The organism is Paenibacillus sp. sgz302164, assembly GCF_056120505.1.
Window position 1 is genome coordinate 1 of record NZ_JBVYOL010000021.1, and the last position, 57,671, is coordinate 57,671.

Here is a 57,671-nt window from a genome sequence, read left to right on the forward strand (position 1 = left end):
CCCCCTATCCATCATCGATTCCTCTTCGATCACACTCTCGAGTCATTTTGGCAAGTGGGCGTTTGTCGACCAAGAAAAGAATCAGGTAAAGCTGCACCTGAGCCTGAGCACACAATGGCCGGATCTGGCGATTCCCAGTAAAGTCGTGTTGTCGACGGGAGCCGTGGCGGATAAAGAAGTTGCGATCGAACTGGTTACCGAGCAAGGAACAACGTACGTGATGGATCGCGGATACATCAACTACGCTCACTACAAGAAGTGGCTCGAAGCAGGGATCTTCTTTGTCGCTCGCGTTCAGAAGAACAGTAAAACTCAGATCTTGGAGACACGTGCACTCCCGGCAGAGGAAGCTCATTTGCGGCTGGATGCGGATGTCCTCATGGTTGTTCCGAACAAGCCTGATCAGACCATGAGGCTGCGTTTAGTGGAGTTCAAGGACGACAAAGGCCATACGTACCGCCTGATCACAAGCCGCTGGGACCTAACGGCACAGGAGATCGCGGATATCTATCGCGCCCGCTGGGACATCGAGTTATTTTTCAAATGGATGAAGCAGTACTTGCGACTCGCTAAACTGTACAGCAACAAGCCTTCTGCAGTATGGAACCAAATTTATATAGCACTCATCGCCCACGCCTTGTGTGTCTTGGTGAAGCTTCAAACGGGTACGAAACAAGGACTCTGCAAAGTGCTGAAGCTAATGCGTCAGTACATGGCCAAGAGTTGGGAGAAACTGCTTGACGCCTTGTTCCGGAAACCGACGAAGCCTTCAAAAGGCCGTCAGAAGAAGCCGAAACGAGGACGCTCAAGAAGCTCCCCAAAGAAGCACGTGGCGCAAAAGTTCGTGCTGACTAACGAATTCAACCAATAATTGATATATTGCCTAAAAATGGTAACCCCCTCGATCAATAGGCCATCGACTTTTTAGCCCATTTGCCGGAAGTAGCAAATGGGAAAATAAGTATCTAATAACTCGAAAAGAAATTTGTCCATTTTAATCCATTTGATGTTAGCTTCTTTGCAAAGCTAGTGGCAAAAGTGCAGGAATTCCCGCTCATAATGCGCCAAAGCTCAGGAATGAGCGAAAAAGCCTGCAGATTTGCAGGAATTTTCTGCTACAGGCGTGCCAACGAACAAAAAGATGTACTTTTGCAGGTTTTCTTGGCACGGTCAAGTGGCTGAGCTGCCGGTAGCGGCAAAACTATTCAACAAACTCGCTTTTGCAGATATTCTACCCCGGCGAAGAAGCTGCGCCAGACCAGTGGCCGAGCAATCGCGTGTCTCCGCCTGGCGAAGTGGCTGCGCCGGCGCAAGCGGCCGAGCATCGCGTGTCTCCGTCCGGCGAAGTGGCTGCGCCGGCGCAAGCGGCCGAGCAATCGCGTGTCTCCGTCCGGCGAAGTCGGCTGCGCTGGCGCAAGCGGCCGAGCAATCGCGGGCTTCCGTCCGGCGAAGTGGCTCCGCCAGCCCTGGCGGGTGGCCCGGGTCCATCTCCGGGGCATGACCGCCGCCGTGCGTCGGCACACGCGCCTGTCCGCCGCCCCGGGCCCTTCTCCGGAGTGTGACCGCCGCTATGCGTCGGCACACGCGCCCGCCCGCCGCCCCGGGTCCTTCTCCGGGGCATGACCGACGCCGTGCGTCGGCACACGCGCGCCGGGAAGCCGGGTTTTTTCATGAATTTGAGCAGAGACAGCGCTTGCATGAAAATGATACTATAGAGAGACAAATCACCGATGAAAGAGCTGATCTGCGATGAAAGCTTTCAGACCTTTTTTCAATTCGCTGCGTTTTAAGCTGCTTGGCGTTATTTTTATTATCGTCCCGCTTGTCGTTGTTTTGATTGTGCTGAACATTTATTCGGTCCGCGTTGTCCGCAGCGAAGTGGCTCAATCGAACAAAAATACGCTCAGCCTGTATGTCGGGCAGACCGACCAAAATTTGCAGCAGGTGGACAATTATTTGTACAATTTGTCTCAGTTGAATACGGATCTGCTCGATCTCGAAGTTTCGTCGTCCGCTTATGAAAACGATTACCTGAAAGCCAAGCTGCGCTTGTACAACTCGATTTCCAACGAAATCAGCTACTATAAATCGATCGACCTGTTTTTCATCTATTCCGAGGTCAATCAGGAGCTGATCTGGAATCAAAACTTCGGATCGAGCTATCAGGAGCGTGCGGACGTCAAGTCGGCGATTTTGCAGATGCTTCAGGGAGATACGTCGCAGTATGACAATACGCGCTGGTACTATTGGCGGTCCGGCCAGGCGTATTACTTGTTTCATCTGATCAAAACGGGCAACGTTTACGTCGGGGCGTGGGTGAACGCGGAGAAACTGCTATCGCCGTTGAGCATGATCGATTTCGGCAAATCCGGGGCGGTGCTGCTCGCGACGAATGGGCTTGAGCCGATGAATCACGCCGATCTGGTCAGGGAAAAAAACATCTTATTGAAACCGAATGCGAACCAGCCTTACTATTTATCGGGTGACAAAAATCAATATCTGGTCATGAGCCAGCCCTCCTCGTTAGGCGATTTTTCCATGGTTGCCTTAATTCCCGACGAGGTCATTTTGGAGAAGCTTCCTTTCGTGCAGCGCATCGCTTCGGTCATTTCCGTGGTGGCGAGCTGCTTCCTGGTTGGTTTTCTGTTTTTTATGCGAAAAGTGTTTCTGCTGCCGATCAACCGCATCGTCGTCGCCATGAGAAAGCTGCGCGACGGCAACCTGGAGTGGAGGCTGCAGCGGGAGGCGACCTCTACCGAGTTTGAAATGATGTACGATACGTTCAACCGGATGACGGAGGAAATTCAAGATTTGAAAATTCACGTGTACGAAGAAAAGCTGAATGCCCAACGGGAAGAGCTGAAACATTTGCAGCTGCAAATCAATCCGCATTTTTTTCTGAATTCGCTGAACATTATTTACAATCTGGCTACAGTGAAAGATTACGCCCTGATTCAGGAGATGAGCAAATGCCTGGTTGCCTATTTCCGCTTTATGTTCCGCAGCGGCTCCAATTTCGTGTCGCTCAGGGATGAGTTGAAGCATACGGAAAACTATTTGCGCATTCAGCAGCTCAGGTTCCCGGACAATTTGTCCTACCGGATAGAAGCCGAGGATGAGCTGCTGGCTTACGGCATTCCGCCGCTGGTCATCCAGACGATCGTCGAGAACTGCATCAAGCACGGAATGACGCTGGATGAGCCGATTTTTATCCGCATCAGCGTGGACAAGCCTGCCGATCAATCGGTCCCCTGCCTGCAAATCCGCATTCAGGATTCAGGGCAGGGCTTTCCGGCGGACAAGCTGCACACCTTGCGGACCAGCGAAGAACTGCTTGACGCGGAAGGCGGGCAGATCGGCCTGTGGAACGTGAAGCGGCGGCTGCGGCTTCTGTATCAGGCGCAGGCGCAGATTGATTTTGCCAACAGGCAGCCGCAAGGCGCTCAAGTGGAGCTGAGAATTCCGATAACTTCCTGAACTGAACATCGAGAGGAGTGGCAAGCGTGTATCATGCCCTTATTGTCGACGACGAAGCGCATGCCGTCAGAGGTCTTCAGGCCGGCGTAAAATGGGACAAGCTGAACATTTCGGCCGTGCATAAGGCGTTCAATATTCGCCAGGCGAAGGAAATTTTCGAGGAGCAGCCTATTCATATTTTGCTTTGCGATATCGAAATGCCGCAGGGCACGGGGCTTGAGCTGCTCGGCTGGGTCCGGCGGCATTTTCCGAACACGGAGACGGTATTTTTGACGTGCCATGCGGATTTTTCCTATGCCAAGCAGGCGCTTCAGTTGAACAGTTTCGACTATTTGCTCAAGCCGGTCGACTACTCAGAACTGGAAGATGTGATCGGCAGGGCGCTGGATAAGGTGGAAAAGGAGGAGGAGCTGCGCACTTTTGAAGCTACCTACAAGCATTACCTTCAGCTGTGGGAAGCCCATCAGCCGCTGCTGATGGAGCGCTTCTGGCACGATTTGATCGGCCAGACGATCCCTTCGACGCCGGAAAAAATCCGCGAGCATTTGGCGAAGCAAAACATCGCGCTTCCGGTCGATCAGCGGTTTTTGCCAATCTACATTCATGTTCAGCGCTGGCACAAGCCGCTTACGCAGCGGGAGCAGCGGATTATGGAATATGCCCTGAGAAACGTCGCCGAGGAGCAAATTTTGCGGCATGCCCGCAATTCCATGGTCATTTCCATGCAGGACGGAACTTTGCTGGCGGTTATTCCGGACGATACGGAAGCTTCGCCCGCTTATATCGTGCCGGAATGCGACCGCTTCATCGAGGCGTGCAATAAGTACTTTTACTGCGATCTGTGCTGCTACATCGGCGAACGGACGGCGCTGCCCGAGATGGTCGCGATGTTCGGCACGCTGAAAAAGCTGGACGCCGACAATGTGACGCTCGTCAATCAAACGCTCGTTCTCCGCAAACAGAACAAAACCGCCGGCCAGCCGCAGACGCCTCAGATGGACGAATGGGCGGAGCTGATGAAGCAGGGGGCGCGGGAGAAGCTGCTGGGCGAAGTGAAGCTGCATCTCGGTTCGTTAAGCCGGAACGTGAGCGGGATCGACGCCGGCTGGCTGCACGCTTTTTACCAGGATTTTATGCAGATGGTGTTCTTCGTTCTGCAGCTGAAAGGGCTGCCTGCGCATAAAGTGTTCGCCGGCAGCCTGCTGACGGAAAAGCCGGAGCGGGTCGTCCGTTCGCTGACCGCGCTGCAGGAGTGGGTACCTTATGTGATCGAGGTCGCGATGAATCACATTCAGTCGACTCACGAAAATTTGTCCGTCGTCGAGAAGGTCAAGCAGTTCATTGCCGAGCACATCGGCCAGCAGACGCTCAGCCGCGAGGATATTGCCAGCGCCGTGTTCCTGAACCCGGATTACTTGACGCGGGTGTTCAAGAAAGAGACGGGGCTTGCGATCTCGGAATATTTGCAGCAGCAGCGCATCGTTCTGGCCCAAAAATGGCTCGCGGCCGGCGACCGTCCGGTCAGCGACATTGCGCTGGCGGCGGGATATTCCAATCTTTCGTATTTTTCGACGATTTTCAAGAAAGCTACAGGCATGACTCCGGCCGATTACCGCAAGCAAATCCGGAAGTATTAAGCGCTTTCAAGCGCAGCCGTACAAGGCATCCCTTACATGCGCGCAGGGGATGTCTTTTTTTGCGGAAAAGTCGGAATAATGAAAGTAAAAGGTCGTTTTATTGGTGAGCGGCTGCCTATCCAATCTTCTACAATAGGACCATACAGACAAGAAAGAGAGGAACTCACCGTGAAACAGAGCGCAGCGAGAACAGCTTTGAAAACGTTTAAACGATATCGGGCCTTATTTTTAATGGTGGTGCCGGGGTTCATTTATTTGTTCATCAACAATTACATGCCCATGTTCGGAGTCATTATTGCCTTCAAAAATATTAATTACCGGAAAGGGATTCTGGGCAGTGACTGGATCGGGCTCAAAAACTTCGAGTACTTGTTCAAAACGTCCGATGCTTACATCATTACGAGAAACACGATTTTGTATAACGGCCTGTTCATCATTCTGAATCTGGTGCTGGCGATTGCGGTCGCGATTTTGCTGAATGAGATCAAAAACAAGCTGTTGTCGCGGTTTTACCAAAGCGTCGTGCTGCTGCCTTATTTGATCTCCATGGTCATCGTAGGCTATCTCGTTCTCTCGATGCTTAACGTGGACAACGGCTTTGTCAATCACCACATTTTGCCGTTGTTCGGCATCGATCCGATTTCCTGGTACGGCGAAGCCAAGTATTGGCCTTACATTTTGACGATCGTGAATATTTGGAAAAATGTCGGGTACTTGTGCATCATCTTCCTGGCCGCAATCGTCGGCATTGATCACGAATACTATGAAGCCGCCACGATCGACGGCGCGGGCAAATGGATGCAGATCCGCACGATTACGGTGCCGCTGCTGATGCCTACCATTACGATCATGAGCCTGCTCGGGATCGGGCGCATCTTTTATTCCGATTTCGGCCTCTTTTATCAAGTTCCACTCAATTCGGGGCCGCTTCAATCGACGACGGACGTCATCGATACGTATGTGTACCGTGGGTTGATGAACCTGGGCGATATCGGCATGTCCTCCGCCGCGGGGCTGTATCAATCGCTCGTCGGATTTATCCTGGTGCTTATTTCCAACTATGTCGTCAGCCGGCGCAACCGGGAACGAGCCTTATTTTAACAGAGAGGAGTCGGAACGAATGAAATCGAATCACATGAACCAATTTGCCGTCAACATCTTTTTTCTGCTCCTGACCTGTGCCAGCCTGTTTCCGTTTATCCTGCTCTTTATGGCGTCGATATCCGACGAAAAAGCGATCATTCAGCACGGGTATTCGCTGTGGCCCAGCAAGTTCAGCCTCGATGCCTACAAGTTTTTGCTGAACGATTCCAGCTCCATGCTCAGAGGATACGGCATCACCGTCTTTATTACCGTCATCGGAACGTTCGGGGGGCTGCTCATTTCGTCTCTGCTTGCGTATCCGCTTTCAAGGGAAGATATGCCGCTGCGCAAAATCATGTCCTTCCTCGTCTTTTTCACGATGCTGTTCAACGGAGGGCTCGTTTCCACCTATTTGATCTATACCGAAGTGTTCCATATCAAAAATACGATCTGGGCTTTGATCATTCCGGGCCTGCTGACGAACGGCTTCTACATCATGCTCATGCGGACGTTCTTCAGCACGTCGATTCCGGTACCGATTATTGAATCCGCCTACATGGACGGCGCTTCGGAATTCAAAATATTTTACCGCATCATTTTGCCGTTGTCCCTGCCGATTCTCGCTACCATCGGACTGATGCTGATGATCGCCTACTGGAACGACTGGTTTAACGGGTTGATCTTCGTCACCGACAGCAAGCTGTTCAGCTTGCAGAATATGCTCAACCGGATGCTGACGGACATTCAGTTTTTGCAGCAGACGAGTCTGGGGAGCAATCAATCTACGGCTACGGCCAAAATTCCGCTCGCTACGGTGCGCATGGCGATGGCTGTCATCGGCGTCGTCCCGATCATCTGCGCCTACCCGTTCTTTCAAAAGTATTTCGTCAAAGGGCTTACCATCGGTGCGGTAAAAGGCTGAATACTGCCGGACCACCAGTCCGGTTCGTATAAATCATACTATCTTAGGGGGAAATCCGATGTTGAAAAAATGGAAAACAGTAGCGGGAACGATGGCTGTCACGCTGACGGCGACGACTTTGCTTGCGGCTTGCGGCAGTTCATCCGGCTCGCAGGCCGATGCGGGTCAGGGCGGCAAGGCGAAAGACGACGGCAAGCCTTATGAAATATCGGTGGCGTTCATCAATTTCCAGAACATGCCGGATGCAGCGGCGGTTTCGGAGGAGATCAGCAAAATCACGAAGCAAAAAATCAACGCAACGGTGAAGCTGATTCCGATCGGCATTTCCGCCTGGACGCAGCAGACGAACCTGATGCTGGCCGGCAATGAGAAGCTGGACCTGATGGTCAGCTCGGCGGTTTTCAATTACGGCAGCCAGGTTGCCAAAGGGCAGCTGATTCCGCTTGACGACCTTCTGGAAAAATACGGCCAGGGCATCAAGAAGGTCGTGGAGCCGGACATTTTGAACGCGACGAAGGTGGACGGCAAAATTTACGGGGTTCCGAGCATGAGGGATTTGGCCGCGGATTACGGCATGGTGATGCGAAAAGATCTCGTCGACAAATATCACATCGATCTGAGCAAAGTGAAGACGTTCAGCGACCTGGAGCCGGTTTTAAAAACGATCAAGGACAACGAGCCCGGTATCGCCCCGCTCGTCCAGCAAAGTCAAGGGCAGTCGGGACAAACGATTTCGCAGGTGCCGACCGGCGCGACGTTCGACCCGCTAGGGGACTGGCTGGGCGGTCTGACCGATTCCGGCGGCAACCTGAAAGTCATCAACTTGTTCGAGACGAAGGAATATGCCGACACCTTGGCGCTCGTCCGCAAATGGTATCAAGCCGGATACGTCATGAAAGACATCGCCACTTCGCAGGAAACCGGTCCGAGCCTGGTGAAAGCCGGCAAAGCGTTCGGCTACGTAGCCAACATGAAGCCGGGCTTTGAAGTGCAGGAGTCGCGCAACTCCGCTGCTGAGCTGGTCGGCGTCAGGCTGACCAAGCCGTTCACCGCAACGTCCAACATCACGTCCTTCATGATGTCGATTACGAAAAACAGTGATAACCCGGAAAAAGCGATGGAGTTCATGAATTTGATGTATACGGATAAAGACATCGTGAACCTGATCGATAACGGAATTGAGAACAAGCATTACGTCAAAAAATCCGACATTCTGATCGCCAAGCCCGCGGGCGCAGGGGAATCCGGCTATATGCTGAACGAGTGGGAAGTCGGCAACAACTATTTATCCTACATCTGGGAAGGCGAAGATCCGAAAAACTGGGATAACATGCAGCAGTTCAACAAATCTTCGATCCGCTCCAAAGCGCTGGGCTTCACATTTAACGTTGATCCGGTCAAAACGGAAGTAGCCGCAGCGACGAACGTGCTCAGCCAATACCGCGTCGGCCTCGAAACGGGAACGCTCGATACGGCGATGCTGCAGGAATTCAACGCAAAGCTGAAATCGGCCGGTCTCGACAAAATTATCGCAGAAAAGCAAAAGCAGTTGGACGCCTGGGCGAAAGCAAACGGCAAATAACAGTCAGACGCGCGTACGCTTCTTTTTGAGGGGTACGCGTGTTTGTTAAAGCAGGATACGTGCGGTCTTCCAACGAATTTGTTGTTGAATATGCCGCGCGGCAGTTGGCGAACACAGGACGATTATGAAGCGCGAGGAGAGAAGAGCGAATGAACAAAGGCAAAGAAGAGGCGGTCATTCATTACATCACGAACCCGAACGGTCCGACGTTGGGGTACTCGGCTGCATCCGGGGTTCGAATTATCGAACAGGATGGATGCGCTTTCAAAGATTTGAATCAGGACGGCAAGCTGCACAAATATAAAGATTGGCGCTTATCGCCGGAAGAACGCGCGGCGGATCTGGCTTCCCGCATGTCCGTCGAGCAGATCGCCGGACTGATGCTGTACAGCAGCCACCAGGCGGTCCCGGCGTCTCTCGGCTGGTTTTCGGCTACATACGGGGATAAGCCGTATGAGGAAAGCGGCGCCCGGCCGCACGATCTTTCGGATCAGCAGGTTGAATTTTTGTCCCGCGACCACGTCAGGCATGTGCTCGTGACGATGCTGGAGAGCCCGGAGACGGCCGCCCGGTGGAACAACAACATCCAGGCTTATGCGGAAAGCGTCGGACTCGGCATTCCGGTGAACATCAGCTCGGACCCGCGGCACAGCGCGGACGCTTCCAAAGAGTTCAACGCCGGAGCGGGCGGCGCGATTTCGATGTGGCCCGAAGCTCTGGGCCTCGCCGCGACCTTCGACCCGGAGGCGGCGAAGCGGTTCGGCGAAGTCGCGGCCAAGGAGTACCGCGCGCTCGGCATCGCGACGGCGCTGTCTCCGCAGATCGACATCGCGACCGAGCCTCGGTGGAACCGCTTCGGGATGACGTTCGGGGAAGATCCGCTACTGTCGGCGGATATGGCCCGCGCCTACGTGGACGGCTTCCAGACTTCCGCCGGTGCGGCGGAAATCACCGGCGGCTGGGGCTACGACAGCGTCAATGCGATGGTGAAGCATTGGCCTGGCGGCGGCTCGGGCGAAGGCGGGCGGGACGCCCATTTCGGCTACGGCAAATTCGCCGTATATCCGGGGAACCATTTTGACCAGCATCTGATTCCGTTTACGGAAGGGGCATTCCGGCTGAACGGCCCGACGGGTCAGGCTTCCGCCGTCATGCCGTATTATACGATCTCGTACGGTCAGGATACCGTGAACGGGGAAAACGTCGGCAATTCCTACAATTCTTATATCATTAACGATTTGCTGCGCTCGCAGTACGGCTATGACGGGGTCGTTTGTACCGATTGGGCCATTACCGACGACGAAGGCGAGGATATCTCCAAGCTGTTCCCCGGCGGGCGGTGCTGGGGCGTAGAAGAGAACTATACGGTGGCGCAGCGCCACTACAAGCTGCTCATGGCGGGCGTGGACCAATTCGGTGGCAACAACGAGGCCGGGCCGATTCTCGAAGCGTATCGGATCGGCGCCCTTGAGCACGGCGAAGTGTGGATGCGCAAGCGGTTCGAGCAATCCGCGGTGCGGCTGCTCAAAAACATGTTCCGCCTCGGATTGTTCGAGAACCCTTACCTTCAGGCTGCGGAGACGGCTGCAACCGTGGGCAGCGCCGAATTTATGGCAGCCGGGTACGAAGCGCAGCTGAAATCGGTCGTGATGCTGAAAAACGAAATCGGCGCGCTTCCTTTGCAAAAGCATAAAAAAGTGTACATTCCCGAGCGGTACCGTCCGGCGTCCGTGAACTGGTTCGGCCAGCCGGTGCAGGAGGTGAAGGGCAGTCCGGTTAATTTGGAAGTCATCCGGCGGTATTTTGAAGTGACGGACGATCCCGGGGAAGCCGATTACGGGCTGGTGTTCATCGAGAGCCCGATTACGACAAGCGGCTACAGCACGGCCGATGCGGAAGCGGGAGGCAACGGATACGTGCCGATCAGCCTGCAGTATCGGCCGTATACGGCGGAATACGCCCGCGAAACGAGCCTTGCCGGCGATCCGCGCGATGTGCTGAACCGCAGCTACAAGGGCAAAACCGTCGAGGTTTTGAACGCTTCGGACCTTGACATGGTTTTGACGACAAGGGAACGGATGCAGGGCAAGCCCGTCATCGTCTCGCTCATGCTGTCCAATCCGACGGTGGTAGAGGAATTCGAACGCGAGGCCAGCGCGATTATCGCTCATTTCGGCGCGCAGGATCAGGCGCTTCTGGATATTTTGACCGGCGCGGCGGAGCCTTCCGCACTGCTGCCGATGCAGATGCCCGCCAATATGCGGACCGTCGAGGAGCAGCTTGAGGACGTGCCGCATGATATGGACGTTCATGTCGATGCGGCAGGCAACCGCTACGATTTCGGCTTCGGCCTGAACTGGAGCGGTGTCATTCAGGATGCCCGCACTTTGGCGTATGTTAAAATAAGGTGAAGGCAGTTTGCGCATGCGCAGTCTGATGCCAAATAGCACCCATGTTCCGGCAAAGCAGGTCTACGCCGGGAAGCTAATAAGCGGGTGTGATATACCATCATAAATAACCGTAAATCGTTATTGAAGATATGGTGGAAATGTTTACCCCGCCGATAAGTACATACGTGTCTAAAAAGCCGCGCGATGCGCGGTTTTTTATGTGAGTGAGGCTTGGCTTGTGGTGTCTGAAGAAAATAAAGTTTTCTTAGTGCTTTATGGCTCAAACTAAAAACTGCACAAAAAATAATTTGAATTTCTAAAATCTCTATGGTAAACTAACAACTGTTAGTCAATTACTAACGACCGGTAGTTAGTGGAGGGATGTATATGACAGCTCAAAAAATTATGAATGTCGCGCTTCGCCATTTTGCGCAAAATGGATATGAGGGCGCCTCGCTTGCAGATATTGCTACAGAAGTAGGGATCAAGAAACCGTCTATTTATAATCACTTTAAGGGCAAAGACGATCTATTCATGGCGGTATATCAAGATGCAGCGAAAAGAGAGCTTCAATTTGTTGAAACGTATCTGAAGCCTGACCGTCATGAGCAGCTGGAACAACAGCTTTTTGGCTTCTTATCCGGATATAAGGAGCGGTACGAGAAAGAGGAGGATACGAAGTTTTTTTTGCGGATGTCTTTTTTTTCTCCCGTCCATTTGCAGGAGCAATCGATGAAGCTTAGCTTGTCTTATATCGATCAAATGGCTGACCAAGCCAAAGTGCTTTTTCATTCCGCGCAGCAAGAAGGATTGATCCATGTAGACGTTACTATTGATCAGGCGACGGGCGCTTATATGGCGGTTCTGGACAGTTTATTTGTTGAAATGCTTTATGGTGATCACGACCACCTAATGAAACGACTTGAGGCTACATGGCATGTTTTTTGGCGGGGTGTAAGAAACATCTAGGGGAGGATCAGACATGAATCGTAGTTGGATTTTAATCATTATAGGTGCGTTATTTGAGGTTATGTGGGTCATTGGCTTTAAGCATGCAGATGATTTATTTACTTGGGTGGGGACTGCTGCTGCCGTCGTCATATCGTTTGGCTTAATCATTATTGCATCTACCAGGTTACCTGTGGGTACGGTTTATGCGGTATTCACAGGCCTTGGGACTGCCGGGACCGTACTTTCTGAGATGATTTTATTCGATGAACCGGTTAAATTGACCAAACTATTACTCATTGCATTACTTTTGGCGGGTGTACTGGGATTGAAATTAGTCGGTGCCTCACCAAAAACTAAGGAGGTATCGGGTTGATGGCATGGTTATCATTAATTTTCGCTGGCCTATTTGAAGTAGTAGGTGTGCTCGGAATGAATAGGATCAAACGTGACAATAACGTAAAGGCTTATCTGCTCTTTGCCAGGGGGATCATTCTTAGTTTCATATGTTTGAGTTATTCATTGAGAAGTCTTCCGATGGGTACGGCTTATGCAATATGGACAGGTATTGGTACTGTCGGTGGCGCTTTAGTTGGCATGTTTTTCTTCGGTGAATCCAAAGAATGGCGACGTATTCTCTTCATTGCCATGGTGCTAGCTGCTGCTGTCGGACTTAAACTCATCTCTTAGTATGCGCAATTCATTTTAAAAACGTATAGATTCAGTAGTTCATTTTTGATCGCCCGAAAGGCCGTCCACAGCGATGGTTGCATACATAGCGCCGCCGGTCAAATCGAAGACCAATCCGGCATATGCCCATTCCTTGATTCGTGGAAAGCCTGGGACAAGTAGGGAATCATAATTTTTTTCATTGAATTTTGGCCCCTCGATGAAACGCTTGACGTTGAATCATGAGCCGATACAATGTCACCTTTAAATTTTTAAGGGAAGTTCATTTAGAATATTCCTTTACAGGAATATTCCTGATTGGGCATTTTTGAATCGTAGGATGAAAGTTATCCTGAATAACGGAGAAGATTAAACAAGAAACTGTTAAATACTGCAGTCCTTCCAGCATATTATGGAAGACCGTTTTGATAACTTGGGCAATTACTTGCTTGAACTGCAGAATAAGGAAAAACCATAACATCATTCATTTAGGAGGTGCAATACCAGTCAAAAAACGAAATGGTCTCGAGCGCGGCAAGACCTAATTGGTAAACCGGTCTGAATATGCGTCGGCAGAGGCCCTTAAAACCGTTATGGACATGGGCATGCTGCAAGGAATTGCCGAAACCTGGAATGATTGAGCGAGCTTTTGGAGTCGCTTAAGTAAAGTTAGCTAGAAAGAAAATGCGGGCTTGAGCCGTAAATTATTCCATATGAGGAGTGTATAAATTATGATTAACAAAATTGGGCAAGTTATGTTGTATGTGAATAACCAAGACGCATCCAGAGATTTTTGGACAGAAAAGCTTGGCTTCGAGGTCATCGCGGAAGTAACCAATGGTCCGATGAGATGGATCGAAGTCGCTCCTAAGGGTGCAGCAACGAGCATTGTTCTTCATAGTAAAGAGTTCGTTGCCAAAATGAACCCTGAAATGAATCTTGGAACGCCATCTATCATGTATTTCACAGACAATTTTGATGAGTTGTATAGCGATCTGAAAAACAAAAATATCAAAGTTGGACAAATTGTGGAACTTCCCTCCGGCAGAGTTTTTAACTTCGCAGATAATGAAGAAAATTACTTTGCTGTATCGGAAAAGAAATAAAATAGTTGAATAAGTTACGACAGCAGCTAATCAAAATGATCAGCTGCTTTTTTCATTGCCGTATCAGGCAAAATGGGTGTTTAATTTCGAGTCCTGTTTCCTTGTGAGACCGCAAGACTGAACAAAATGGGCAGGAGACATCGAGGCAAGGAAAAAAACCTGCGAAAGTGCAGGCTTTTCCTCAGGAAATGGCTTGTTTTGGCAAAAAGCCTGCAAAAGTGCAGGAATTTTCGCTGAAAGTGAATTTAGGGCCATTAGTTCGGTAAAAAACCTGCACTTTTGCAGGAATTCTCGGTGGCCAGCGGTCAAGGGCGCAAATTCATGTATTTTTGCAGGTTTTCTTCGTACAGCCAGACAGATTGTGGTCATCGCCTCTGACGCGAGGGTTTTGCAACAGCGGCCTTTGCAGCTGCGTTTTCCCTTACCACCTTCTTACTAAATGCAAGCAGGGCTTGGGCGCAAAAAGTGCTTAGTTGCAAGAAGCTTGCTTCCCCGATTTTGCTGCCAAAATGGATATATCACCCGCAGGGTGCTTATTTGGCTTGTCATTAAATGCCGCCTTGATATTATCCTGCATATCTGTTATATATGAAGTATAACAGATATATGAAATACACGTTATGTCTAATTGATTTTTCCGTCAGAGAGAGAAAGGATGTTTGCCATGTTCATCGAACTGGATTTGCAGTCGGAGGTGCCGATCTACGCGCAAATTGCCGAGCAGCTTGTGGAAGGCATCGCCTCAGGCGAATTGAAACCGGGCGAACCGCTCCCTTCCGTACGCAGTTTGGCAGCGGATCTGGGCATTAATTTGCACACTGTGAACAAGGCGTACCAGAGCTTGAAGCAGGAAGGGTTTTTGCAGGTTCACCGCAAGCAGGGTGTCATCGTACAGCCGGAAGGCATGCCGGGCGTGACCGAAGCGTTCAAAAGCAAGCTGCGGCGGCAGATTCGCACGTTAGCGGCGGAGGCGATCGTCAGAGGGATGCCGGAGGAGGAATTTTTGCGCGTGTGCGCGGAAGTCTATCGCGGAGGCAATGCTAAAGAAGGGGGGCATGAACAATGATCGACGAATGGTGGATTTGGGCTTTTGTAGGCGCTATGTATGTTTCGGTCGGCATTTTATTGCTGATGCTGCCGTATTTGGGGAGCCGGGCCGTTTTGTTCGGCGTGTTCGTGCCGGCTGAAATGCGCCGCGATTCCGGTGTCATCGCAATCAGACGCCGTTATATCGTTCACGGATGGGTTAATTTCGTATGCGGAGCCGCCCTGGGCGCTGTGGCGGGATGGTTGTTCGGATGGAATCCCGCGGCGGCGTTTTTGACGGCAACCGTGCTGCAAACCGCGGGCTTTGCGATTGCCGTTATGGCGGGGTATCGCGCCGCGCGCCGGATCAAGGAGGAGAGAGGCTGGGAACAGCCTGCGGACTTCCGCCGGCGAGTGGCAAATCTGCACTTCCGTAGACAGCGGCTGGCGCTCGGCAACGGATGGTATGCCATCCATCTGGTTCTGATCGCCGTATCGGTCATTTGCGCTATCGCCTTTTGGGACCGGATTCCCGATACGCTGGCAACCCATTACGGCGCCAACGGCCGACCGGACAAATATTCCGCGAAAGGCTTCGGTTCCGTCTTTACGCTCAATATCATTCAACTGCTGATGACCGCCCTCTTTGCGTCCATCAACGTCATCATCCGATTGGCCAAACAGCAGTTGGATCCGAACAGCCCCGGGGAATCGATGGAGAAGCAACTGCGGTTTCGCTGGGCCAACTCGATTTTTTTGTTCGTCCTGTCTTTGTTTGTTATCGCTTTTTTTAGCTATATTCAGGCGTCTATGCTGTATGGCTGGTCCATGAATGCAGTGATAGGGGCGGCATTGGCGCTGCCGATCGTTATTGTCTTCGGCGTCGCCGGATTTATGGTGTATCTCAGCAGCAAAGGTATCGACCAGTCGCAATACGGCCCTTCCTCCGATGACCGTCATTGGCGTGGGGGAGGCATGTGGTATTACAATCCCGAGGATCCGTCGTTGTTTGTTGACAAACGTATTGGCGTGGGGTGGACGCTGAATATGGCACAGCCGTTAAGTTGGGTGGTGCTCGGCGCTACATTGCTGCTTCCGCTGGCGATCATTGCCATCTCGCTGCTGTTGTCTTGACGAAACTCCCGGATGGACCGCCGTTTGTTTTGCCTAGATAGCCCGTACCGGTTGCTCTTTAAAAGGGTCTCAATGGTCCGGCCGCCCGCGCATCGGGCATCAAACATGTATGCTGCAATGCTTGCAGGATGCATGTTTTTTTCATTTTGCCGCCGAAAAGTTCATAAAAGTTGGAAATGTCCACCCGTTTTTTAATAAAAAGTGCATAAAAACCGGCAATATGAAGTGACGCTCCGGAAGGAAGGCGTTTATAATGTTGAATTGCACCGGCAAAATGAAAGCGAATACAAATTTGGCGAAAGGAGCTTAGGGAAAGGTTTTGGCCGAATGCGACGGCTTGTCTTGAAAGGCATTGTCGTGCTCGTCTTGATACAAAATGTATCGGAAAAGATTTTAAACAAACATTTATAGGAGGGATCTTCATTGCGCAAAAGCAGAATTCAGGCGTTATCGCTCGCTTTGACCTTATTCGGCAGTTTGTCGTTCGCTTACGCGGCGCCTGCCGCAGCGGCGGATACGGGTCTAACGGAGCAGCAGTTGAAAGATAACGATTATATTCTTTACTTCGTCAACGCCGGAGACCCTATGCCCGCTACGGTCGAAGGTACGGATAAAATGGGCTTGTACGCCAGCAGCACGGAGCAGATCTACGGCAAAGATCCGGTCACCGGAAAAAAATGGGGGCTGACCACCACAACGAGCGCAACAAACGTCACCAATGCCGCCAATAAATACGGATCGCTCCGCTATTATAATGGAACGCAAGTGCGAAGCAAAGCGTTGAGCTACAAGTTCGAGCTGCCGGAAGGCGATTACGATGTAACTTTGGGTTTTAAAAATCCGTGGAGCGGCCGAAGCGTCAACATTGTGCTCGAAGGCACTAATGTGTCGGGCGGCGATTACGATATCGGCAGCTACGGCGCCGAGAAGGAAGTGACTTATACGAAGACGCACGTCGGCGACGGCGAACTGAACGTCGATATTCAAGGGCCGTCTACGGCGGCTTTGAGCAATTACAATGACCCCTTGGTCAACTACATTATTGTTCGCAAAAATACGCTCATCCCGCTCTCCGACTTGCAGGCCAAAATCGCGGCGGCACAGGCGGAAGCCGCAAAGCCGGGCTACAGCAAATACACGGTGCAGCTGCTGAATGCCGTGATCGCTGACGCCAACGCTCTGGCAACGAGCATTGCCGGCGGCGCTGCGGACGTGGCTGCGAAGCAAAATGAAATTCGCGCAGCCATGGAAAATCTGGCCCAGGCGGTAGCCGGATTGGCGCCGGACATGGTCTATAACTCTTTTACGCCGGGAGCTGTCTGGAGAGACACGAACGGGGCGCCCATTCAGGCGCATGGCGGCGGCATGCTCTACGATGAGCCGAGCCAAACGTATTATTGGTACGGCGAAGACAAAACGAACGGCTACCTTCCCGCCAGAGGAGTGCGAGTGTATGCTTCCAAGGATCTTTATAATTGGGAAGACAAAGGTCTTGCCTTAACCGCAATCGGGTCGTTGGAGCAATTTGACACCGATCCGCTCATTTCCCGGATTTATGCCGGCCGAACGGACCGTGCGGATATTTTCAACGACATCGGTACCCAGCGGATCATCGAAAGGCCGAAGGTGATTTATAACGAAAAAACGCATAAATATGTTATGTGGATGCATACGGACGGGCCAAGCGCCACTTCCACCGCGAATTATGCAAAAGCCGAAGCCGGTTATGCGCTTAGCGATTCGCCGACGGGGCCTTTCGTCTATCAGGTGAGCAACCGCATGGATCGCGTGCCGCCCGGGGCCACGTATGACGGCCAGCCGAACCAGCCCGGCATGGCGCGCGATATGAACTTGTTCAAGGATGATGACGGCACGGCCTATCTGATTTATTCCAGCGAAGAAAATATGACGATTTATATTTCAAAGCTCAATGACTCGTATACGGATATCGTCGGCTGGCATAAGGATGGTCTGGAAACCCGCGATACGACCTACAAAGCCCAGTACGGCGTCGATTACATCCGCGTCTTTCCCGGCGCGCAGCGCGAGGCGCCCGCGATGTTCAAATATGGCGGCAAATACTACTTGATCACTTCAGGCGCTACAGGATGGGCGCCGAACCGCGCGATGTATACGGTGGCCGACAGGATTTTCGGTGAGTGGAAAGCAATGCGCGATCCTTCCGTGGGAGCGAAAGCTTCAACGACGTTCGATTCGCAAAGCACGTATGTGCTGCCCGTCGACCCCGCCAAAGGGAAGTTCATTTTCATGGCCGACCGTTGGAATGAAAGCAATTTAAAAGATTCGAGATACATTTGGCTGCCGGTCGAATTCGGGCAAAACGACGAAATTGCGCTGAAATGGTACGATCAGTGGAATTTGAGCCTGCTTGACAGCATGGGAAAAATTGCGGTGAATACTGCACTGCCGCAAAAAGCCGCTGTCGGCCAGCCTCCCGTTTTGCCCGCTGTGTTGAATGTGACCGATACGGACGGCACGGTCAAGGATACGCCAGTCGTCTGGTCGCTGAACGCAGCCGATTTTGCCAAGCCGGGTACGGTTTCCGTGAACGGCACGCTGACCGCTTTGGCCGGCCGGGTCATCAAGATCCAGATTGTCGTTGTGCCCGACCACGTGCTGTATTTTGTGCATGCAGGCGGGGCGGCGACGAGCGATTACGGCATCTGGAGCTCATACATGCAAAATACGCTGATCAACAAGTCCGTCATCGACCAGCAGTACGATCCGGTGAACGGCAAAACATGGGGCTACGTCGGCAACAGCACCAAAACTTCCGGCGACGTTTCGGGCAATCTGTACGCATCTCTGCGCTATCTCGCCAGCAATGCCGGGGACGATCTGACGTATAAGTTCGATCTCGGCAATGGCGCCTATACGGTGTACGTCGGTCTTTACGATCCTTGGTACCAATATTCCAAAGGGAACCGTAAAGCGGATATCCGCATCAACGGAGAAACGAAAACGAGCGGATACGTGTTTACCGATGCTTACGATTCGCTCGGATACGACAAAGTGAAAGTAACCGACGGGCACCTGGAGGTAACGGTTCACAGGTCCGCTTCTGCGCCTGCAACCAACTCCGACCCGCAGATCAGTTGGATCATCATCGTCGACGAAAATGCGTCAGCCACTTTAACGGGAACGGACAGCGTTCAGGCCGGCCAGTCTTTCGATTTGACCTACGGCCTTAGAAACGCCGTCACCGATTCGGTGTATGGCAGCATTTACGCCCAGGATTTGACGGTCACTTACGATCCGGGCCAGCTGCAATTTGTTTCCGCCGAACCGCTGCTCGACGGCGTAGCGGTCGTAGGCCAGACCGAGACGCCGGGACATATTCGTATCATTGCGGCCAGCCAGGGCGCAGAGCATGCGATAACTGCAGCGAACAGCGGGCAAATATTGAAGCTGAACTTCAAGGTGAACCCGCTGGCGCAGTCGGTGACAAGTACCGTGTATATGTCGGATGTCGTGGTGGCCGACGGGAACGGCGAAGAACGGCAATTAGCCGGGGCTTCCCACAGCCTGCAATTGATCGTTACGGATACGGCTGCGCTGCGTTCGCTGATCGCAGACGCACAGTCGAAGCACGATACGGCAGTGGAAGGCACGAAAGCCGGTCAATATCCGCGGGCTGCAATCGACGCCCTGCAAGCTGCCATTGATCTGGCCAAAGCGGTTGCCGACAACCCGGCATCGACGCAGGCGCAAATCAATCAGGCGGTCACTCAGCTGAACGCCGCGATTCAGACGTTCCTGGCCTCGGTGAACGTAGCCGCTCCAGGGGATGTGAACGGGGACGACCGCTTCAGCATCGGCGATTTGGCAATGGTGGCGGCGCACTACGGCGAAACTTCGGCAAGCCCGAACTGGCTGCCGGCTGCGGATGTCAATCACGACGGCAAAGTCGACATCATGGACCTCACGATCGTAGCCAGAAAAGTTTTATCACAATAACCGGTGTGTCTCAAACGCTTCCCCCTATGTACGCTGGGAGGCGTTTTTTCTTTAGGCGGCGGCAGTGCTGGCAGCACCCCCCTGGTCGTCATGCGCAGAAAACCTGCTGTGAAGAAAGTACATCCTTTTACGTCCAGGCTGCCCAGAAACCCACACGCCCACAAGCCAGAGTCGGTCGCACTATCCGCCCGATTGCGTAAAGAAAACCTGCAAAAGTACAGTTTTTGCTCGGTAGATACGCCGGCCGTGAAAAATTCCTGCAAATGTGCAGGCTTTTTGCCGCGAACATGGCCTCAGCCCCGTTTTAACCGAAAATTCCTGCACAATTGCAGGCTTTTCGCCAAAATGGGCCATTTTTGTGAAAAAAACCTGCACTTTCGCAGGCTTTTTCCCTGTCAGACCGCTTTGCTCTCCCACTTCAGCCCCGCAACCCGCGGAGGGGAGGCGTGGCTTATTCCAGCCCCGCAACCCGTGGAGGAGAGGCGTGGGGTACTTCAGCACTGCAACCCGTAGAGGAGAGGCATGGGGTACTTCAGCACTGCAACCCGTGGAGGAGAGGTATGGGATACTTCAGCACAGCAACCTTAGAGGAGAGGCATGGGATACTTCAGCACCGCAACCCGTGGAGGAGAGGTATGGGATACTTCAACTCTGCTACCCGTGGAGGAGAGGCATGGCTTATTTCACTCTGCCACCCATGCAGGAGAGGAGCGGCTTACTTCAGCACCGCAACTCGGGCAGGGCAGGTTAAGGAGGAACGGCTGTAGCCCCGCTTGTTCCTCTAACCCGACACTTTATCAACAATCTGACTTTCGCAGGTTTTTTACACGTTAATAGAGATGCGCCTCACCAATGTGCATTGCAAGCATTGCATTTCCGCCCGCCGCTTGGTTGGCTACTTCCTGCTGCGGTATACCCGTTCGGGGCGGCCGACGACGCCGTAGGACAGATCGGCGTAAAGGTCGCCGGACCCGACCAGATGCTCCAGGTAGCGCCGGCCTGTCGAACGGCTCACGCCGATCAGCTTGGCGATCTGGTCGGCCGTCAATCCCGCCGGCGCGCCTGATATGGCCTGGACAACTTTGACCAGCGTCAATTTGTCGATGCCTTTGGGCAATGGCGCTGCGTCGGGGCCGGGCTCTTTTTTGGCCGTTCCCGAGAGCAGCCGGTCGACATCGCTTTGGCTGATGCTGGCGCTCTCGTTCAACCGGCTCAGTTCGCGGCGAAAATCGAGGTAACGGACGAGCGTTTCCTGGAGCCGGTTAAAGACGAGCGGCTTTATGATGTAATCGAACGCCCCGCTGCGGACAGCTTCGCGCACCGCGTCGACTTCTTTGGCGGCGGTAATCATAATGGCATCGGTCTCGCGGTAATACTGCCGGATGTACTGCAAAATATCCAGGCCGCTCGCATTCGGCAGGTAGATGTCGAGGAACACCAGATGGGGAACGAGAACTTCCAGCTGTTCTTTTGCCTGAATGTCATCGGTGGCGATGCCGACGACTTTAAAGCCGGGCACTTTTTCAATGAATCTCCGGTTGATTTCGGCGATTTTCACGTCATCTTCGACAATCAGCACTTCAACGCTTGGTTTATGGAGCCGAATGTCCATTGAAATTCCTCCTTGCGGCGACATTTTTGGGAATGGCGGCGGTGAAGTTCGTGCCCCCTGCCGGATTTTTACCGTAGGTGACGTATCCGTTCAACTTGCTTGCCGCATGCTGGACGAGCGAAAGTCCGATGCCGCGGTTTTCTCCCGCTTTTGTCGAAAATCCTTTTTCAAAAACGGCGCTGCCCGTTTCGCCCGGAATGCCGATTCCGTTGTCTTCGCATTCGATAATCAAATCTTCTCCCAGATCGGTCAAAAATAGTTTGACATGGCCGTTATGCCTGTTGGCCCCGGCAAGCACAGCTTCCATCGCATTGTCCACCAGATTGCCGATGATCGTAACAAGCAAGTTGCGGTCGACTTGTTCCGGGATGTCTTTGAACGTGCTCTCCGGGTCAATCTCGAATGTCAGCTTAAGCTCTGCCGCATGATTGTACTTGCCGATGAGGAGCCCTCCGATCATGGGATCAGGCACTTCCTTCATAATAAATTGCACCAGGTTTTGATGCACATTCGATTCACGGCTAATCAGCTCGACGGCTTCCTGGTACGATTCAAGCTGGATCAAGCCGGAGATGACATACAATTTGTTGGAAAACTCGTGGGTTTGCGCCCGCAGCGCGTCGGCAAACCGCTTTACCTGGGACAATTCCTCCGCTAACCGGTACAGCTCGGATTTGCTGCGAAAGCTTGACACGGCGCCGATCACGCGGTGCTGCAAATCGGTCATCGGCACCCTGTTGACGATAACTTCATGATCGCCCATCAGCATTTCCCGGTCGAATTCGGCGACGCCTGTCCGAACGACCTCATGAAGCCGGGTGTTCGGTATCATTTCTTCCACCTGCCGGCCCACGATGTCGGCATGTTCCGGCATGCGCAGGAGCTGCAGCGCGTAGCGGTTCGCCATCGTAATGGTGCCTTTCCGGTCGACGGCGATAATTCCTTCGCGGATCGATTCCAGAATCGCCTGCTTCTGGGTATAAAGCGCGCCGATTTCTTGCGGTTCCAGCCCGTGGATGGAGCGGCGGACACTGCGGGCGATCAGCACCGCGCCGCTGAGGCCGACGGTCAGTACGATAAAAGAAATCAGGTACACTTGATCCTGATAAACATCGGTAATATGATCGACATCCTCAGTCAAAAAGCCGACGGACACGATGCCGATAACGGAGCCGTCCGCATCCAGCACAGGCGCTTTGCCGCGCAGAGAAGGGCCCATTGAGCCGACCGCCTTCGAGATGATCGACCGTCCTTCCAGGACGGGGCCGTTGTCTCCGCCGACCATTTCCAGGCCGATCCGCTCCGGCAGAGGATGCGAATAGCGGATGCCTTCCCGGTTTCCGATCACGATATATTCCGCATCGGTTTTCAACCTGATGTTTTCGGCGATCGGCTGAATGATCGCGGAAGGGTTTTGCTGATGGAAGGCTTCCCGGATATCGGGCATGGAAGCCAAAGTTTCCGCTACCTTCAGCGCACGCGTGCCGATCTGCTCCTCCAGTACGGAGGAAATGACATAATATAGAGTGCCTCCAAGGCTAAGGATGACAAATGCAAGCAGGGAACAGATGATCAAAATAAGCTTCGTTTGCAGACGCATCGTCCTCAAAGCACCACACTTTTTTTGCTGTTATTGTAACATAAAGCGCTATCATTTCAGTTAAAAATAGTCCGCAGCCCGCCGTGAACAATATGAACAAAATGCGCAAAACGCTTTTTTTATCGTTAATCGCGTTAAACTATTCAATTCATAAGCCTCATGTTATTCTGAAAACGTTTATAAGAAAGCGCATTCATTGACACATACAATTTATCATGGAGGGGTATTGGAATGACACGAATTTTTGCGGCTTCATGGAAAGCGGCTTCGGCCGGCTTGCTGGCGCTCAGCTTGGCTGCGTGCGGCGGCGGTGCCCAGCAGGCTTCAACGAGCGGCGGCTCGGGCAAGGAGGCAGCGAAGGCTCCGGCGGCGACGACAGCCGCAACTGCTCAAGCAGGGGCCTCCAAGTATCCGGAAAAGGCGCTCAGCCTGATCGCTCCGTCGGGCGCCGGCGGCGGCTGGGATATGACCGCGCGCACGATCGTCAAAGTATTGGCGGACACCAAAGCGCTGAACAAACCGATTACGGTGGAAAACAAACCGGGCGGAGGCGGAGCTGTTTTCATGGCGGAATACGCCACCAAAGATGTGAAGGACAATTACAAACTGTTCGTCAACTCGCCGCCGATCCTTATTAACAATTTGAAAAAGGAGGGCAACTCTCCTTACGGCTACAAGGACACGACCCCGCTGGCGCAGCTGACCAAGGATTATGGCGCGGTTGCAGTATCCGCAAGCTCCAAATATAACGACCTGAAGTCGCTGCTGACCGATTTGAAAACGGACCTGGCCAAATTCACGGTAGCGGGCGGATCGGCTCCGGGCTCGATGGATCATGTAGTCTCGATTCTTCCGGCGTTCAAATTCGGCATCGATCCGAAAAAAGTGAAGTACGTCTCCTATGACGGCGGCGGCGAAGCGATAACGGCGCTGCTCGGCGGCAATGCCGACATTCTTGGGACGGACGCTTCCTCCCTGGACCAGTATTTGAAAGCCGGCAAAATCAAAGTGCTGGCGGTAGCCGCACCCGAGCGGCTTGGCGGCAGCATGAAAGATGTGCCGACGATGAAAGAGCAGGGCATCGATGCGGAATTTTTGATCTGGCGCGGCATTTTCGGACCGAAAGAGATGAGCGAGAGCGCGAAAAAGTTTTGGGAGGACACGCTGGGCAAAATGGTGGAGTCGGACGCATGGAAAAAAGAGGTACAGGCCAACAACTGGCAGACCGAGTACAAGAAAGCGGATGATTTCAAAGCTTATCTGGCGCAGCAGGAAACGCAGGTCAAAGATATTTTAACGGCGCTGGGCATGCAAAAATAAGAGCGTCTTTAAACAGGAGATGGCTGAAAATGAACAAAACGTTCGACCGTTATGCCGGAATCGTTTTTTTTGCCGTAGGCACGCTGTTTGTCGTCGGCAGCAACAGCATTTCGGCCAGCGCCTACGGCAGCAATGTCGGGGCGAACATATTTCCGATGGTGCTGGGCATTATCCTGGCGCTGCTGAGCGTCAGGCTCGTTTATGAAACATTTCGCCATCAGCAGGCGGAGAAGCACAAGGAAAATTTGGACTACAAGCGGTTCGGCATCATTTTTGCGTCGGCTGTCTTGTACGCCTATTTTCTGGAGGATGTCGGGTTTGTCATTTCGACGTTTCTCTTTTTGATGATCGGTTTCCAGACGATGGAAAAGGGCAGGATATGGATTTCCCTGCTCATCTCCATAGCTTTTTCCTATGGCGTTTATTATCTTTACGTCCATGTGCTGGACGGTTCCCTGCCCGGTTTCCCGGCTTGGTTAGGTTTTTCCTAGCCTATTCCTGCCAGAAGCCAAGTTTTTTGCGGAAAACTTTTAGGAGGTTATAGTTGTGAGCACGGTTGAATACTTGCTTCACGGTCTGGGTACAGCGATGCAGTGGCACAATCTGGCGTTTGTTTTCATAGGCGTGCTGATCGGGACCGTAGTCGGCGTCTTGCCCGGAATCGGCCCGATGAGCGGAGTCGCGCTGCTGATTCCGATTACGGCGACGATGACGAACGGATTGAGCCCCGAGGAAGCGGCGACAAGCTCGATCATTTTGTTAGCCGGGGTGTACTACGGCGCCATGTATGGGGGTTCGACGACTTCGATTCTGCTGAACACCCCCGGCGAGTCTTCCTCCGTCGTGACGACGCTGGACGGCTACCAGATGGCCAAACAGGGCAGGGCGGGCGCGGCGCTGGCCATCTCGGCCATCGGCTCTTTTGCCGCAGGCATCATCTCGCTGATCGGCCTGATTTTCATGGCGCGGCCTCTGTCCGAGGTCGCCATCAAATTCGGCCCTGCCGAATATTTTTCGCTGATGGTGCTCGGTCTGCTCGCGATCAGCGGGCTGGCCGGCAAATCGATGGTCAAGGCGCTGATGATGACCGCGCTCGGCCTGCTGCTGGCCACGATCGGCATCGACAGCGTATCCGGCGTCGAGCGGTTTACGTTCAACATTCCCGAGCTGTATCAGGGACTGGAATTTTTGACCGTGGCGGTCGGCACCTTTGCCGTAGGCGAAGTGTTTAAAACGATTTTGCAGCGGGAAGTTAACGACGGGGAACTGGCCAAAATCAACCGGATTCTCCCCACCAAAAAAGATTTGAAAGACAGCGCCGCTCCTATCGCCCGCGGTTCCATTCTCGGCTTTTTTATCGGCTTGCTGCCCGGCGCGGGAGCGATTCTCGCTTCATTTTTCGCCTATATCGTGGAGAAAAAGCTGAGCAAAACCCCGGAGCGCTTCGGCAAGGGCGCAATCGAAGGCGTAGCTTCGCCCGAGTCGGCCAACAACGCGGCTTCGGGCGGCGCCATGATTCCGCTGCTCAGCTTGGGCATTCCTTCTTCGGGCACAACGGCCATTTTGATGGGGGCCTTTATTATGTACAATGTCCAGCCGGGCCCGCTGCTGTTCCAGGACCACCCGCAGCTTGCCTGGGGAGTGATTGCAAGCATGTTCGTCGGCAACCTGATGCTGCTCATTCTCAATATGCCGTTGGTCAAAGTGTTTGCCAAAGTGATCGAAACTCCGACCCAATATTTGATTCCGCTGATCATTGTGTTCTCCGTATTCGGCGTGTATGCGGTTCAATATTCGACCTTCGATTTGCTGCTCATTATGGGCTGCGGCATTGTCGGCTATTTTTTGCCGAAAAACGATTACCCGCTTGCCCCGCTCGTGCTCGGGCTCATTCTCGGTCCGATGATGGAAAACAACATGCGCCGGGCGCTAACGATTTCCAACGGCGATTTCATGATCTTTGTGCAAAAGCCGGTTTCTCTCGCGTTCCTGTTCGTCGGGCTGCTATGGATCACGGTTCCGCTGTTGCTGAAAATGAGAGGCAGAAACGTGCTGGTGAACGAGGAAGGATAACGATGGCGCAGCCATGCATGATGACGAGGAGAAAGGGTTATGAGCGTATTTTCGCTGATTTTGCTGAATGTGATTTTCCCTGTATTTTTGCTGATCGCCGCCGGCGCGCTGATGCATCGCATATTCCGCTTCGATATGAACACACTTTCCAAAATCAATGCGTATTTCCTGCTGCCGTGCGTGAGCTTCACGAATATTTACCAGAGCAACCTTGCCGGCGGTACGCTTTTGCAAATTGCCGGTTTTTTGCTGCTGCAAACGGCGGTCTTGATCGCGGTCGGCAAAGCCGTCGCAAAGGCATCAAAGTTTGGCAGGGGGCTCGCTTCCAGCTTTACCAACAGCATCGTCCTCAGCAATTCGGGCAATTTCGGCTTGCCGGTTAGCCAGCTTGTGTTTCAACATAATCCCGTCGGGCTTTCCGTGCAGGTGATCGTCATGATTTATCAGAACTTCCTGACCAACACGTTTGGGTTTATGAACGCCGTTTCCGTTCGCAGCCAGGGAAGCAAGCTGGTTAAGGAGCTTTTGAAAAATCCGATGATGTACGCGTTTGCGCTCGGCTTTTTGCTCAAATTGTCGGACGTTCCGATCCCGTCTTTTTTGTGGAATCCCGTGCAAAATGTTTCCGGCGCTTTTCTGGCGATCGCGCTGGTCACGCTTGGCGCGCAAAGCGCATATTTGTGCTTCAATCACTTGAGTTTCCCTCTTGCGGCAAGCGTGATCTCAAGGCTGCTGCTGTCGCCGGCCATTGCGTTTGGCCTCATTGCGGCCCTGCAGCTGGAAGGCACGACCGCGCAAGCTTTATTCATCGCAAGCTCATACCCGACCTCGCGAAACAGCGCCGTGTTTGCCCTGGAATACGGGAACGAGCCCGATTTTGCCGCACAGGCCGTGCTGCTGTCCACGCTGCTCAGCAGCGTAACCGTCGCTGCCGCCGTGTATGTGTCGGGGATTTTGTTCCAATAAACCGCCTTTTAGGAAGAAGGTGGTTTATTTTTATCTAAAATCAACATGAGAATTCATATAGCCTAAAAGAAAAGCTTCAATATGCCGATAATCTAAATCAGTAAGTTCAACTAGAGGAGGATTACGGATGTCCATTCGTGTCAAATTAATTTTGGGGTTTATTGTAGTGATGGTATTATTCACGGCGGCGATCGTAGGCAACATCGTGACCCAGTATCAAGTCGATCTGCTTGTGAGAGATATGAACAAAGCTTCATCCGAATTGACCGAGCTGCAAAATCTGACTTATTTGGGCCGCACTGCTGACGACAGCGGGGCATCGTATCTGATGAGCGCTACGGATGAGAACAAAAAGAAGTTTTTGGCCCAATACCGGCAATATGTGCAGGATGCCACAAGCAAGTTTCAGGAGGTTATGGCTGAGCAGCATGACGAAACGGAGATGCAGGCGCTTAAATCTTTTAGCACCGAATGGGAAAAGTACCAAAAAGGAAACGAAGCTACATTTATACTTTTTCAACAAAATGCCGTTCAAAAGGCGCAGCAAGCCTATACGGAAGTTACTTTTGAACCTGTCATCAATACGCTGATCGCCTACAAAGACAAGCTTGCCAAAGAAGTGGTGGAGCAAAGACGGGAGGTCGACTCCAGGCAAAAGCTGTCTTTTCAGGTCAATGTAGCGGTAACGGTTACCGCCATCGTAGTGGGGATGCTTATCGCGCTTTTTTTGGCCAATAAAATTACGAAGCCTGTGCGCCAGGTAACATTGCAAATTAAAGAAATAGCCGAGGGCGAAGGCGATTTAACGAAGCAGCTTTCCGTTGCCTCCAAAGATGAAATCGGCGATCTGGCGCGTTATTTCAACCAAATGCTCGGCAATTTGCGTTCGATCATGCAGCAGGTCGGATTCGCTTCCGTCCAGGTCGCATCCTCGTCGGAGCAGTTGACGGCCAGCGCGCAACAAACGAGCCAAGCGACGGAACATATCGCTCTGACGATGCAGGACGTCACCTCCGGTTCGCAAAAGCAGGTTGCCGATTTGCGGCATAACGTAGTCGTCATCGATGAAATATCTATGGGAATCGGGCAAATCGCTTCCAGCATTCAAGAAATTTCGCAATCGTCGGCCCATTCATCGGAAGCATCAATTGAAGGAAACCGGTCGCTGCAAACCGCTGTCGGACAGATGGCGTCCATCGAACGCTCGATTCAATCGTTATCGGAAGTTATCAAAGGCTTTGCGACCCGTTCGCAAGAGGTCGAGCAAATCGTTTCGGCCATTACGGAAATTGCCGCGCAAACGAATTTGCTTGCCCTGAATGCCGCGATCGAAGCGGCGCGGGCGGGCGAACACGGCCGGGGCTTTGCCGTCGTCGCAGGCGAAGTGAAAAAGCTTGCCGCGCAATCCGGCTCCTCCGCGAGCGAAATTACCGCATTGATTCGCCATATTCAAAGCGATACGGTCAAAGCCGTACAATTTATGGAAGCGAGCACCAAAGAAGTGCAGGAAGGAACCGAGATTATCCGGCAAGCCGGCCACTCGTTCGAAAACATTCAGCAATCCGTCGGCGACGTTGCCGGACAAGTCCAAGAAGTGTCCGCCGCCGTCCAGCAAATGGCAGCAAGCGCAGATATGGTCGTGGGCTCGATCAAGGTCGTGGCGGCATTGTCGGAAGAAGCGGCGGCAGGAACGGAGAGTGTGTCCGCAGCCTCGGAAGAGCAGTTGGCTTCCATGGAAGAAATCTCTTCCTCGGCAGCTTCGCTGGCATCCATGGCGGAAGATTTACAAACACTTGTCGGGAAATTCAAGGTGTAATTTAAAAAGGGGGGCCGCCGGCCCTCCTTTTTTTGATGCGCGTCCCCGCCGCCGCGGGTGAAACCGCGCAGCTGCAGTGCGCCGGTGCCGCGCGGCGCTCCGGACTGCTGCGAAACAGGCCGCCGCATGTCGGCCGCCGTCTATGCAGTGCCATATACCACCCGCCTCACACGCACACAACACAACACATCACAGACGATACACGACATACTATACGCACAGACCACACGCACATACAACACGATGCACGGCACACATACCATATGCATACACCACAAACGATACGCGAACATACCACACGCACACACCACAAACGATACATGACACATACCACACGTACACATAACACGATACACGGTACATAAACCACGCGTACACACCACAAACGATACACGTACATACCACACGTACATACAACACGCCACCTACCATGCATGCGCACACCCACCCACGATACACGTCATACGGTACACACCACACAAACCAAAAACACGCATACCAGCATATTCCAAACGTACCACGCATGATACACGACATACACCACACAAGCCCAAAAAAAAACATACCACACATTTCACAAACGCACCACGCACACCGCGCGCTGTGATCTGCATTTGGTGTGGCGCTGAGCAAAAAAACTGCAAAAGTGCATCTTTTTACCGCAGGATGTGCCGCCTTGGCGAAATTCCTGCAAAACTGCAGGTTTTTCGCCAACATTTGGGGCTCCGCCCCGTCAGAACAGGAAAAAGCCTGCACAATCGCAGGCTTTTCCTCCAAACGGGCCGTTTTCGCCAAAAAAGCCTGCACAATTGCAGGCTTTTGACCCCAGCTCTGCGGCGCCACCGAGCGCCCAAGCACGCGGCGCTACCGAGCGCTGCCGCAGCAGCGGGCGCTTCCGCCCGGCCGCTGGCCTTACTCGCTGGAAACGATGAGTTCCAGCTGTCCGTCCAGCCGGTAGCTGCCGAATCCTAGCGGCAGAATGAAATGGTCGCCTTTTCGCAGGCTGAAGCTGCCGGTTTCCGTTTGCAGCGCGCCTTCGCCGGACAATACGCTGAAGATCGTGTATTTGGCCGGAGCCGCGAAGGAGGAGGAGCCGTTTACGTCCCATTTTTGCACGGTAAAAAAGGAATTGGAGACGAACGTCGTAATCCGGGCGCCGCCGCTGGTCTCCACGAGATACTCCGCTGCGCTCGATTGATGAGGGACGGTCGTGACCTCGACCGCTTTTTCCAAATGAAGCTCGCGCAGGTTGCCTGCCGCGTCTTTGCGGTCGTAATCGTACACCCGGTACGTGGTGTCGGAGCTTTGCTGGGTTTCCAGCACGACGATCCCTTTGCCGAGAGCGTGAATCGTTCCGCTGGGGACGTAAAAGAAGTCTCCCGGCTTCACGGTGACGCGGCACAGCAGCTCGTCCCACTCGCCGGCCTGGATCATGGCTGCAAGCCGCGCTTTGGACTGCGCTCTGTGGCCGAAAATGATTTCCGCCCCAGGCTCGCAGTCGACGATGTACCAGCACTCGGTTTTGCCGAGCTCGCCGTTTTCGTGCTCCATGGCGTAAGCGTCATCCGGATGCACCTGTACGGAGAGATCGTCCGACGCGTCGAGAATTTTTGTAAGCAGCGGAAATTTGCCCGCCTTCGATCCGAACAGCTCGGGCCGCTTCTCCCAAAGTTCGCCGAGCGTCGTGCCGGAGAATGCCCCGCCTTTGGCCGTGCTTTGGCCGTTCGGATGGGCGGAGACCGCCCAGCATTCCCCCGTCAGCGCGGAAGGAATGTCGTAGCCGAACAGCTCATTCAGCTTCGTGCCTCCCCAGATGCGGTCTTTGAATACCGGTTCGAGAAAAATCGGTTCCATGTTTGTCAAGCTCCTCTCTGTTTTTGAACGCTTAATAAGCAAGATGGACGAGCGCCGCGGCGCCGACCAGCCCTGCATCGGTGTGCAGCGAGGCCGGGACGATGTCCGTCCTGCGTCCGGTCGGGTTCAATGCATGAGCGGATACATAGGCTTTGACAGCCTGAAAAAGCGGCTCGCCGACTTGGGACACGCCGCCGCCGATGACGATTTTGTCCGGGTCCAGAATGTTGATGAGCGATACGCAGCCGACGCCGATGTTATGGTACATTTTGGCCGTCAGCTCGGTCATTTCCGCGTTTCCGCTGGCGGCAAGCTCGAATACTTCTTTGGAAGTAACCGTTCTTCCTAACCGCTCCGAGGCTTGTCTCGCTATCGCGGTTCCGGAAGCGACCCATTCCCAGCAGCCGTACTGCCCGCAGACGCAGCGCCCGGCGGACGGGTCAACGACCATGTGCCCGGCATCGCCGGCATTGCCGCTGGAACCGGTCAAAAGCTTGCCGTGCAAATAAATGCCGGAGCCGATTCCGGTGCTGATCGTGATGAAAACGAAATGGTCGCTGTCCTTGGCGGCGCCGACCCATTTTTCCGCGAGCGTAGCGGCGGTCGCATCGTTCTCCATGCGGATCGGGTAGCGAAGATAGCGCTCCAGCTCTTGCACCAGCGGGAAATCCTGCCAGCCCGGCAAGTTGGGCGGGCAAGTAATTTTACCGCCGGCAGGGTCCAGCGGTCCGGGAGCGCCGATGCCGATCCCGCGAATGGCGGCGGCGTCTGCACCGCTGTCCGCGATCAGCTTTTGCACGTCGGCCGCGATTCGCTCCACCATTTGCGCCGGTGGAACGGCGAGGTCGGTTTTTAATGCGTTTTTGGCAATGATGCTGCCTTGGGCATCCACGATGCCGATGGCGGTTTTCGTTCCGCCTATGTCGATTCCAATAGCTAAACTCAAAGGTCTTCCCTCCAAAAATATGGGCTTTTAACTTGACAAAACTTGACGAAATTGATTATTGTCAAGCTATGTTGATTGTATCATAAGCGGGAGGAAATGAACATCATGCCAAGGCCGAAAAAAGTTTCGATGCAGGATATTGCGGATAAGCTTGCCGTCTCCAAAAATGCCGTTTCTTTGGCGCTGTCCGGCAAAAAGGGCGTCAGCGAGCAGCTCAGGCAGGAGGTGCTGCAGGCCGCCCGGGATCTGGGCTACGGCATGGTGGCGGAAGCCGGAGGTCCGCAGCGGCAGGAGCATGCGGCTGTGCCGGTGCTTGTCCCGGATCGAATTATGAGCTATGAGGATAACGATCATTTTTTGTTTTACCACGATCTGATCTGGGGGCTGGAAAAACGGCTCGGGGAAAAAGGGTTCAACGCCGTTATTTTGAGAATCAGCGATGAGATGGAAAAGCGGCTGAAGCTGCCCGAGCTGGTGCTTACGCTTCCTTCGCGGGGAATGATTTTGTTCGGGATTGTGGATCGGGAATACGCCGAGATGGTCCGGCAGCGCTGCGGTCCGGTTCTGATGTTCGATTCCTATCATCGCGGCCTCCCCGGTCCGGTCGTGACGTCGGCCAATATCGAGGGGGCATATGAAGCGGTCCGCTATTTGCTCGGCCGCGGCCATACGCGCATCGGGTTTATCGGCCCGACGAACTTGACGACGAGCCATGAGGAGCGGTGGTTCGGTTATTGGAAGGCGATGCGGGAGAGCGGAGCCGCGGAGCGCGCGGATTTTTGTTTGCTGGAGTCTGCGGGTTTTGCCTTTACTGCGGAGGAACTGGACGCTTTTTTGGACGGGCTGGCCGAGCGGCCGACGGCGTTCTTTTGCGGGAATGACAGGATCGCGCTGCTGCTGATCACGGCGCTGCGCGAGCGCGGCATCCGGGTTCCCGAGGACATGTCCGTCATCGGATTTGACGGGCTTGCCCTTTCGGAGACGTCGGACCCGCCGCTGACGACGATGAAAGTGGATAAAGCCGGCATGTGCGATGCCGCCGTGGCGTGGCTGCTGATGGAGCCGATGGAGCAGCCGTTTTTGAAGTGGGGCGTCCCCGCGGCACTGACCGTCCGGCATTCGGTGGCGGCAGCGGACTGACCGCCTAAAGCGTTTTGGCGCCTCCGGCCATTTTCAATTTGCGGTAATCTTTCGGCACGACGCCTTTGCTTTCCCGGAAAATGCGGGAGAACGTCTTGTACGAGCCGTACCCGACTTCGTGGGCGATTTCCGCAACGCTCATGTCGGTGGACACAAGCAGGCTGCAGGCGTGGCGGAGGCGCAAATCGTGCAAAAAATGAACGAACGTTTGCCCGGTCGTTTGCTTGATGACTTCGCTGATTCGGGACACGCTCATCGAGAACCGCGCGGACAGATCGGACAGCGACAGCTCCTCCTGGTAGCTGCTGTGGATGTAGTGAATGATCGGCCATACCGACAGGCTGGCTTTGGATGCGGGCGCTGCCGCCGATGAGGGCTGGCCGTCTGACCTTCGGCAGCGGTCGAAGCGGATCAAAATTTCCTTAAGCTTCGCCTGCAAAAGCGTGCGCCGCCAGCGCTCATCCCCTTGGTATTCCCGGAACATGTCTTCCAACAAGAGCCGCATCCGCGCCTGCTCTTGCTCGCCCAGCTGTACGTAGGCAGGAAGCGGGTCGGCGTCGTTGATGAGGCCGGACAATCCTTCCTCGGCGCTTGCTTCCATCAGCAGATCCATGCTGAACTCGCAGTTGTACAGCACCAGAGTGCTTCCGGGATCGGTGAACAGCTCGTGCACCTGGTACGGCAGGACGAACGTGAATGTTCCGGGCAGCATCGGATGGCGCATTCCGTTGATCGCCTCGGACCCGCCGCCTTCCACAACGTAGGAAAACTCCAGAAAATCGTGGCGGTGAGCGCGAAAGCCGTGCTCAAGCCGGTGCAGGCTGAGATGAAACGGGAACGCCGAATGCATATTTGGATACGTTTTCAAATAAGCGGGAAAGTAAGTCATGTTTGTGGTCCTCCGAAAAATTGGGACGTTTTTCGAAAAATACGGTACGCTTTCTTTTTGTTTTTATCTTACCATAAATGGCAGAGGAACAGGATACATACTCAGCTTATGCGTTAAGGAGGAACAGAAATGGCAGTGAGCAATAAAGTGAGGATCGGAATTATAGGCGCCGGGAATATCGGGGGCGTACATATCGAGCAATTTTCCAAACTGGCCGATGAGTGCGAAATTACCGCGATAACCGACGCCTATTTGCCGCTTGCGGAAGCCAGGGCGAGGGAACACGGCATCGCCAACGTTGCGGCGTCCCCTGAGGCGCTGATTCAAAGCCCCGATGTGGATGCGGTTATTATCGGCGTGCCGAACCAGTTCCATGCGCCGCTTGCGGTGCAGGCGATCGAAGCCGGCAAGCATGTGCTGCTGGAAAAACCGATGGGCATCAATTCGGCTGCGGCGCGGCAAATTTGGAAGGCTAGCCGGGCGGCCGACAAGGTCGTCATGATCGGCCACCAAATGCGCTGGGAAGCCGTTCCGATGCAAATCAAGGAGCAGGCGCAGCGGGGCGAGCTCGGCCATATTTATACGGCCAAAGCCGGCTGGTTCCGGCGCAAGGGCATTCCCGGCTGGGGAACATGGTTCACGCGGATGGACCAATCCGGCGGCGGTCCGCTGATCGACATCGGCGTGCATATGCTGGATCTTGCGCTGTACCTGATGGGCAATCCGAAGCCCGTCTCCGTCTACGGTGCGACTTACGCGGAGTTCGGTCCCCGCCGCAAAGGGATCGGCACCTGGGGGAAACCGGATTGGAACGGCATCTACGATGTGGAAGATTTGGCGACGGCGCTGATCAAAATGGACAACGGCAGCACACTGTCGCTGGAAGTAAGCTGGGCCGTGCACATGGATACCGACAACACGCCGTTCGTGCATTTGATGGGCTCGGAAGGCGGAGCCAGCTATCGCGGTGCGCAGGGCAAGCTGCTGACCGAAAAGTTCGACCGGGCGATCGAAACCGAGCTGCGCAGGCCGGAGAACGACGAGGGTGAGCGTCTGCGCCTGAGCCGCCATTTTTTGGCGTGCATCCGTGAAGGCAAGGAGCCGATTACTTCGGCTTTGAGCGGACTCACGAACAATCTGGTGCTGGATGCGATTTACGAATCGTCCCGTACCGGCAATGAAGTGAAGCTGAACTGGAATTTGGACGAATCGGAGGGGGCATAGCAAATGCTGAGAGGATTAACCCGGTCTGGGATGGGACAAATAGAGAGCGACGAGCGGTTCATCGAATTGGCGGCCGAATACGGTTTTCAATCGGTCGATTTGGATGCTCTGGCGCTTGTGGAGCGTCACGGTGTTGAAGGAGCGAAGGCGTTGCTGCAAAAGCATGGCGTCGTCGTCGGCGCATTCGGACTTCCGGTCGAATGGCGGACGACCGAGGAAGCGTTCCTTGACGGCGTCGGCAAGCTGGCGCAGTCGGCTGCCGCCGCGGCCGCGTTGGGGTGCGCGAGCTGCTGCACCTACATATTGCCGTCGACCGACCTGAAAGCGGCGCACTTCATGGCGCTGGCAACGCGGCGGCTGCGCACCTGTGCGCAAATTCTCGGCGCGTACGGCATCCGCCTCGCGCTGGAATTCGTCGGGCCGCACCATTTGCGGACCCGCTGGGCGAACCCGTTCATCTGGACGATCGATGAAACGCTTGACTGGATCGATGCGATCGGGGAGCGCAGCGTGGGCTTGCTGTTCGATTCGTTCCACTGGTATACGAACGGTTCGACGGTCGGCGACATCGAGCGTCTGCGCGCCGAGCAAATCGTCCATGTCCACATCAACGACGCGCCGGACGTCCCGGTTGAGGAAGCGCTCGACAACGGACGCATTTACCCCGGCGAGGGCGTCATCGATTTGGCCGGCTTTTTGCAAGGGCTGCACAAAATCGGATACCGGGGCGTCGTCGCCCAGGAGATATTATCCGCGGAACCGCCTGCGGGCACGCCCGAAAGCCTTGTCCAGCGATCCAAAGCGGGATTCGATAAGGTGTTTTCCGCAGCGGGCCTATAAACGATCCGCTATGAAAAGAGCGATTTTTGCAGGGTTGTTCTGCGAAATTGCTCTTTTTTACCACATTACAGTGATAAAACGCGTGGCTGGCAGCATTCTGATTGGCGAACGCTCATTTTCGAAAAGAGCTCGATGGAGCGTTTTTCGCCGGCGGACAAGCCGTACGTTAGCGGGCTGAGAGAGACGCGCAAACTTGCAAAATCAGCCTGCGTGGAAGGGCCGGAGAGAACGCCTGCCTCTCCCAACAAGTCTCGGAGCGGGTTGCGGCGTCGTACGACGGGGGTACAGCACGGAGCGGGGCGCTGCACGGCGGAGGGTACTGCGCGCAGCGGGGTGCTGCATGGCGGGGGGCACTGCACTGCGCGGAGCGGGGTGATGCACGGCGAAGGGTATAGCACGCAGCGGGGCGCTGCACGACGGAGGGCCGTGAGGCGGCTTGGCAGGCCAGGCCGGGGACAAAACCTGCAAAAGTGCAGGCTTTGTCCGGGAAAAAGGTTCATTTTGGAGAAAAGCCTGCGATTGTGCAGGAATTTTCGATGGAAATGAACCTGAGCCTTTGCGCCCGGCGAAAAACCTGCACAATTGCAGGAATTGTTTCGCGGCCGGTGTATTAGCAGCAAAAAAGATGTATTTTTGCAGGTTTTCTTCGCGCAGCCCGGCAGAGGGCTGGCGGCGCTGCAATGCACGCCCGGGATTCGCTCGTATCCAGGGCACGACGGGTACAAAATTTGAACAACAGAGGAGAAGAAAGCGCCATGGAAAATAAACAAATCGTCTTTACCGCGCCATGGAAGGTTGAGCTTCAGCAAAAAACGGACAATTTCCCGAAGCTGACGGGCAAGCAGGTTTTGCTCAAGAAGGCGTACACGCTGATCAGCCCCGGAACGGAGCTCGCCTGCTTGTCGGGCGGGGAGAGCTGGTTCCCGATGCCCGCCGTGCCGGGATATGCGGCCGTCAGCGAAATTGTGGACAAAGGCCCGGAGGCAGCGGAGTTCGAGGTCGGGGATATCGTGTTTCACTACGGCAAGCACGCCCTGTACGAAGTGGACAGCGCAGACGGGGTCATGCTGAAAGTTCCGGCCGATTTGGAGCTGTCCTGGGTGCCTTTTACCCGGATGGCGACTGTGGCCATGACGAGCATTCGCGTCTCGCAAATCGAACTGGGCGATTACGTCGCCGTGACCGGGCTTGGCCTGATCGGAAATATGGCCTCGCAATTGGCCGGATTGCAGGGCGCGTCGGTGATCGGCGTTGACCTTTCCCCTAACCGGCTGCAGCTTGCGCGCGAATGCCGGGTGGAGTTTGCCCTGCCGTCAGGTTCGGACACAGGGATGCGAATCAGGGAACTGACGGACGGGAAAGGCGTATCGACGCTGATCGAAGCGACAGGGGTGCCGAAGGTGGCTGTCGACAGCGCTTCCTGGGTGGGGCAATACGGTGAAGTTGTTTTGCTCGGCAGTCCGCGCGGCGAATATCAGACGAATGCGACGGATTTGCTGAATCACATTCATTTGAACGGGCATGGCTGCATTACGTACAAAGGGGCGCACGAATGGCGGTTCCCGCTGAGGCCCGACCCGTTCGTCAAGCATTCGCTCGTGCGTAATTCGCAAATCGTATTTCGCCTGATGCAGACGAACAAACTGCGCATCCAGCCGTTGATCAGCCATATACTGGCACCGGAGGATGCGCCTGCCGCCTATGAAGGGCTCCGCAATCGAAAAGACGATTACCACGGCGTCTTGTTCCGCTGGTAGAGAACAACGACAGACAGACTCGGCACAACGGGGCTGTCTGTTTTTTCTTTTACGCTCGATTCCCGGCGTCCGGCGCTTCACTGCAGCAGCGTCTCACATGCAGAATACCTGCGAATAGGAGATTGTTGGCAGGCCCATCATTGGGGAGCGAGCGGAAAACCTGCGAAAGTACAGTTTTTTGCCCGCAGATACGCGTCCCTCGATAAATTCCTGCAAAACTGCAGGAATTATCCCCTAAACTCGCGTTTGGAGCCTCAATGGCCGAAAATTCCTGCACAATTGCAGGCTTTTCCAAAAATGAACCGCTTCCGTCGAAAATTCCTGCACTTTTGCAGGTTTTTCCCAAAAACGAATCACCTCCATCGAAAAAGCCCGGCACTTTCACTTTTGAGCACTTTTGCAGGTTTTGCGAACAGCGAACCGCGTTATCTGTTCGACCGGCCGCAGTCATGCAGCACACGCCGCGCGCTGGGAGTCTGTCCGACGAAGTTACTTTTGTGCATACCGGGTGAATCATGACTGTATATATTGCCGCTCACGCTGCATAATGACTGTCATTTTGCATATATACCTTCTACGTGGTTCATCGGACAGACTCCTAGGAGCTGCGCGAGGTAGCTTACAAACGCAGCAACATCATCTTGCCGCAGCCGCACATTCCCGCAAGGAATAGCAACCGGCTGAAAGTCAAAGCGCTGCCTTTCGAGGCAGCGCTTTCGTATGCGGATCTGGCCGCCCGTGGGGTACCGGACGATAACGTTGTGTACATTTTTGAACGAATTTGTTATGATGAGCAGGATAACGTTTGGTTTACAAAAGTGACAAACGGTTCGGATTTTAACGACTTGGAGTGATACGATTTGGTGAGAAACAAGAAGGTGACGATGCAGGAAATCGCTGACCGAATCGGAGTTTCCAAATATGCGGTGTCCAAGGCGCTGTCCGGCAAGCCGGGCATCAGTGCGGTCACCAGGGAAAAAATTTTCGAGCTTGCCTCGAATTTGGGCTACTTGAACCAAAAGAGCATCAAGAAGCTTCAGAGCAGCGTGCAGGAGGAAAACGATCATAAAATTGCAGGTGTTCTGTTCTCCAATATCCGAATCCAGAACAGGGAATCCGGGTATTGGGGCAAAGTGCTTGACGGCGTTTACAAATTTTTGGAAGCGCGAGGCATCGGCGCTATTTTGATTTCCGACGATTCGCCGCGCAATTTCAATCTGGTGATGAAGCCGGAAGGGCTGCTCGGCGTGATCGGCGTCGGCTACATATCGACCCCGATGCTGATGGAGCTGAGAAACAAAGCGATTCCGACCGTTCTGATCGATCATGAAGACGATTTGATCGAATCCGACAGCGTGTTCGTCAACAACTTCGATCTCATGCGCAAAATGACGAAGTTTATGTTAGGCAAAGGGCACGCCCATATTCAGTTTATCGGCGAGATACGCTATTCGAGAAGCTTTTTTGACCGCTGGAGCGGGTTTCGGTCCGTTATGGACGAAAATGAGCTGCCTTATGTGCCGAACAAGGAACTGCTGAGCGTAAAGCCGACGTTTGACGATGAAAATATCGATAGGCTTTTGTTAGGTTTACAATCGATTCCGCGCAAAAGCTTTCCGACTGCCTTCGTTTGCGCCAACGATCAGATCGCGCTGCTGGCGCTGCGGGCTTTAACGAAGATGGGACTGCGGGTGCCGGAGGACTGCTCTCTTGCAGGCTTTGATAACAACAGCGATATACTGAGAGATTTTCCCGGGCTGACTACGATTGACGTCGAGAAAGAGGCGCTGGGCATGAAAGCCGTGGACATCCTGCAATGGAGGCTCGACAATCCGCTTATGCCCTATGAAAAAATATTGCTGCAAAGCGGTTTAATGGCCCGGGAAAGCGTCGATACGCCGCCCGGCGGGCGCGCCTGACAGCTATCATCATGCAACGCAGAGCAAAAACTTTTCGCAGACGATTTAAGAGGAATCGTTTTCGAAAAGTTTTTTTGTTTGTCGTGAACGGCCGCTTCAGATTTTTTAAAGTTATTAATTAAAGCGCTTTAAGTAAATTTAAATTTCATTTTGTAAACATAATAAAACTAAAATTTTAGTTGACTAATAGTTGATTAAGCACTACTATTAGTTTCATAGGATTAAAAGGAGCTATTCGGATCCCACACTGAAAGAGGTAATGCCATGACGACAAAAAAACGCAAATTGCGCACCTCGGGCGAGCATAATGTTGCAGGTTATGTATTTATCGCTCCGTGGCTGCTCGGGTTTTTGCTGCTCACGCTTTGGCCCACGGTACAGTCGTTCTATTTATCGTTTACGGAGTATTCGCTGCTCGATTCTCCGTCATGGATCGGAACGGAGAACTACAGCAACATTTTCCTCAAGGATCGGTTATTTTTGAAATCGCTTTCCGTGACGTTCACATTCGTCTTGATCGCGGTTCCTGTCAAGCTGTTTTTTTCCTTGATGGTGGCGATTTTGCTGAACAAAAACATTCGCGGCATGAGCTGGTACCGGACGGCGATTTACTTTCCTTCCCTGATCGGCGGAAGTATCGCGGTATCCGCATTGTGGAGAAATATGTTCGGCCTGGACGGCTACATCAATCACGTTCTTGGCTGGTTCGGCATCGAGGGGATCGGCTGGGTGTCCAATCCTGCCACTGCGCTGGGAACGCTTATTATTTTGAATGCGTGGCAGTTCGGCTCCACGATGGTCATTTTTTTGGCCGGCTTGAAGCAAATTCCGAAAGATCTTTATGAATCCGCTTCCGTGGACGGAGCGGGCGGCATTCGCAAGTTTTTCCATATTACGCTGCCGATGCTTTCGCCCGTCATGTTTTTCAATCTCGTGCTCGGTATTATCAATTCCTTCCAGATGTTTACATCCGCTTTCGTCATTCCGCCCGGCGGGCCCGGCGGACCTGCCAACTCAACGTATATGTACGTGCTGTTTCTGTACGAGAAAGCGTTCAAACAGTATGAAATGGGTTACGCCTCGGCGCTGGCCTGGATTTTGCTGCTGATTATCGCGCTGTTTACGGCGATCAACTTCCTGGCTTCGAAGTACTGGGTCTTTTACGAAGCTGAAGGGGGGAAATCGAAATGACAAGCAGAGAACGTCTTTCAGGACTCAAGGTTCATCTGATTTTGCTCCCTTTCGCGATTCTGATGATGTATCCCGTGTTTTGGTGGATCGGGGCTTCTTTCAAGGATTCGACGGAGTTCGGGCTGCCGACCATTTGGCCGCATCAGTTTATATGGGAAAATTACACGAAAGGCTGGACCTATTCGAAAGAGTTCACGTTCGCCAAGTTTTTTGCCAATACGCTGCTTATGGAGTTTTGGAACGTCCTGGGCGGTGTGACAACGGCGGCGTTGGTAGGCTACGGCTTTGGCCGGCTGCAGTTCAAGCTGCGCGGGTTCTGGTTTTCCATCCTGCTGCTGACGATGATGCTTCCGACGCAGGTGACGGTCGTGCCGCAATATATTTTGTACAACAAGCTTGGCTTTGTGAACAGTTATATTCCGCTCATATTGCCGCATTTTTTCGGCGGCGGGGCGTTCTTCGTATTCCTCGTCGTGCAGTTTATTCGCGGCATACCGAAGGAGCTGGATGAAGCGGCGCAAATCGACGGGGCTTCCGTGTACGGCATCTTTTTCCGGGTCATCGCGCCATTGATCAAGCCGGCCCTGGTTACGGTAGGCATCTTCACCTTCCTCTGGAGCTGGGACGACTTTTTCGCACAGCTGTTGTATTTAAGCTCCATCGAGAAATTTACGGTCGGCTTGGCGCTGCGCATGTTTATCGACCAGTTCGAAATTCAATGGGGCCAACTGCTCGCCATGTCGCTGCTGTCGGTTTTGCCTTCGGCCATCGTATTTTTCACGGCTCAAAAGCATTTTGTCGAAGGGATCGCGACTACGGGCATCAAAGGGTAAAGCAAGTTCTGACGACGGTTACACTTAAATTTAAATAAAAAGGGAGTGTTTTTCAGATGAAAATGAAACAACCGTGGGTAAAAGGCGTTTCCGTTGCAATGCTCGCCTCGATGGTAGCTTTGACGGGCTGCGGCTCCAAACAGGCGGATACTGCCCAGGGAAGCCCGGCGGCGGGCAAGGCGGCACAAACGTCCCAACCGGGGAAGGCGGCCAAGCTGAAAATGATGTGGTGGGGCTCGCAGGCCCGCCATGACGCCACGCTGAAAGCTCTTGATTTATATACGAAAAACGTTCCGCAGGTTACCTTCACGCCGGAATATACGGCTTGGGACGGGTATTGGGAAAAAATGCCAACTTTGGCTGCGTCGAATTCGATGCCCGATGTGCTGCAAATGGACGCGGCTTACATTCAGGGCTACGTAAAAAGAGGGCTGCTGGCCGATCTGTCGGACATTGATTTGACGGGCATCGTCGATCCGAAAGTGCTGGAAAACGTCAAAATCAACGGCAAGATGTACGGCGTCCCGCTCAGCCTTAACGGTCAAGGCGTCGTATACAACAAAGAGGCGCTGGCTGCAGCAGGCATCAAGCTGCCGGCGAGCAACTGGACGTGGGAGGACTTTTTCGCCTATGCCAAAGAGTCCCGTTCGAAGCTGCCCAAGGACAAGTACCCGATCGACGATATGACGAACATTTGGGAATGGTATCAATACTATCAAACGTCCAAAGGCAAAGGCCCGATTTTCCAGGACGGTTCCAAGTTCAATCTGGATAAAGACACATGGTACGAGTTCCAAAATATTTACGCCCAATTCCGCAAAGACGGCGTTGTGCCTTCCGCGGACCAGCAATTATCCTTTAAAGAAAACGATCCGAAGCTCGACTCTCTCGGCAACGGCACCGTTATGCTGAGATCGGCGTCCGTCGGTTCCGTAGGCGTTGTCGAAGCGATGCTTCCGGGCAAATTGGCCGTTACCAGCGTCCCGACAGGCGTGAAAGGCGGCGGCTGGGCGCAGTCGACGATCTTCCTCTCCGTATCGGCGAATTCCCAAAGCAAAGAGCAGGCGAAGCAATTCATCAAATGGTTTATTTCCGATAAGGAGAACGGCAAAATTTTGGGCACGACGCGCGGTATTCCGATCGATGAAGCGGTGTTCAAAGAGCTGCAGCCTACATTAAGCAAAAGCGATTTGTTCGGCAAAGAGCTGCTGGGCGCCGCCAAGGAAAAGGCGCTGCCGTTCTATCCGGCTCCTGCGGGCGCGGAAGATTTCGTGAAAACGTACAAATCCGAGATGGAAGCGGTCATGTTCAACAAATCGACGCTGGATCAAGCCTATAATACACTTGTGGAAAAAGGCAAAGCGGCGGAAGCGAAGCTGAGCAAGTAAAAATCCGACTACTATACATGCAGGCAACGGAGCCACTTCAGTCCTACGCGGATCGGAGTGGCTCGCAATTCGAGAAGGAGCCTTAGCCGCATTCGGCCGGAAGCGCCGGTCCGCGGAAGAGAGAAAATCAAATGGATGGAGTCACAGTGGAGGCGGAAATGAACCAAGTAAACCGAGCAAACCCGGCAAGACCGGTAAACCTGCTTTTGAGCGAATGGGTATTTAAAGCGTGCGATGGGGAGCGGTGGCTTCCGGCCAAGGTGCCGGGCTGCGTGCATACCGATTTGCTGCGGAATGGCATGATTGCGCAGCCGTTCTACGGGACGAATGAACGTGATCTGCAGTGGATCGACAAGCAGGACTGGGAATATGAGACACAGCTGCATATTTCCGATGAAGCGCTCCGGCATACGAATCTGCATCTTGTATTCGATGGGCTGGATACGTATGCGGACGTTTATGTGAACGAACGCCGCGTTCTGTCGGCGGACAACATGTTCCGCACCTGGAAAGCGGACGTTCGGCACGTCGTGGGGGAGGGGGCCAACAAGGTGCGGATTCGGTTTCGTTCGCCGGTTCGCGAAGATTTGCCCAAGCTTGAGCAACTGGGCTATCCGCTGCCGGCCACGAACGACCAATCCGAAGTCGGGGGATTAGGCGATCGCAAAATAAGCGTGTTCGCCCGCAAGGCGCCGTATCATTACGGTTGGGACTGGGGACCGCGCTTTGTGACGAGCGGCATTTGGCGGGAAGCCCGCCTGGAGGGTTGGTCCGGCGTCCGGCTGGCGGACGTGTTCATCCGGCAGCGCGCGGTTTCCGGAGAAGAGGCCCTGCTGACGGCGGTCGCCGAAATCGAAAGCGACGCCGCCTGGGAAGGCGTGTTGAAGCTTTCGGCGGACTCCATGTCCTGGAGCAGGGAGGTCAGGCTGCAGCCCGGCCGGCAGTTGGTCGAGCTTGACGCGCAAATCGCCGAGCCGAGGCTTTGGTGGTGCAGAGGGCTTGGCAGCCCGGACATGTATACGTTCCGAACGGAGCTTGTTCGCCAAGGTCAAGCGGTTTGCGAACGGACAACGGTCACCGGCCTCAGAACGGTGAAGCTGGTTACGGAGCGGGACGCGCAGGGCGGAGGCACTTCGTTTTATATACAACTAAACGGAGTGGCTGTATTTGCCAAAGGTGCCAACCATATTCCGAACGACAGCTTTTTGAGCGAAATCACTTATGACAATTACCGGCACGAGGTTGCGACCGCAGCCGAGTCGAACATGAACATGCTGCGCGTGTGGGGCGGCGGCATTTATGAAGCGGACGCTTTTTATTCGCTGTGCGATGAGTATGGTATTTTGGTCTGGCAGGATTTTATGTTCGCTTGCAGCATGTATCCGGGCGATGCAGCGTTCGTGGACAATGTGAGGCAGGAGGCCGACGAGAACGTCAAGCGGCTTCGCAATCATCCGTGCATTGCGCTGTGGTGCGGCAACAACGAAATCGATACGGCGTGGTCGCATTACGACGAGCATGCGGGATGGGGTTGGAAAAAGGATTATACGGCCGAGCAGCGCGAGCGCATATGGGAAGATTACGAGCATATTTTTCACCGTATTTTGCCCGAGGCTGTAAATGCGTGGCATCCCGGCGCGTCCTACTGGCCATCTTCGCCGATGCGCGGGCTTACCGGAGACGGCAGCCAGCATGCTTTCAACAAATCGACGAGCGGCGATATCCATTATTGGGGCGTATGGCATCAGCTGGAACCTTTTGACAAATATAACGTTCATGTCGGCCGGTTTATGAGCGAATACGGGTTCCAATCGTTTCCCGAGCTGAAATCGGTGAGGACGTATGCGGCGGAAGCGGATCTGGCGCTGGAATCGGAAGTGATGCTCGCCCACCAGAAAAATGCCCGGGGCAACCAGCTTATCCGGCAATATATGGAGCTGTATTTCAGCGAGCCGAACGATTTCCCGTCGTTTTTGTATGTAAGCCAGGTGCTGCAGGCGGAAGCGATGAAAACGGCGATCGAAGCGCACCGCCGCCAAAAACCGTTTTGCATGGGCTCGCTGTATTGGCAAATGAACGATTGCTGGCCCGTCGCTTCATGGGCAGGGATGGATTACTACGGCCGCTGGAAGGCGCTGCAATATTACGCGAAGCGCAGCTTCCGGGACGTGCTGCTGTCCATCGGCGGGTCGGCCGGAGGGCGGCTCGACTTTTATGTCGTTTCCGATCTTATGGAGCCGGTTACCGGGCTTGTCGATATTCAACTGCTGACCTTTTACGGCGAGGTGCTGGAGCAGGCGCAGTATCCTGTCCGCGTGGAGGCGAATGGCAGCACGAAAACGGCGTCGCTGGACGCCGAATCGCTTCTGGAAGGGCGCAACGCCTCAGCGGTGCTGGTGTACGCCAGATTGCTCGGGCGGGACGGGCGCGTCATCGACAGCAAAGAGCATTACTTGACGCCGGTCAAGGATTTGCGTCTGAGCATGCCGGCGATTGAAGTGACGGAAGCCGCCGGCGGCAAATACGTGCTGCGCACGGATGTGCTGGCGAAGCAGGTCTGGATCTCTGCGGAAGTCGAAGGCATCTTCAGCGACAATTTCTTCGACCTGCTGCCCAATGAGCCGCGCACGGTCGAGTTTTATGCCCGCGATGCAGGCGGGAAGCCGTTCGTGCCGGCATCGCCCGGCCGCATCGCGGTTCGTTCGATGGCCGACTTCGTGCGGCCGAATTCATAGAAGCAAACAAAACCGGGGGGCTTGCCTTCCCGGTTTTGTTATGAGTGGGGGGAACCATGTTCGAGTGGTTCCCCTTTGGTTTGGCGCAGCCGCTCTACCCGGCGCGCGCCGCATGCTCCCGCGCAGCGCTGGCTGCGGGGCGGCTTGGCAGCACGGCTGCACGGCGGAGGGTGCGAGGCGGCTTGGCAGGCCAAGCGGGAGAAAACCTGCAAAAGTGCAGGTTTTTTCCGCGGAAATGGCCCATTTCGGTGAAAAGCCTGCGAAAGTGCAGGAATTTTCGCTGAAAGTGAAGCCGAGCCCACGTTTCCGGCAAAAAGCCTGCACAATTGCAGGAATTGTCCGAGGCACGCGCAAGATGGAGCAAAAACCTGCATTTTTGCAGGTTTTTTGCGTGCAGCCAATGTACAGTCAGGCAGATTAGTGTGTGGTCGGCAGATTAGTGTGTGGTTGAGCAGATTAGTGTGTGGTCGGGTAGATTAGGTGTGCGGTCGAGCAGAACAGTGTGTGGTCGGCAGATTAGTGTGTAGTTGAGTGGATTAGTGTGTGGTTGAGTAGATTAGTGTGCAGTCGGCAGATTAGTGTGCGGTTGAGTAGATTAGTGTGTGGTTGAGCAGATTAGCGTGTGGTCGGGTAGATTAGGTGTGCGGTCGAGCAGAACAGTGTGTGGTCGGCAGATTAGTGTGTAGTTGAGCAGATTAGTGTGCAGTCGGCAGATTAGTGTGTGGTCGGCGATTAGTGCGTAACCTGACTTCCACAGGTCTTCTAAAGGTTTGCTCATAAGCAGCCTGCTTAAAGGGACGGTTTCCTTCATTTAGGGATGGCTTCAAGTATTTACCACAAAAAGTTCATAATTTCTGTGACTTCATGACTCTTATGGGTCATTTTGCTTTGCGATCCATTATATATAATAGAAGCCGAAACGGGACTTTTTTCCAGGAAGAAGGGAGTTAAGTGGTAAATAAATATGCATATTTGTTATCCCTGCAAACGCTTGAATACGAAATCAGGCTGTTGAACGATTATTCAAAAGAGTGTTCGGATTGCTTTGAACTTCTCCGGACGAAATTGGATGACCTCTGCCAGTTTATGGTCAGTGACGAGAACGAACGGCTTTGGAGACAGTTGGAGCGTTATGAAGAAATAAGGCTGCATGGCGAACAATTGCGTCAAACTTCGATTCAAGCGCTGTGCGATGTCGAGAAATATCAGTCGCTTTGCGCGCTGGAAAAGAATTTGAATATCAGCGAGTACATGGCTGCGCTTGCGAATTCCATTAGCGAGGAGGTCAAGTATTTTGCAATCGACCATCGCTCCAAAGTGCTGTTTATCGGTTCGGGCGCTTTTCCGCTATCGGCTTTAACGATTGTCAAGGAAACTGGCGCAGACGTAGTATGCCTGGACATTGACGACGAGGCCGTTTATCTGGGCGGAAGGGTCGCCGAATCGGCAGGGCTGCAATCCAAGATTCGATTTTCGGGAGACCGGCTGCGCAATTTGCCCTTTGTGCAGGAGGCGACTCATGTCATGGTTGCGTCCCTTGTCGGCAACAAACTGGAGATTCTCGAAGAGCTCAAGCCTGTCGTCCAGCCCGATGCGCGAATCATCGTCAGATACGGGAACGGATTGAAATCCATTTTGCTCGGACAAGTTTTCTTGACGAAAGCCTTTACGCATGAAAATGCGATTGTCGTCCAGGCCGTCGGCTATTCGGGCATCGCGGTCAGCGCGTTGTTTGATTTCCTGCTGTGGGGCTTGGCGCCTGATCCGATAACGGTGGCGGGCGGCGTGATGATTTTGGCCGGCTGTGCCGTTTTATCCAAACCGGGCAGCCGCAGCAAGGACGATTGAACGTTTAATTAAATGAGGAGGCATGACATTGGAAAAAGAAATGCTGTACGACATGTGGTGGCGTCATCAAAACGAAGGGGACCAGGGGATGGAGGACGATCATCAGGCCCATTGGCGGCGGGTGCTCGGCTTTATCCCCGAGGAGGATTTGCGCGAAAGCAGCATTCTCGATTTTGGCTGCAATCAGGGCGGTTTTTTGCGGCTGCTTTATGAGCTGCGACCTTTCAAAGAAGCCATAGGCACGGATCTGGCGCGAAAATCCATCGAGGTGGCGAACAGCCGCAAAGGGGATTTGCCCATCCGGTATTTGGCAACCTCGCAGCCGGAGCAGTTCGCCCACCGCTTCGATTATGCGTTTAGCCTGGCCGTTCTCTATTTGATTCCGGATTTGGATGAGCACGCGCAAAAGATTCGCAAGTCGCTAAAGCCCGGCGGCGTCTATTACGCGACCTTTGCCGACTATACGGGAAATCCGAGCCTGCCGGCGATCCGGGACAAAATCAACGGCAATGCGTCCATTCCGATGCAGGAGCATACGCTCGATACGGTGGCCGACGCCTTTTTCAGAGCAGGCTTCCAGGTAGGCGTCCGCCGCATGATTCCCGCGGGGTTCGTCGATTTATCGCCGGATAAAAAATGGTACCTGCATACGGCTGATCATTTGCAGTTCGCCTATGAGCAGGCGTTCCTGTTCCGCTTCGTCGCACCGGGCGTCGGCGGGCGCCAATAGCTTTGGGAGGAGCGCTGCAGGCATCCGCCCGCTCGCTTGCCGTGGAGGTGGAGGTGGAGCGAGGTGCTCCGAAGGCGGTGGCGGCCGCACTTTTCCGACGCGCGTCTCTCCCGGCGTGCATCGATGTGACGCGCATCCTCCGGGGGGGGCGCGTTGCGTCGATGCCGCCGGGGGATCATGAGGCGGCTTGGTGGGCCAGGCAGGCTAGGCTAGGCGAGGGAAAACCTGCAAAAGTACAGGTTTTTTCCGGGGAAAAGGTTCATTTGGGCGAAAAGCCTGCGAAAGTGCAGGAATTTTCGAAGAAAATGAACCTGAGCCTGTGTGCCCGGCTAAAAGCCTGCACAATTGCAGGAATTTTCCGTTGCGGCGTATCAACGGGCAAAAAACCTGCACTTTTGCAGGCTTTCTTCGCGCAGTTAGGCATATGGGCTATCGCCGGGTGTCGACGTCGGGTGGCCCAAAAGCCTGCGCTTTCGCAGGCTTTCTGTGCATGCCCGGCAACCCGGCATTGGAGGGCGCCCCCCGCGCCGTCAAAGCGGGCGAGCTTTTAGGGCGGCCGCCCGCCATGCATTAGCGGTACCCGCCAACGGTCCGCCCGAGCGGGGGGCGCCCGCCACCACGCATCGGCGGTACCCGCCCCGTGGATTGTTGCGCCCGCGCGCCTCCGGTCCACCCGAGCGGGGGTTGCCCACCGCCACACATCGGCGGCACCTGCCCCGTGTATTGTCGAGCCCCGCGCGGCGGCCGCCCGCCGACATGCGCCGCTGACGCAACGCCTCGGAGGCGCGCTGGACGGCGGAATCCTCGCTTTCCAACATCAAGCCGCTCCTGCTTTGACTAATTGGCCGATCGCCTTTTCAATCTCCGTGTTGTCCATCGTTTCTCCCATATCGAAAACTTTGCGAATCGAGCCTTCCTGATCGACGAGAAACAGGGAGCGGATGGAGTGGGCGAACTGTCCGTCCTTCTGCTTGACGACCATAAGCCCGTAATCGTTGGCGATCCGGCGGACGCCGTCCTCCGTGCCGCGCAGCATGTGCCAGCCGGCCGCTTGATCGATGCCCATCATATTGACGTACTCGCCCAGCGCTTCCGGGGTATCGCGTTCGGGATCGAAGGTGATGCTGATAAATTCCACTTTGCTGCCGAAGAGCCCCTTTTTCTTTATATTGTTTTGCATCAGTACCATGTTGGAGGTCGTCGCAGGACAAATGTCGGTGCAGTTGGCAAAGAAAAATTCGACCAAACGCACCTTGCCGTTCGTACCGGCGAACGCAACGTCTTCTCCCTGCAAGTTTTGCAAAGTAAACTCGGGCGCTTTTTTCACGACGGGAAGCGGAGCTGTCCCTTGGCGAAACCACAGCACAGCGCAAACCGCGATTGCAGCGAGCAAGGCGGCGGTCGCGATTCGAAGCCCTGTTTTTTTGGAAGCGCTAACCATCATCTGTACAATTCACCTCATTTAGGAGCAATCACGAATTCCTGCTGGGGCATCGTATGCATGCCGGCAGCGGTTACATGCGCTTTGATATGATAAGTGCCTTCATCTTTGAAGGCTTTATCGATGCCGAAAATGCCTGTCTCCTGTTTAGTTCCCTTCAGTATTTCGTGTTCTGCGGTTTGCCCTTCTTTCCAAAATTCGAATTTGACCTCTTTGACGGAAGCGACATATTTGCCTTCCTGTGTAATTTTGGCCTGAAAACGGACGGTTTCCCCGCTTTTCGGCTGATCGGGACTTACTTGAATGTCCGCTGCAATCGGCTGCATGCCGGCCTGGTTCATGGAGGACATATCCATATCGCCCATGTCCGAACCGCTTTTGCATCCGGCCAGAACGAGGGCGAGCGCAATAAGCGCCGTATACGCTTTTCTCATGAAGGCAACCACTCCCCTGTACAAAATATTCTTAGCTAGTATACCCGTTTGCAAAGAAGCTGCCATGACCAGAAAGTGCTATGCGGACATCGATTTGTGAATATTTAATGACAGAAAGTGGAACGAACGCCCGATTAATAGCTCTTTTGAGTCATTTTGAAAAAAGTGGATTTGAGTATAGTAATAAGAAAGGGGAAGCAAGGAGGCGATTGGTTGGAATTCTCGATACTTCTGAATTTGTTCGGAGCCCACGCCATGTTCACTCCTGAAATTTTCCTGATCGGCGGTTTGGCGGCATTGTACTACGTGATGACGGCATCGGCTGCCGCAGGAGGAGAAGCAGGCCTGGTTCAATCCGTAACCGCCGGAAGAAAGCTGATGTTCGTGGCGGGCTGCCTGTGCTTTTACATCGGTTTTGGCGGGCCGCTTAACGTTCTCGGCCATTTGCTGTTCAGCGCCCATATGCTGCAGCAGTCCATTTTATATTTGCTTATGCCGCCTTTGATTTTGGCGGGCTTGCCGAGAAGCTTTTTTCAATATGCGAGAAAGATTCCCGTCTTAGGCCGGGTGTATGCCCTATTGACAAAGCCGGTTCCAGCGCTTCTTTTGTTCAATTTCTTCTTTTCCGTCTATCACTGGCCCCCGATTTTCGATTTGGCGATGTCCAATTTCGCGGTTCATAACGCAGCACATTTGATATTGCTGGTCACTGCCTTCTGCATGTGGACGCCGATTCTCAGTCCGCTGGAAGAGGGCGGGGAATTATCGGGCTTGAAGAAAATAGGCTTCATTTTCATGAACGGAATTTTGCTTACGCCGGCCTGCGCCTGCATCATTTTCGCATCTTCCACGCTTTATAAGGTCTATACGGAAGGACCGCACATTTTGTGTACGCCTTTTTACTTTTCCGAGGTGGATGTGCCGCGTCTTGCGGGATTTCTTTCACCGTACGAGGATCAGCAGCTTGGCGGGGTTATTATGAAAATCATGCAGGAAATCATTTACGGAGTTACGCTCGCTCTCGTCTTTTTTGGCTGGTACCGCAAGGAGAAGAGGGAAGAACCGGACGATGACGTCCAATTTCGGCCTTCCGAGGCTTAAGAAAGGACAAGCAGAATGTCGTATAAACAAATCAAATGGCTGATCCTGATCATTCCGACAGTGACGCTGGCAGTGTGGGAGTACACCAGACACCATTGGTTTCTTGAATACATCTCGATGGAGCTTGGAAATTGGCTTGCGCCCCTTATCGAGTTCGGAGTGAGCATCACTTTTCTGTTGAAGCTGTTTTCCATGCTTGAGAAGACTCAGGAGGAGCTGAACCGGGAACGGTCCCGCCAAGCGGCTGCAAAAGAACGGGAAAAAATCGCCAGAGAGCTTCATGACGGCATCGCCCAGTCGCTGTTTTTAATGTCGGTGAAGATGGATCAACTGGATCGCCAGGACGGAGGATTGACGGACAAAGCGAAGAGCCTGCGCAAAACCGCCCACCAGGTCAATGAATACGTCCGCCAGGCAATCGCGAATTTGCGTCACCCGACAGATCCGGACGCCTTGCCTTGGCAGCAGTATTTGGAAAATATGGTCAAGGATTTTGTGCAGGAATCGGGAATTGCCGCCACATGGGAATGGGAGCTTGCCGAGGACCGGCTGTCGGTGAAGGAAAAGGTCGAGCTGTACGCTTCTATCCGGGAAGCGCTGCTGAATGTGCGCAAGCATGCCCAAGCGCGCCATGTCGCGATCGTCAGTAAAGTGGAGAACGGGGGAGGCTGGGTATGCTATGTGTCGGACGACGGTCTTGGGCTGGCCGAAGATCCGTTTCAGCATCGCGACCGGTACGGCTTGAAAATTATGAAAGAGCGGGCTTTTGAAATGGGCTGGAAGCTGGCGATTCACAGCGGGCAAGGGACAACGCGAGTGGAAATCAGGAAGGAGGCTTCTTAAATGATACAGCCGTTTCGGGTCGTCATTGTCGACGATCATCATCATGCGAGAGAGGGTATGAGGGACATCTTGGAAATGGACCCTTCTTTTGAAATTGTCGCCGAAGGGCGAAATGGCATGGAAGCGATCCGCTTGACGGAGGAATGGATGCCGGATTTGCTGCTCATGGACATCAACATGCCGCAGATGGACGGGCTTGATGCGGCCAAGCTGATCAAAGGCAAGTTTCCTTATGTCAAAATCGTGATGGTGACGGTATCCGACGACATTACGCATCTGTTCGAGGCGCTGAAAAAAGGGGCGCAAGGCTATTTGCTGAAAAATCTCAGCCCGAACGCTTGGCACGAATATTTGAAAGCTGTGGCTGTGGACGAGGCGCCGATGTCAAGGGAGCTGGCGCTGCGTTTGCTGAGGGAGTTTTCTCCGAAAGAGAAGCCGGGGCCGCAGAACCATTCGCTTACGGCAAGAGAGCAAGAAATTCTCGAATGGGTGGCCAGCGGCCGCTCCAACCGGGAAATTTCCGAAGCGCTCGGCATCTCGGAGCATACGGTGAAAAACCATTTGAAAAACATTATGCAAAAGCTCCAGATGGACAACAGGGTACAGTTGACCCGTTATGTGTTCGAGCAGGGCTGGATGGCGAATAAATAAGAGCGGAGGGCGATGAGCATGAGCAAAAAAACCATATCAACGGCAGCGGGAATCATCGCAGTCGGAGCGCTGATTGCTTTGTCAGGGTGCGGTTCAAACGCCGGTCACGAGAACCACGGGAACCGGGAGCCGGCGGGCGCATCTTCCGCGACTCCCGCCTCAGGCACGGCGAATGCGGAAGCTGTTTACAAAAGCAACTGCATGTCCTGTCATGGCGGCAATCTGGAAGGCAAGATCGGCCCCGGATTGCAAAAGGTCGGGGACAAGCTGAGCAAGGAGCAGATCGCCGCCAAAATTCAAGACGGCGGAGGAGGCATGCCGACTTTCAAGTCCAAGCTAAAGGATGAGGACGTTCAGACGTTGGCGGGCTGGTTGGCCGACAAGAAATAGTCCGCCTGCGGCTCTCGGCCTCGGTCCCGGGCTGGCGGAAGCGCCGGCCGGTTACTGAATATCATCCATCCGGTAGCCGATCCCCCAGACCGTTCGAATCATGGAAGCGGCTTCCGGCGAAGCGGTTTGCAGCTTCTCGCGTATCCGCTTGATATGCGTATCGACCGTCCGGCGGTCGCCGCCGGTTTCATAGTTCCAGACCTCTTTGAACAAAGCCTCGCGCGTAAACGTTTTTCCGATATGCAGCGAGAAGTGGCGCAGCAGCTCGTATTCCTTCAAAGTAAGCAGGATTTGCCGGTCTTTGGAGAGTACGCGACGGGATTTGTGATCGATAACCAGGTGCTTGAACACGATTTGATCGCTGATGCTCGACCCCCCGGACCAGAAGATGCCGGGATTGGAGCGTTTGAGAATGGCCCGAATGCGCAGGGATAGCTCGCGGGGGCTGAAGGGCTTGGTCATGTAATCGTCAATACCTGCCTCGAAGCCGAGCAAACGGTCGGTTTCCTCATGTTTGCCTGTCAGAAGAATGACAGGCGTTTTTTTGATCTCTTTAATGATGCGGCAGGCGTCCAGTCCGCTCAGGGCAGGCATCATCCAATCCATGATAATGATATCGTAATGGGTACTCGTCGCTTTCATGACGGCCTGTTCCCCGTCGTCAGCCTCTTCGATCAGCGCTCCGTCGCGTTCCAGATACATGCGGATCAGGTTGCGCATGCGCTTCTCGTCGTCTGCAATCAGTAATTTGTACGCTTGATTCATCGCTATCACCTCGTGTTGATCCATTGTATCCCGAAGGCTTCGGTTCGGCATGACTCTAAGGAGTTATTTGCTCGGCCAAATATTGAACAATGCGTGTAGCCTTTGTGAACAGTTTTTTTCAGCGCTGTAAATTGACTCTTTCTAGTCATGAAGAAAACCTGCAAAAGTACAGTTTTTGCCCGATGGAAACGCTGGCTACGGCATATTCCTGCAATTGTGCAGGCTTTTCGCCGCGAACATGGGCTCTGACTCGTTTTAGCCGAAAATTCCTGCACAATCGCAGGCTTTTCGCTCAAACGAACCATTTCTTTAGAAAAAGACTGCACTTTTGCAGGCATTCCCTGTTTAGCCCCCTACCAAGCTGCCAAGTGTTTCCCTCTTCTACGTGGTTCATCGATCAGACTCCCAGATGTCTGCACAACTGCATAAAATCCGTCATTTCGCATACATATCCTTCGACGGAGTATATCGGACAAACTTCGGCCGCAAGCAAAAAGTCCGGCATGGAGGGGACAAGAATGAATCTGGATTCGACTCTGCAGAAGATTCATTTGGAGATTCAAGGAATGACCTGTGCAGCCTGTTCGGCGCGCATCGAGAAGGCAGTGGGCAAAATAGAGGGCGTGCGGGAGATAGCGGTCAACTTGCCGCTGGGACGCGCTGCAGTGGTCGTTGAATCCGATGCGGTGCTGAACGCCCGAATTCTCGAGCGAATCGGGCAGTTGGGTTATACAGCCAAAAAGCTTGAGGAGAGGAGTAAACGCGAGGAAGACTTATCCGGTCTCGGAATAAGGCTCATTGTGTCCGTTCTGCTGACGCTTCCGCTTCTGTGGGCCATGGTCCGCCATTATACGTTTACTTCCGGAATTTGGATCCCCGAACTGTTCCTCCAACCGTGGTTTCAGTGGGCTTTGGTTACGCCCGTCCAATTTGTTATCGGCGCTCCCTTTTATTTCAATGCCTTTAAAGCTTTGAAAAGCAAAAGCGCAAATATGGATGTGCTAGTGGTTCTCAGTACGACCAGCGCATATTTATACAGTCATTACATGACGATGCGTATGATACGTTTTGGAGAGTCGAGCCCTCATGCGGTGTATTTCGAGACGAGCGCGATGATTATTACGGCGGTGCTTCTAGGCAAATGGCTGGAGAACTCCGCCAAAAAAAAGAGTTTGAAAGCGATTCGCGAGCTGCGCCGGCTGCAGCCGGAGACAGCGACCGTAATCCGCAGCGGGAACAAGGAGGCCGTCTCTTTGGACAGCATAGAAGCCGGAGAAACGCTGATAATTTTTCCCGGAGAAACGATTCCCGTCGACGGGGAAGTGCTGGAAGGACGAACTGCGGTGGACGAATCTTTTATCACAGGGGAGTCCGTGCCGGCGGAGAAACGGCGGCAGGACCGTTTAGTCGGCGGTTCGCGCAATCTTGACGGCGCGATAACTATGAAGGCGACGGCTGTCGGAACCGAAACGGCATTGGCCAAATTGATCCGCTTGATGGAGGACGCCCAAGCTTCAAAAGCGGACATTCAGCGCTATGCGGACCGTATCGCATCGGTTTTTGTCCCCGCGGTGCTGGCCCTTGCGCTGTTCACGTTTTGTATTTGGGCGTCGTGGCTTACACCCGGCGAGTTCGGGAGCAGCTTGTTTAAAGCGATAGCGGTGCTCGTCATCGCTTGTCCTTGCTCGCTCGGGCTTGCGACGCCGACGGCCATCGTAGCCGGTACGGGCCGAGCCATTCAGGCCGGGGTATTGTTTAAGGAGGGCAAGTACGTCGAACTGCTCCAGCAAATAAATATCGTATTGCTCGATAAAACGGGGACCGTCACTTACGGATCTCCCAGGGTTACGGATTTCATTACGGATAGCGGTCAGGAGCATCGTCTTCTGCGGTTGCTCGCGGCTGCCGAGAAACGTTCGGAACACCCTTTTGCCAAAGCGGTCGTGCGGGAAGCTGTCCGAAGAAGTCTGATCGTGAAGGAGCCGGAAGCATTTCAATCCGTTGCGGGGTTCGGCGTTATGGCTAAAGCGGAGCAGCGCAACATTCTTGTCGGTTCCAAAGCCTTCATGAACGAGCACGGGATTTCATTAACGAGCTATGCGGAAATATGCGATCGCTTGGAGAGGGAGGGCAAAACGGTTTTGCACGCAGCCGTCGACGGTTCACATGCGGGACTCATCGCTCTGCAGGATACGATGAAGCCTTCCTCGCCTCAGGCGATACGGCGGTTGAAAAAGCTGCGCACAGAGGTCGTGATGGTCACGGGCGATCAGCGCAGGACCGCCAATGTGATTGCCGCCCAGGCAGGCATCACCGCCGTATATGCGGAAATGCTGCCGCAGGACAAGGTGCAATTGGTAAAAACGCTCCAGCAGAAAGGGAAAAGGGTGGCGATGGTAGGCGATGGCATCAATGATGCCCCGGCATTAGCGGCGGCGGATATCGGTATTGCCGTCGGGACGGGAACGGAGGTTGCGAAGGAAGCGGCGGACGTAAATTTGCTGCATAGCGATCTGGGAGGTGTTGCGGATGCGATCATGATCAGCCGCAAAACGATGCGCACCATTCGTCAAAACCTCGCCTTTGCTTTGCTGTACAACGTCCTGGCGATTCCTTTGGCGTTTATGGGCTGGATGGCCCCATGGCTTGCGGGGACTGCTATGGCTCTTAGTTCGGTATCCGTCGTTGCCAATTCATTAAGGCTTCAAGGAACCGTACTCCCCGGCCGGCTTGAGTACAAAGTTTTAAAGTTTGGACATAATATTGAACTCAAATAGCTCGACTGAGCCATTACATATTTCAATCTGATTTCCTATGCTTGTGTTAGCAAGATTTCATCAAGGCTTGAACATAAACTTCGAAAGGATTGAACCCGAATGAAAAAACCTGTCACACTGGCGGCGATCGCACTTTGCATCGTTGCAGCGGTTGTCGTTATATTTGTCGAACTTCCCGGTAACGCGTCTTCGAATAGCTCGCCACAGGACATAGCTTCGCTGGAAGCGCAAGGATATCAGGTCGCTTCTGTCGATGTAACCGACGACGGTTTCGATACGGATCATATTGAGCTCAAAGCCGGAGTTCCGGCGAAGATCAATTTTAAAAAGGAAACGGGCTTCACCTGCATAAAAAGCGTTCAGTCCAAGGACCTGGACTTCGACATTTATTTAAACAAGGGAAACAATTTCGTAACCCTGGAGGATTTAAAGCCGGGAACGTACAAATTCAACTGCGGCATGTATATGTATTATGGAACAATTACCGTTCAATAATGCCGATCCGAAATGAAATTTTTCATCCGGCACAGACGGGACTTTGAGCATGAGGCGCAACTGTTCATTTTTTGTAACAATTTGTACGCGGGAATAGCCCGATAGAGTCATGTCCGTTCGAAGGACCGTGAGGTAACATGA

At 53.7% G+C, this 57,671-nt stretch carries 49 protein-coding genes and 1 pseudogene; 39 read left to right on the top strand and 11 right to left on the bottom strand.

Annotation, left to right across the window (positions count from 1 at the left end; genetic code table 11):
* The 15 genes and pseudogenes from AC0LWT_RS28330 to AC0LWT_RS28400 form a co-directional block, all read left to right on the top strand.
* The coding region (locus tag AC0LWT_RS28330) for an IS4 family transposase (RefSeq protein ID WP_474684645.1) at positions 1–871 on the top strand (871 nt) is incomplete at its 5' end.
* A gap of 878 nt (positions 872–1,749) precedes the next feature.
* A complete protein-coding gene (locus AC0LWT_RS28335; protein ID WP_474684646.1) occupies positions 1,750–3,477 on the top strand; it encodes a sensor histidine kinase in 1,728 nt (575 codons plus the stop codon).
* Between the two features lie 26 nt (positions 3,478–3,503).
* Positions 3,504–5,114, top strand: coding sequence for a response regulator transcription factor (locus tag AC0LWT_RS28340; protein ID WP_474684647.1), 1,611 nt, complete (start codon positions 3,504–3,506; stop codon positions 5,112–5,114).
* Between the two features lie 231 nt (positions 5,115–5,345).
* Positions 5,346–6,215, top strand: a complete 870-nt coding sequence (locus AC0LWT_RS28345; RefSeq protein ID WP_474684759.1) for an ABC transporter permease — start codon at positions 5,346–5,348, stop codon at positions 6,213–6,215.
* A 19-nt stretch (positions 6,216–6,234) separates the two neighbouring features.
* The gene (locus tag AC0LWT_RS28350) at positions 6,235–7,119 is read left to right on the top strand and encodes a carbohydrate ABC transporter permease (RefSeq protein WP_474684648.1); all 885 of its coding nucleotides are present in this window, start codon (positions 6,235–6,237) and stop codon (positions 7,117–7,119) included.
* Between the two features lie 58 nt (positions 7,120–7,177).
* Positions 7,178–8,701, top strand: coding sequence for an ABC transporter substrate-binding protein (locus tag AC0LWT_RS28355; protein WP_474684649.1), 1,524 nt, complete (start codon positions 7,178–7,180; stop codon positions 8,699–8,701).
* A 149-nt stretch (positions 8,702–8,850) separates the two neighbouring features.
* Positions 8,851–11,112 (top strand): glycoside hydrolase family 3 protein, encoded by a 2,262-nt coding sequence (locus AC0LWT_RS28360; protein ID WP_474684650.1) that lies wholly within the window; start codon positions 8,851–8,853, stop codon positions 11,110–11,112.
* A gap of 366 nt (positions 11,113–11,478) precedes the next feature.
* Positions 11,479–12,060 carry a TetR/AcrR family transcriptional regulator gene (locus AC0LWT_RS28365; protein ID WP_474684651.1) on the top strand — a complete coding sequence of 194 codons (582 nt, stop codon included), beginning with the start codon at positions 11,479–11,481 and terminating at the stop codon, positions 12,058–12,060.
* A gap of 13 nt (positions 12,061–12,073) precedes the next feature.
* On the top strand, positions 12,074–12,415 hold the full coding sequence (locus AC0LWT_RS28370; protein WP_474684652.1) for a DMT family transporter: 342 nt from the start codon (positions 12,074–12,076) through the stop codon (positions 12,413–12,415).
* Positions 12,415–12,729, top strand: coding sequence for a DMT family transporter (locus AC0LWT_RS28375; protein ID WP_474684653.1), 315 nt, complete (start codon positions 12,415–12,417; stop codon positions 12,727–12,729). The genes AC0LWT_RS28370 and AC0LWT_RS28375 overlap by 1 nt, the downstream gene beginning before the upstream one ends.
* 524 nt (positions 12,730–13,253) lie before the next feature.
* Positions 13,254–13,375 (top strand): annotated as a pseudogene (locus tag AC0LWT_RS28380) (SRPBCC domain-containing protein); the annotation flags it as partial.
* Positions 13,376–13,439: 64 nt separating this feature from the next.
* Positions 13,440–13,814 (top strand): VOC family protein, encoded by a 375-nt coding sequence (locus tag AC0LWT_RS28385; RefSeq protein ID WP_474684654.1) that lies wholly within the window; start codon positions 13,440–13,442, stop codon positions 13,812–13,814.
* A gap of 664 nt (positions 13,815–14,478) precedes the next feature.
* Entirely contained in the window at positions 14,479–14,880 is a 402-nt protein-coding gene (locus tag AC0LWT_RS28390; RefSeq protein ID WP_474684655.1) for a GntR family transcriptional regulator, read from the top strand.
* Positions 14,877–15,974, top strand: coding sequence for a DUF1648 domain-containing protein (locus AC0LWT_RS28395; protein WP_474684656.1), 1,098 nt, complete (start codon positions 14,877–14,879; stop codon positions 15,972–15,974). Before AC0LWT_RS28390 ends, AC0LWT_RS28395 begins: the two co-directional genes overlap by 4 nt.
* Positions 15,975–16,397: 423 nt before the next feature.
* Positions 16,398–19,952: a cohesin domain-containing protein gene (locus AC0LWT_RS28400; protein ID WP_474684657.1), complete on the top strand. Its 3,555-nt coding sequence runs from the start codon at positions 16,398–16,400 to the stop codon at positions 19,950–19,952.
* 180 nt (positions 19,953–20,132) lie between these two features.
* On the opposite strand, the gene AC0LWT_RS28405 is transcribed toward AC0LWT_RS28400, so the two are convergent.
* The 3 genes from AC0LWT_RS28405 to AC0LWT_RS28415 form a co-directional block, all read right to left on the bottom strand.
* The gene (locus AC0LWT_RS28405) at positions 20,133–20,369 is read right to left on the bottom strand and encodes a hypothetical protein (protein WP_474684658.1); all 237 of its coding nucleotides are present in this window, start codon (positions 20,367–20,369) and stop codon (positions 20,133–20,135) included.
* 478 nt (positions 20,370–20,847) lie between these two features.
* Entirely contained in the window at positions 20,848–21,564 is a 717-nt protein-coding gene (locus AC0LWT_RS28410) for a response regulator (RefSeq protein WP_474684659.1), read from the bottom strand.
* Positions 21,545–23,164, bottom strand: a complete 1,620-nt coding sequence (locus tag AC0LWT_RS28415) for an ATP-binding protein (RefSeq protein WP_474684760.1) — start codon at positions 23,162–23,164, stop codon at positions 21,545–21,547. The genes AC0LWT_RS28410 and AC0LWT_RS28415 overlap by 20 nt, the downstream gene beginning before the upstream one ends.
* Positions 23,165–23,395: 231 nt before the next feature.
* Here AC0LWT_RS28415 and AC0LWT_RS28420 point away from each other — a divergent pair, with 231 nt between their 5' ends.
* The 5 genes from AC0LWT_RS28420 to AC0LWT_RS28440 all read left to right on the top strand — a co-directional run bounded on the left by AC0LWT_RS28420 (position 23,396) and on the right by AC0LWT_RS28440 (position 29,339).
* Positions 23,396–24,484, top strand: a complete 1,089-nt coding sequence (locus AC0LWT_RS28420) for a tripartite tricarboxylate transporter substrate binding protein (RefSeq protein WP_474684660.1) — start codon at positions 23,396–23,398, stop codon at positions 24,482–24,484.
* Positions 24,485–24,513: 29 nt separating this feature from the next.
* Complete coding sequence (locus AC0LWT_RS28425; protein WP_474684661.1) at positions 24,514–24,975, top strand: tripartite tricarboxylate transporter TctB family protein; 462 nt, start codon at positions 24,514–24,516, stop codon at positions 24,973–24,975.
* Positions 24,976–25,030: 55 nt separating this feature from the next.
* Positions 25,031–26,557 (top strand): tripartite tricarboxylate transporter permease, encoded by a 1,527-nt coding sequence (locus AC0LWT_RS28430; protein WP_474684662.1) that lies wholly within the window; start codon positions 25,031–25,033, stop codon positions 26,555–26,557.
* A gap of 39 nt (positions 26,558–26,596) precedes the next feature.
* Positions 26,597–27,523 (top strand): AEC family transporter, encoded by a 927-nt coding sequence (locus tag AC0LWT_RS28435; RefSeq protein WP_474684663.1) that lies wholly within the window; start codon positions 26,597–26,599, stop codon positions 27,521–27,523.
* A gap of 127 nt (positions 27,524–27,650) precedes the next feature.
* Positions 27,651–29,339: a methyl-accepting chemotaxis protein gene (locus AC0LWT_RS28440; RefSeq protein ID WP_474684664.1), complete on the top strand. Its 1,689-nt coding sequence runs from the start codon at positions 27,651–27,653 to the stop codon at positions 29,337–29,339.
* Between the two features lie 912 nt (positions 29,340–30,251).
* Here AC0LWT_RS28440 and manA read toward each other — a convergent pair.
* The gene (manA, locus tag AC0LWT_RS28445; protein WP_474684665.1) at positions 30,252–31,193 is read right to left on the bottom strand and encodes a mannose-6-phosphate isomerase, class I; all 942 of its coding nucleotides are present in this window, start codon (positions 31,191–31,193) and stop codon (positions 30,252–30,254) included.
* Between the two features lie 31 nt (positions 31,194–31,224).
* Positions 31,225–32,139 (bottom strand): ROK family protein, encoded by a 915-nt coding sequence (locus AC0LWT_RS28450; protein ID WP_474684666.1) that lies wholly within the window; start codon positions 32,137–32,139, stop codon positions 31,225–31,227.
* A 105-nt stretch (positions 32,140–32,244) separates the two neighbouring features.
* Between AC0LWT_RS28450 and AC0LWT_RS28455 the strand changes: the two genes are divergently transcribed.
* On the top strand, positions 32,245–33,279 hold the full coding sequence (locus tag AC0LWT_RS28455) for a LacI family DNA-binding transcriptional regulator (protein ID WP_474684667.1): 1,035 nt from the start codon (positions 32,245–32,247) through the stop codon (positions 33,277–33,279).
* A 4-nt stretch (positions 33,280–33,283) separates the two neighbouring features.
* Here the strand turns inward: AC0LWT_RS28455 and AC0LWT_RS28460 are convergent, their stop codons facing one another.
* Positions 33,284–34,168: a helix-turn-helix domain-containing protein gene (locus AC0LWT_RS28460; protein WP_474684668.1), complete on the bottom strand. Its 885-nt coding sequence runs from the start codon at positions 34,166–34,168 to the stop codon at positions 33,284–33,286.
* Positions 34,169–34,297: 129 nt separating this feature from the next.
* On the opposite strand from AC0LWT_RS28460, the gene AC0LWT_RS28465 reads away from it, so the two are divergent.
* From AC0LWT_RS28465 to AC0LWT_RS28480, 4 genes are all read left to right on the top strand, one after another.
* Positions 34,298–35,392, top strand: coding sequence for a Gfo/Idh/MocA family protein (locus tag AC0LWT_RS28465; RefSeq protein ID WP_474684669.1), 1,095 nt, complete (start codon positions 34,298–34,300; stop codon positions 35,390–35,392).
* Between the two features lie 3 nt (positions 35,393–35,395).
* A complete protein-coding gene (locus AC0LWT_RS28470; RefSeq protein WP_474684670.1) occupies positions 35,396–36,232 on the top strand; it encodes a sugar phosphate isomerase/epimerase family protein in 837 nt (278 codons plus the stop codon).
* A gap of 436 nt (positions 36,233–36,668) precedes the next feature.
* Positions 36,669–36,998: a hypothetical protein gene (locus AC0LWT_RS28475; protein ID WP_474684671.1), complete on the top strand. Its 330-nt coding sequence runs from the start codon at positions 36,669–36,671 to the stop codon at positions 36,996–36,998.
* A complete protein-coding gene (locus tag AC0LWT_RS28480) occupies positions 36,988–37,989 on the top strand; it encodes a zinc-dependent alcohol dehydrogenase (RefSeq protein WP_474684672.1) in 1,002 nt (333 codons plus the stop codon). Before AC0LWT_RS28475 ends, AC0LWT_RS28480 begins: the two co-directional genes overlap by 11 nt.
* 49 nt (positions 37,990–38,038) lie before the next feature.
* On the opposite strand, the gene AC0LWT_RS28485 is transcribed toward AC0LWT_RS28480, so the two are convergent.
* Positions 38,039–38,440: a hypothetical protein gene (locus tag AC0LWT_RS28485; protein WP_474684673.1), complete on the bottom strand. Its 402-nt coding sequence runs from the start codon at positions 38,438–38,440 to the stop codon at positions 38,039–38,041.
* Between the two features lie 190 nt (positions 38,441–38,630).
* Between AC0LWT_RS28485 and AC0LWT_RS28490 the strand changes: the two genes are divergently transcribed.
* From AC0LWT_RS28490 to AC0LWT_RS28525, 8 genes are all read left to right on the top strand, one after another.
* A complete protein-coding gene (locus AC0LWT_RS28490; protein WP_474684674.1) occupies positions 38,631–38,843 on the top strand; it encodes a hypothetical protein in 213 nt (70 codons plus the stop codon).
* A gap of 9 nt (positions 38,844–38,852) precedes the next feature.
* The gene (locus AC0LWT_RS28495) at positions 38,853–39,908 is read left to right on the top strand and encodes a LacI family DNA-binding transcriptional regulator (protein ID WP_474684675.1); all 1,056 of its coding nucleotides are present in this window, start codon (positions 38,853–38,855) and stop codon (positions 39,906–39,908) included.
* Positions 39,909–40,172: 264 nt separating this feature from the next.
* On the top strand, positions 40,173–41,099 hold the full coding sequence (locus AC0LWT_RS28500; RefSeq protein ID WP_474684676.1) for a carbohydrate ABC transporter permease: 927 nt from the start codon (positions 40,173–40,175) through the stop codon (positions 41,097–41,099).
* Positions 41,096–41,932 carry a carbohydrate ABC transporter permease gene (locus tag AC0LWT_RS28505; RefSeq protein WP_474684677.1) on the top strand — a complete coding sequence of 279 codons (837 nt, stop codon included), beginning with the start codon at positions 41,096–41,098 and terminating at the stop codon, positions 41,930–41,932. The genes AC0LWT_RS28500 and AC0LWT_RS28505 overlap by 4 nt, the downstream gene beginning before the upstream one ends.
* Positions 41,933–41,988: 56 nt before the next feature.
* Positions 41,989–43,320 (top strand): ABC transporter substrate-binding protein, encoded by a 1,332-nt coding sequence (locus AC0LWT_RS28510; RefSeq protein WP_474684678.1) that lies wholly within the window; start codon positions 41,989–41,991, stop codon positions 43,318–43,320.
* A gap of 158 nt (positions 43,321–43,478) precedes the next feature.
* A complete protein-coding gene (locus AC0LWT_RS28515; RefSeq protein ID WP_474684761.1) occupies positions 43,479–46,055 on the top strand; it encodes a beta-mannosidase in 2,577 nt (858 codons plus the stop codon).
* Positions 46,056–47,006: 951 nt separating this feature from the next.
* Positions 47,007–47,903: a nicotianamine synthase family protein gene (locus tag AC0LWT_RS28520; RefSeq protein ID WP_474684679.1), complete on the top strand. Its 897-nt coding sequence runs from the start codon at positions 47,007–47,009 to the stop codon at positions 47,901–47,903.
* A 28-nt stretch (positions 47,904–47,931) separates the two neighbouring features.
* The gene (locus AC0LWT_RS28525; RefSeq protein ID WP_474684680.1) at positions 47,932–48,633 is read left to right on the top strand and encodes a class I SAM-dependent methyltransferase; all 702 of its coding nucleotides are present in this window, start codon (positions 47,932–47,934) and stop codon (positions 48,631–48,633) included.
* A gap of 817 nt (positions 48,634–49,450) precedes the next feature.
* Here AC0LWT_RS28525 and AC0LWT_RS28530 read toward each other — a convergent pair.
* A complete protein-coding gene (locus tag AC0LWT_RS28530) occupies positions 49,451–50,077 on the bottom strand; it encodes an SCO family protein (RefSeq protein WP_474684681.1) in 627 nt (208 codons plus the stop codon).
* Between the two features lie 14 nt (positions 50,078–50,091).
* Entirely contained in the window at positions 50,092–50,508 is a 417-nt protein-coding gene (locus tag AC0LWT_RS28535; protein ID WP_474684682.1) for a FixH family protein, read from the bottom strand.
* Positions 50,509–50,721: 213 nt separating this feature from the next.
* On the opposite strand from AC0LWT_RS28535, the gene AC0LWT_RS28540 reads away from it, so the two are divergent.
* Genes AC0LWT_RS28540 through AC0LWT_RS28555 form a run of 4 tightly spaced genes read left to right on the top strand, consistent with a single transcriptional unit; the run spans position 50,722 to position 53,493 of the window.
* Positions 50,722–51,609, top strand: a complete 888-nt coding sequence (locus AC0LWT_RS28540) for a cytochrome c oxidase assembly protein (protein ID WP_474684683.1) — start codon at positions 50,722–50,724, stop codon at positions 51,607–51,609.
* 15 nt (positions 51,610–51,624) lie between these two features.
* A complete protein-coding gene (locus AC0LWT_RS28545) occupies positions 51,625–52,452 on the top strand; it encodes a sensor histidine kinase (RefSeq protein WP_474684684.1) in 828 nt (275 codons plus the stop codon).
* Positions 52,453–53,103: a response regulator gene (locus AC0LWT_RS28550; protein ID WP_474684685.1), complete on the top strand. Its 651-nt coding sequence runs from the start codon at positions 52,453–52,455 to the stop codon at positions 53,101–53,103.
* A gap of 18 nt (positions 53,104–53,121) precedes the next feature.
* Complete coding sequence (locus AC0LWT_RS28555; RefSeq protein ID WP_474684686.1) at positions 53,122–53,493, top strand: c-type cytochrome; 372 nt, start codon at positions 53,122–53,124, stop codon at positions 53,491–53,493.
* Between the two features lie 51 nt (positions 53,494–53,544).
* On the opposite strand, the gene AC0LWT_RS28560 is transcribed toward AC0LWT_RS28555, so the two are convergent.
* Positions 53,545–54,258 (bottom strand): response regulator transcription factor, encoded by a 714-nt coding sequence (locus AC0LWT_RS28560; protein WP_474684687.1) that lies wholly within the window; start codon positions 54,256–54,258, stop codon positions 53,545–53,547.
* 5 nt (positions 54,259–54,263) lie between these two features.
* Positions 54,264–54,596 (bottom strand): hypothetical protein, encoded by a 333-nt coding sequence (locus AC0LWT_RS28565; RefSeq protein WP_474684688.1) that lies wholly within the window; start codon positions 54,594–54,596, stop codon positions 54,264–54,266.
* Positions 54,597–54,776: 180 nt separating this feature from the next.
* Here AC0LWT_RS28565 and AC0LWT_RS28570 point away from each other — a divergent pair, with 180 nt between their 5' ends.
* Both AC0LWT_RS28570 and AC0LWT_RS28575 read left to right on the top strand, forming a co-directional pair.
* Positions 54,777–57,035, top strand: coding sequence for a heavy metal translocating P-type ATPase (locus tag AC0LWT_RS28570; protein WP_474684689.1), 2,259 nt, complete (start codon positions 54,777–54,779; stop codon positions 57,033–57,035).
* Between the two features lie 99 nt (positions 57,036–57,134).
* Positions 57,135–57,530, top strand: coding sequence for a cupredoxin domain-containing protein (locus tag AC0LWT_RS28575; protein WP_474684690.1), 396 nt, complete (start codon positions 57,135–57,137; stop codon positions 57,528–57,530).
* Positions 57,531–57,671: the final 141 nt, after the last annotated feature.

Bases quoted from the DNA above. Each gene is read 5' to 3' on its own strand.
- AC0LWT_RS28335 (WP_474684646.1), top strand. From the start codon at position 1,750: ATGAAAGCTTTCAGACCTTTTTTCAATTCGCTGCGTTTTAAGCTGCTT.
- AC0LWT_RS28345 (WP_474684759.1), top strand. From the start codon at position 5,346: ATGGTGGTGCCGGGGTTCATTTATTTGTTCATCAACAATTACATGCCC.
- AC0LWT_RS28350 (WP_474684648.1), top strand. From the start codon at position 6,235: ATGAAATCGAATCACATGAACCAATTTGCCGTCAACATCTTTTTTCTG.
- AC0LWT_RS28355 (WP_474684649.1), top strand. From the start codon at position 7,178: ATGTTGAAAAAATGGAAAACAGTAGCGGGAACGATGGCTGTCACGCTG.
- AC0LWT_RS28360 (WP_474684650.1), top strand. From the start codon at position 8,851: ATGAACAAAGGCAAAGAAGAGGCGGTCATTCATTACATCACGAACCCG.
- AC0LWT_RS28365 (WP_474684651.1), top strand. From the start codon at position 11,479: ATGACAGCTCAAAAAATTATGAATGTCGCGCTTCGCCATTTTGCGCAA.
- AC0LWT_RS28370 (WP_474684652.1), top strand. From the start codon at position 12,074: ATGAATCGTAGTTGGATTTTAATCATTATAGGTGCGTTATTTGAGGTT.
- AC0LWT_RS28375 (WP_474684653.1), top strand. From the start codon at position 12,415: ATGGCATGGTTATCATTAATTTTCGCTGGCCTATTTGAAGTAGTAGGT.
- AC0LWT_RS28385 (WP_474684654.1), top strand. From the start codon at position 13,440: ATGATTAACAAAATTGGGCAAGTTATGTTGTATGTGAATAACCAAGAC.
- AC0LWT_RS28390 (WP_474684655.1), top strand. From the start codon at position 14,479: ATGTTCATCGAACTGGATTTGCAGTCGGAGGTGCCGATCTACGCGCAA.
- AC0LWT_RS28395 (WP_474684656.1), top strand. From the start codon at position 14,877: ATGATCGACGAATGGTGGATTTGGGCTTTTGTAGGCGCTATGTATGTT.
- AC0LWT_RS28410 (WP_474684659.1), bottom strand. From the start codon at position 21,564: ATGGACATTCGGCTCCATAAACCAAGCGTTGAAGTGCTGATTGTCGAA.
- AC0LWT_RS28415 (WP_474684760.1), bottom strand. From the start codon at position 23,164: ATGCGTCTGCAAACGAAGCTTATTTTGATCATCTGTTCCCTGCTTGCA.
- AC0LWT_RS28420 (WP_474684660.1), top strand. From the start codon at position 23,396: ATGACACGAATTTTTGCGGCTTCATGGAAAGCGGCTTCGGCCGGCTTG.
- AC0LWT_RS28425 (WP_474684661.1), top strand. From the start codon at position 24,514: ATGAACAAAACGTTCGACCGTTATGCCGGAATCGTTTTTTTTGCCGTA.
- AC0LWT_RS28435 (WP_474684663.1), top strand. From the start codon at position 26,597: ATGAGCGTATTTTCGCTGATTTTGCTGAATGTGATTTTCCCTGTATTT.
- AC0LWT_RS28440 (WP_474684664.1), top strand. From the start codon at position 27,651: ATGTCCATTCGTGTCAAATTAATTTTGGGGTTTATTGTAGTGATGGTA.
- manA (WP_474684665.1), bottom strand. From the start codon at position 31,193: ATGGAACCGATTTTTCTCGAACCGGTATTCAAAGACCGCATCTGGGGA.
- AC0LWT_RS28455 (WP_474684667.1), top strand. From the start codon at position 32,245: ATGCCAAGGCCGAAAAAAGTTTCGATGCAGGATATTGCGGATAAGCTT.
- AC0LWT_RS28460 (WP_474684668.1), bottom strand. From the start codon at position 34,168: ATGACTTACTTTCCCGCTTATTTGAAAACGTATCCAAATATGCATTCG.
- AC0LWT_RS28465 (WP_474684669.1), top strand. From the start codon at position 34,298: ATGGCAGTGAGCAATAAAGTGAGGATCGGAATTATAGGCGCCGGGAAT.
- AC0LWT_RS28470 (WP_474684670.1), top strand. From the start codon at position 35,396: ATGCTGAGAGGATTAACCCGGTCTGGGATGGGACAAATAGAGAGCGAC.
- AC0LWT_RS28480 (WP_474684672.1), top strand. From the start codon at position 36,988: ATGGAAAATAAACAAATCGTCTTTACCGCGCCATGGAAGGTTGAGCTT.
- AC0LWT_RS28485 (WP_474684673.1), bottom strand. From the start codon at position 38,440: ATGACTGCGGCCGGTCGAACAGATAACGCGGTTCGCTGTTCGCAAAAC.
- AC0LWT_RS28500 (WP_474684676.1), top strand. From the start codon at position 40,173: ATGACGACAAAAAAACGCAAATTGCGCACCTCGGGCGAGCATAATGTT.
- AC0LWT_RS28505 (WP_474684677.1), top strand. From the start codon at position 41,096: ATGACAAGCAGAGAACGTCTTTCAGGACTCAAGGTTCATCTGATTTTG.
- AC0LWT_RS28510 (WP_474684678.1), top strand. From the start codon at position 41,989: ATGAAAATGAAACAACCGTGGGTAAAAGGCGTTTCCGTTGCAATGCTC.
- AC0LWT_RS28515 (WP_474684761.1), top strand. From the start codon at position 43,479: ATGAACCAAGTAAACCGAGCAAACCCGGCAAGACCGGTAAACCTGCTT.
- AC0LWT_RS28530 (WP_474684681.1), bottom strand. From the start codon at position 50,077: ATGATGGTTAGCGCTTCCAAAAAAACAGGGCTTCGAATCGCGACCGCC.
- AC0LWT_RS28535 (WP_474684682.1), bottom strand. From the start codon at position 50,508: ATGAGAAAAGCGTATACGGCGCTTATTGCGCTCGCCCTCGTTCTGGCC.
- AC0LWT_RS28545 (WP_474684684.1), top strand. From the start codon at position 51,625: ATGTCGTATAAACAAATCAAATGGCTGATCCTGATCATTCCGACAGTG.
- AC0LWT_RS28550 (WP_474684685.1), top strand. From the start codon at position 52,453: ATGATACAGCCGTTTCGGGTCGTCATTGTCGACGATCATCATCATGCG.
- AC0LWT_RS28555 (WP_474684686.1), top strand. From the start codon at position 53,122: ATGAGCAAAAAAACCATATCAACGGCAGCGGGAATCATCGCAGTCGGA.
- AC0LWT_RS28560 (WP_474684687.1), bottom strand. From the start codon at position 54,258: ATGAATCAAGCGTACAAATTACTGATTGCAGACGACGAGAAGCGCATG.
- AC0LWT_RS28565 (WP_474684688.1), bottom strand. From the start codon at position 54,596: ATGCCTGCAAAAGTGCAGTCTTTTTCTAAAGAAATGGTTCGTTTGAGC.
- AC0LWT_RS28570 (WP_474684689.1), top strand. From the start codon at position 54,777: ATGAATCTGGATTCGACTCTGCAGAAGATTCATTTGGAGATTCAAGGA.
- AC0LWT_RS28575 (WP_474684690.1), top strand. From the start codon at position 57,135: ATGAAAAAACCTGTCACACTGGCGGCGATCGCACTTTGCATCGTTGCA.